This window comes from Gelidibacter algens (assembly GCF_001678675.1).
GTDB lineage: Bacteria > Bacteroidota > Bacteroidia > Flavobacteriales > Flavobacteriaceae > Gelidibacter > Gelidibacter algens.
This window is the reverse complement of record NZ_LZRN01000007.1, coordinates 57,672-115,342: the sequence shown is the minus strand read 5'-3', so window position 1 is coordinate 115,342 and position 57,671 is coordinate 57,672. Positions and strand designations below refer to the sequence as shown.

Sequence of the window (57,671 nt, the reverse complement as noted above, 5' to 3'; positions counted from 1 at the left end):
CCAAACAAGGATAAAGAAATTAAGCCAAATTTAACAGCACGTCTAAAAATCAACGATTATACCAGTGAAAATGCATTGTTGATCCCTCAAAGTATTATTTCTGAAAATGCTGAAGGTGAACAATATGTATATATCATAAAGGACAAAAACGACAAAAATCAAGGTACTGCATCAAGAGTCATCATCAAAACAGGACGAACACAAGGTGATGAAATTGAAGTTTTAGAAGGCATAGAAAACAATGCAGAACTCATTCAGGAAGGCGCCAGAAGTGTGAAAGATGGACAAACTGTAGAAGTATTAACTATTGACAACAAACAGAATGACTAAGAAGAAAAAGCAAGTAGACAAAGAATTTGGTTTGTCTTCATGGGCCATCAACAATAAGACCACAATGTATGTGCTTATTGCCGTAATTTTTTATTTGGGTATTGCTGCGTTTTTCAATATGCCAAGGGAAAGTTTCCCAGAGGTCAATGAAACTAAAATTTACGTCAGTTCTGTTTTCCCTGGAAACACTGCAGAAGACATTGAGAAACTAATTACTGATCCGCTGGAGGATAAATTGAAAACGGTCAGTAATGTCGTGGACATCACCTCAACATCCCAAGAGGATTTTTCTATGGTTGTGGTTGAATTTGATGAAAATATCACGGTTGAACAAGCTAAACAAAAAGTAAAGGACGAAATAGACAGTGAAACCGCTGGTGAAGATTGGCCAACATTTAATGACGCCAAAGTTAAGCCTGATGTTTTTGAATTGAGCCTTTCAGAGGAAATGCCCATTCTTAACATCAATATCTCCGGCGATTACACGGTTGAAAAACTCAAGGAATTTGCCGAATATCTTCAGGATGAAATTGAAGACATCCAAGAAATCAAAAAAGCAGACATTCGCGGGGCGCAGGACAAAGAAGTAGAAATAGCCGTGGACATCTACAAAATGATGGCGTCAGAAGTTAATTTCAATGACATCATTGGTGCGATTAAGGGCGGAAACGTTACTATGTCTGCAGGAAATTTAATTGCTAGTGGACAACGACGTACCATCCGTATTTTGGGTGAAATCACGTCACCTAAAGAATTGGAAAACTTTGTCGTTAAGTCAGAAGATGGCAATGCTATTTATCTCAAAGATGTAGCAACGGTGACGTTCCATGAGGAAGATAAAACCACGTTTGCGCGTGAGTTTGGAGAGCCCGTTGTGATGTTGGATGTTAAGAAACGTGCTGGAAAAAACATGGTGGCAGCGGTAGAACAAATAACAGCCATTGTTGAGAAAGCAAAAAAAGAGGTCTTCCCTCCTGATCTTAAAATTACCATAGCCAATGATCAATCTTCCGTAACCATTGGTCAGGTTGATGATTTGGTCAACAATATCATTTTTGGGGTGATCTTGGTAGTAACTGTCTTAATGTTCTTTTTAGGTTTCAAAAATGCCATTTTTGTTGGGTTTGCGATACCTATGTCTATGTTCATGTCTTTAATGATCTTGGATTTTCTGGGCCAGAGTTTAAATACTATGGTGCTTTTCGGGTTGATTATGGGCCTCGGGATGTTGGTTGACAACGGAATTGTTGTAGTTGAAAACGTATATCGTCTTATGGACGAAGAAGGTATGAGCCGTTTGGAAGCTGCAAAAAAAGGGATTGGTGAGATTGCCTTCCCTATTATCATTTCAACAGCCACAACGGTTGCCGCTTTTATCCCTTTAGGATTATGGCCAGGCATCATGGGCGAATTTATGATGATTTTACCGATAACCTTATCTGTCGTTTTGGGATCATCACTATTTGTGGCCATATTTTTCAACTCCGTTTTGGTGTCGCAATTCATGAGTATTGAAGATAAAAACATGCCATTAAAACGTATCATCATCACGACAAGTGTCATGGCGGTTCTGGGACTGATTGTCTTTTTTGTAGCGGGAGAATATCGCGCACTTGGGACCATTATGATTATTACGGCCATCATGCTTTGGGTCTATCGTTTTTTCCTAAGAAGGTGGGCCAACAATTTTCAAAATTATACGCTTGTTAAATTGGAAAACTGGTATGAGCGTCAACTGCGCCGATCGCTTTCAGGCAAAATGCCCTATGTGCTGAGCATTGGGACTTTTGTGTTGTTGATTTTGGCATTTGTGGCATTTGGCGCCTCTCTATCTTCCCAACGAACAAAAGTCGAGTTTTTCCCAGACAATAAGCCAAATCAAATTATTGTCTACATTGAATACCCACAAGGTACAGCCATTGAAAAAACCAATGCGATTACCAAACAAATTGAAAAGCGTGTATATAATGTGATCAATGACAGTGAATATAAAGACGGCGACTTTAACTTTTTGGTAGAAAGTGCGGTTTCTCAAGTTGGCGAAGGTGCTGGAAATCCACAAGCAGATATGGGATCTGCTGCCGAAATGCCACACAAAGCAAAAATCACGGCTTCTATGCGTGAGTATAAATACCGAAAAGGTGCTGATAGCGAATTGTTGCGCCAAAAAGTACAGGAAGCTTTAGTGGGTATTTATCCTGGGGTTTTGATCTCTGTAGAAAAAGATGCCAATGGACCCCCGGCAGGATCACCTATTAACATTGAAATTGAAGGTGATGACTACGATCAACTGATCACGACTGCTGAAAACATGCGCGAATTTATCAATACCAAAAATGTTGCCGGTATTGATGAGCTAAAAATTGACGTCAATAAAGATAAACCCACCATGCGTGTTACCGTCGATCGTGAAAAAGCTGGAGAACTTGGCGTGAGCTCTTCCCAAGTGGGACAACAGTTGCGCAATTCGATCTTTGGCTCTAAAGCCGGCATTTACAAGGAAGACGGTGATGATTTTGATATTTACGTCCGTTTCAATGAAGAAAACCGTTACAGCACGAGTGCGTTATTCAATCAGAACATTACGTTTAGGGATAATAAAGGTCAGATCAAGAATATTCCTTTATCGACGCTTATCAAATACGAAAATAACTCTGGGTTTAGTGCCATAAAACATAAGGGCACCAACCGTGTGGTTACAGTCTATTCTGCATTAGCTCCTGGTTATACAGATGCTGGGGCAATAGTGTCACAAATTCAAAATGAAATGAGAAGCTATGAAGGCTTGCCAGAGAACATCAAAATTGATTACACGGGACAGATTGAGGAACAAAATAAGCAAATGGCCTTTTTGATGGGTGCCTTTTTTACAGGTCTCGGATTGATTTTCTTTATTTTGATTTTTCAATTTAACTCAATTTCAAAACCAGCCATTATTATGTTGGCTATCTTTTTAAGTTTTATTGGTGTGTTTGGAGGCATTGTGATTACCGGAAGTGCCTTTGTGATTATGATGACTATGGTTGGGATTATTTCCTTGGCCGGAATTGTGGTCAACAACGGGGTGGTACTTTTGGATTATGCTGAACTGCTCATCGAACGAAAAAAGTATGAACTGGGGCTTGAAAAATCCGATTATTTAGAGACCGAAGACCTTTTTGAAAGCATCGTCAAAGCAGGAAAAGCACGTTTGCGTCCTGTACTATTGACAGCCATAACCACAATTTTAGGTTTAATTCCGTTGGCTATTGGTTTAAACATTAACTTCTTTACCTTGTTTAAAGATTTTGACGCCAATATTTATATGGGTGGAGACAACGTGGTGTTTTGGGGCCCATTGGCTTGGACCGTGATTTATGGATTGTTTATTGCTACATTCCTGACTTTAATAGTCGTACCGATCTTATTCTTTTTGGTTGCCAAATTTAAAATGTGGTTGCGCTCAAAAGTAAAATCGGTCAACGAAGAATTAGACCAAGAACTTGCAGAATAACTTGCAATAACAGATAGTATTAAAAGGCTAAATGACTTTGTTTGTTTAGCCTTTTTTCTGTCCATTGATGAAGCGATTGGCAACACTGCGATGGTCATAAAAAACCCTTAGAAGATGTCAATATCAACTAAGGGTTTTTAAAATTAAGCAACTCAGCAAGCTTCTATTTATTAGGCTTCTCTGGAAAAGGTAACGGCTCAACAGAGCTGTCATGCGCCAGATAATATTCTTCCAAAAGATTCATCGTTGCCGTAAGCAAATCTTTAGTTTCCAATAAGATACTAAAATACAATGTTGTATTTTTAGGACTTGACTCTTCAGTTCGCGTACGTTCTACTTGCTTTTGGATTTTATCTGTAACAAGACTTATAATTTCCTTTTTTCTACCTAAGATGATTCCGATTTCTTCAAAAGAGTGTGATTCAAAAGCATTTCTTGTGTTGTTGAACAAACGCTCAAAACGCTCATCCACTTCCTTAAGTTCTTTTATTTGACTGAACTTTAATTTTTTGTGATTGTTGTGGATGTGTTTGTGACTCACTTTAGAGATGTACTCCAAAGATTGCGTCATATCTTGAAGATACCCTAAGATATTGATGTAAAAATTACTGGCACCTACACTCGAATCGTCCAAATTTTTGATAAAATAAAAGATATTGTCTCGCAGTTCATCAACCTCATCAGAAAGTTTACGCACTTGCTTTTTATTTTTCTTCAGCAATGAGAGGTCTTGCAACGCTAAACCATTAATGGCATTAGTAAAAATTTTGTTGCCACGTTTCACGACATTGGCAATATTTTTGGCGCTCTCGTGGATAACGCCCTGAACAGAGCTACTCTCAGTTTTGCTCAAATGATCCTCAGCTTTCGTTTCTTTTAATTTTTTACTGTGTGCAAGTGAACTTTTCACGAGCAAGCCAAAAGCGACCAACAGCAAGATTGGAAACATGATACTAATGTTCAAGTTAAGCAAATAGGCAACTAAGGCGGCAGCAAAAAACGCACTAAAGGCGGTAAAAAACCAACCTCCAATAACATTGACAACACCTGCCACTCTATACACCGCACTTTCTGCTCCCCAAGCCCTATCCGCTAAAGAAGATCCCATGGCTACCATAAACGTGACGTATGTTGTAGATAGCGGTAATTTGTAAGACGTTGCAATTGCAATTAATACAGCAGCTACCATAAGGTTTACTGCAGCTCTTACCAAATCAAAAGAGGGCAACTCATGCACTTTGTCTCTAGATAGTTTAATAACAGGGGCTTCAAACTGTTTATCAATTTTCGCTACCCATGATTTTGGTAATATGTATGAGGAAAGTTGAGACATTCCCATTGCTGCTCTAACAAAGTTTCGAGACAAAAAGTTTGGTTGAAAGCGTTCCTTAGTTTCTCCTTGGCTTGCTAAATCAATCGATGTTTTTACAACATTTTTGGCTTTTGAAGAAAACCATAAGGTCAGCACCATAACAATGCCTGCCAACAATAAAAGCAATGTTGGGGTGGATGCTTTTTCACTTAAACTAGCCATTGGAAACTCTGAAGCTGATAAACCGAGCGTGTTGATGGCCGGATTGGTAAAATCAGAATAGGCCTGAAACGCACCCATTGAAGGCCCAATAAAATTGACCAAATCATTACCTGCAAAAGCCAATGCTAATGCAAAAGTACCCACCAAGATGACCATTTTATAAATATTGGTCTTCAAGAATTTTATCAGAACAAAGGATAATACAATCCAAAATACAAAACTGGCAGACGCAATATACAGCGCTTGATGCTCTAAAAAATCCTTTATAGTTTCACCACCAATGAGGTCATAACTTTGGTTGGCCATATTGGTACCACCAATCCCTTTGATAAAAATAAAATAGGTTATGGACGTTAAAGCGATGCCTCCAAATAAGGCTCCTACCCAATTGGCTTTCCTTTCAAAATCATAAGAAAGAAGCAATCTTGCAACCCATTGCACAAATGCACCTATTGTAAATGCTATAACTACTGAGAGCAATATTCCAAAAATAATTTCTGAGACTTTTGAGGTGTTGATATAGTTCATCACGTCAGCTAAATCACCACCACTATGACTGATTTTGATCAGGGTCATTGCCACTGACGCGCCAAGCAACTCAAATACGATAGAAACCGTAGTGGACGTTGGCAATCCTATGGAGTTGAAAAAATCCAACAACAAAATATCTGTAATCATTACGGCCATGAAAATAATCATGATCTCGCTAAACATAAATTCTCCTGGATTAAAAATACCCTTTCGGGCAACCTCCATCATCCCACTGGAAAATATGGCTCCAATGGCGATACCAAGACTTGCTACAATCATGATAGTTCTGAAAGAAACTGCTTTAGAACCAAGAGCAGAGTTTAAAAAATTAACCGCATCGTTACTGACCCCTACTACCAAATCAGCAACAGCTAAAATGGCAAGGGCAATAATCATGTATAAGTAAATATTTTCCATCAAAATCGAATATAATTCAAGGCACAAATTTCATCTTTTAAATTGAACACAATGTTATCAAAAGGTTATGTTCTAAGGAGACTAATCTACCTTAAAGCTTCACTTTTGACCGATTTTATATTGAAGTCTAACAACTATTGATGCCCAAATAAATAGTTTTAATACTCTATAATTTAATGAATATCAATTGATTACCTCTACAATGTTAATTTAATGTTACTTAAACATGTAATTAATGTAAATTTTTCATTATATTTGTTATGTCAGTATTAACTTAATAAAATATTCACATGAAAAATATAGCCCTTATTTCAATCATTTTTTTTCACAACTCTAACCTTTGCACAAAAAGAGCGATCTTTAGAACTGAATAAATCTACAAATCTTATTGATGTGGTCTACTATCATGACAATGGAGAAGTCAGTCAAACTGGATCGTATACCAAAGATGGAAAATTACAAGGAGAATGGTTAAGTTTTAATATTAACGGCACCAAGACAGTTTCCGCCACTTATGATCAAGGAAAAAAAGTTGGCAAATGGTTCTATTGGACAGATAAAATTCTTAAAGAAGTAGATTATACAAGTAATGCCATTGCGAGTGTAAATGAATGGTCCAATACATCATCCGTCGCTTTCCAGGAATAATTCTTAAACTAAAACATAAAAAATGCATCAAAACACTTTGATGCTTTTTTTATTTGTAACAATCACATCTCAAATTCACTGTCCATTAAATGTATTCATGGTGATATTTATCCCAGCAGTTCCAAAGGACTTAATAAGCTCTATAGATTTATCCAGACGTTCTGTTAATTTAGCTTCTTCTTCTGGCGTCCATTCCCCCAAAACATAATCTACCTGTCTGCCTGTACTGAAAGCATCACTAATTCCAAATCTAAAGCGATTGTACGTATTAGTTTGTAATTTGTCTTGGGTATCCTTTAAACCATTGTGGCCACCAGCACTGCCTTTTGTTTTGAGACGAATAGTGCCAAATGGCAAATTCAAATCATCAGTTATGATCATTAAATTTTCTAAAGGCACATTCTCTTTGTTCAACCAATATAGGATGGCCTTTCCACTTAAATTCATATACGTACTGGGCTTCAAAAAGATGAATTGGCGTCCTTTAAATTTATAGACGGTGACGTCTCCCAGTTTTAGGGTCTCAAAAGTTAAACTTTCCTTTTTAGCAAAATGATCCAAGATTTTAAAACCAATATTGTGCCTCGTATTTTCATAATCACTGCCAATATTGCCTAGACCTACAATGAGATATTTTTTCATAGAGTTTTCTTCAACTTGTGTTGAGCGCTTTGATGATTTAAAAATAGTGTGTAAAAACTTAAGCATTTTATAGTTTTTATTCGTTAACCTATTTGTCAAAGTGAAAAATAACCTTTCCTGTGGAAAGGTCAGAATTATTCATACAAAATATTTTGGGTAAGACTAAAAAATAAGGTGTGACACCCCCCCAAGGTGAGCCTTGGTTACTAAAAACTGAGATCCCGTTAAAAAAGCGGGATTAGTTGAACTATCTGTTTTGAATGTATGTTACAATTTTTCAAAACAAAGTTTCCCTAATAAAAAAAGCATCCTGAATACACAGAATGCTTTTAAATATAGTGTGAAACAAGATTTATTCTTGACCTTCAGCAGTTTCAGTTGCTTCTGCTCCTTCTGCAGCTCCTTCCGCTCCTTCTTCAAGTTCTTCTTCATCATCTCCTTCAAACTCAGCGACACTTGCTCTAGAACGTCTTACTTGACAAACTACAGTGTTATCTGGGTGTAAGAATTTAAAATCAGGACTTGATAATTCAGTAATATACAATTTACTTCCAATTTTAAGAGGTGTAATATCAGCCTCAATAAAATCTGGTAAATTTGATGGTATTGCTTTTACTCTAAGCTTACGTTGGTTTCTTCTTAAAACACCACCATTCAATACTCCTTTGGAAGTTCCAATGATGTGAACAGGAATTTCCATACTAATTTCCTTGTCTTCAAATAACTGGTAAAAATCTACATGTAAGATTCTGTCAGTTACTGGGTGAAACTGTATGTCTTGCATAATTGCATTAAAAGACGTTCCGTTTTCTATGGCAATCACAACGGTATGCGCACTTGGCGTATAAACCAGTTTAGAGAAAGCCAATTCAGGTGCTGAGAAATGCACTGGTTCGTCTCCTCCGTATAATACGCAAGGAACCTGACCAGCATTACGTAAGGCTTTTGTTGACTTTTTGCCTACGCTTTCTCTTTGAGATCCATTGATTGTAATTGATTTCATTTTGAAAAAATTATTTATTAATTATTACTACTTATTGTTTATTACTATTTTTTATTGACTCTTACTATTACATCAAAAATTTAGAACTGATAGATTTGTTGTAATGTACGTTGTGCATCACCTCCGCAAATAAATCTGCGCAACTGATCACTCTAATCTTATCACTTTTTTGTTTTAAAGGAATGGAATCTGTCACGATCAATTCTTCCAATTTAGAGTTTTCCAAACGTTCATATGCATTTCCTGATAAAATAGGATGTGTACAAATAGCTCTAACACTCAGGGCACCGCGCTCCATCATTAAATCAGCAGCAGTAGTCAATGTTCCAGCGGTATCCACCATATCATCTACCAAGACCACATTTTTACCAGTCACATCACCAATCAATTCCATATGCGAAATGATATTGGCCTTTTCACGCTGCTTATAACAAATAACCACATCACTTTCCAATGCTTTAGAATAAGCATAAGCTCTTTTAGAACCCCCCATATCAGGTGAGGCAATAGTCAAATTATTAAGCTTCAAACTTCTTAAATATGGCAAAAACACTGTGGATGCAAATAAATGGTCCACTGGTTTTTCAAAGAAGCCCTGAATTTGATCCGCATGCAAATCCATGGTGATAATTCGGGTTGCACCAGCTGCCTCCAACATTTTTGCCACTAATTTTGCCGCGATAGGCACTCTTGGTTTGTCTTTTCTGTCCTGTCTTGCCCAACCAAAGTAAGGCAACACTGCCGTAATATGTCTTGCTGAGGCACGTTTTGCAGCGTCAATCATCAATAACATCTCCATCAGATTTTTAGGACCAGGATGCGTAGACCCTATGATAAAAAGCCGTGTTCCTCTAATGGATTCTTCATAAGACGGCTGAAACTCACCATCACTATATGTTGACGTAATGACCTTACCTAGAGGCGCACCAAATTTGGCTGCTATTTTTTCTGCAAGTTCTGTACTCTGTGAACATGCAAAAATTTTGGCTTCTGTGGCAACGTTAGGCATTTGTAATGGAGTGTTTTATAACGAACTAATGCTCGTTTTGTTTAACAGGCTGCAAATTTAGGAATTTATTTGGACAGAAAAAGTATAAAAGAAAGATATTTTAGTTGTTTGTAGAAAAATATTTTATAATTTTGCAGTCCGATTTATCAATGTTTGATAGAGTTTGTGAAAATTACACAAGTTGCTAAGAGACAAAAAATAAATTATATTTACCGAATAATTGCTCAAGTGGCGGAATTGGTAGACGCGCTGGATTCAAAATCCAGTTCTTCGGAGTGCGGGTTCGATTCCCGCCTTGAGTACTACAAAGGCTTCAACAGAAATGTTGGAGCTTTTTTTTATTTGCAGGTACAACATTTCTATAATGTACCTTCTAATTCTTTTTCGCTTATTTTCTCACTTAACGCATTAGGAATGAAAATTTTCACTAAGACTCTTTCTGGAAAAAGATTGCCTTAGTGGTGGATGCTACTAACAGATCAAACCTGAATTATTCCAGACACCTTCAGAGCACTACTGCCTCATTTGTTCAATTAAAAAAATATAGGATTTTTAATGAGTTAACTACAAGAGCAGTCTCAAATTGAATATGAATCAGAATGACAGAGAATTCCTTAATTTTCAATAGACCAGCTGAACCGATTCTGAAAAAGAGTCCCGGCCAATCGTTTAAGATTAAATTGACGCAAACGAAAGATTTACCAAAAGGAAGACAAAACGGCGAAATGGAATATGGCAAAATTTCACTTTTAAAAATAAGCACATCCAAAAAATCTTATACCTAGTTAGCGGCAATTAAGGTGTACTCAAAATAACCTACAGATTTGTTATTGGCTAGTTTTCTTTTACTAATTTAGTTGTTAACCAAACCAGCTTTTCCTAAATACATAACCATTAGGCAAAATACGTTGCTATGACTATAAACAAGAACATAGTTCCATTCCTGTTCGATAAACTTTTGTCGGAAAATACTCGAGAAAAGATTGAAAAATTATACTCAGAGTGGCGATATTTAGTTTTTTTGTCCATTTGCTGATAATCTCCCTTATTAAATTTGAGCTTATAGACATTACGTCAACCTCAGAGTTACTTAAAAACCCTATATCTGCCATATATACTCCATTTTCATTTATTCTTATTTATGAGGTTTATCTTCTAATTTACTACTTGCCTAAATCGTTTACAACCTATATCACTAAGCAATATGAAATTATTACGCTGATTATAATTCGGAAATTATTCAAAGATTTAGCGGCCATAGAACTTTCATCCAATTGGTTTGAAATAAAAGAGGATCTTCAATTTACTTATGATATTCTGGCATCACTGATACTATTCTATTTAATATTCCAATTTCAAAAGCAAGGTAGACGAAAACTGCAATTGCAAGGGGAAATCAAATCTACAATTGTAAAATTCGTAAACACAAAAAAGCTTATTGCTATTATTTTGATCCCTGTATTTTTCACAATGGCCCTATATACTCTTATAAATTGGTCTATTGAAATTTCATTTTCATCACATGAGATCCCATCATTTGAAAGCATCAACAATCTATTCTTTGACCAATTTTTTACAGTATTGATTTTAGTAGATGTCGTACTACTTTTAATTTCCTTCTTTTATACAGACCAGTTTCATAAAATTATCAGAAACTCTGGATTCATTATTTCAACTATTTTAATCCGAATGTCTTTTGCCGTAAGCGGCCCGGTTAGCACTATTCTAATTGTTGCTGCTGTTCTTTTTGGTTTTATAATTATAACAATTCACAACTGTTACGAGAAAGATGCTTTGCCTACAAACGCGCATAAGTAATGGACAATTATACCAAAAAAATCTTTTAGGTGCTCAGCAAACGAGCTAACTTAATGGAAATTTTGAATGGGTTGAATTGTGCGCATTATAAAAACCTGTAGAGTCTTAGATTATTTCAGGAAGCTTATTTTAAAATGCAGATAGAATGTACTAATCTTGATTAAGCCAGATATTGATAAGGTATAGCACTTTAGCCTAACGAACATTTATAGGTCATAACTGCCTTCAGAGCTCGCGTACATTTTAGCAAGGTTAAGGATTCCTCACACTTCAAAATTGGATAAAACTCTGTATTCGCCTATAGAAAGCTAAATGCGTCAATAATAATGGCATAAAAGTCAACCCCTGAGTAGGTTATGTTTTACTTTGACTATGTTGAAACAGATTACACCTCTATTTCAATATCATTTCAGCCTTCATTGGAAGGACATTATTAATTATTAAAACATTAAATTATGAAAACAAAATTAAGAAATTTTTTCGCGTTAGGTTTGATCCTATTTGTCTTTAACTTTACCGCCAATGCGCAATGGGCCGGCAATAAAGTTTTTGAAAAGGTCGACAATACTAAAAATTACACAACACTAGATTTGGCCTCTATGGATCCAAACCTCTCAACCTTTGTGAATTTGGTGACATTATCAGGTCTTGCGCCTTCTATGATAATGACCGACGATCACACGGTATTTATACCCACTAACGATGCCTTTCGTGATATATCTATAGAACGATTTTCAGAGTTGACAGATCCTAAGAATCGAACAAAATTGGTTGAATTCGTGCAATATCATATCACGCCTAAAAAGCATATGAAATTCGATTTCAAAGATTCTCAGGTTATGACGGGCTCGTCTCCCGATGAAATATCGGTTTCTAGAGACACCTATGACAATGTCTTTATAGGCGGCGCTAAAATAATCAGGTCTGATATAGAGGCTTCAAATGGAATCATACATATCGTCAACGATATCATTGTTCCAAATCGATCAATATTTTTTGTTGATTAATATCGTTTATTACTATTAAATGGCATTCCTAGCATTTGTTCTAGGATTCAGATAAATGAAAGCCCCGCTAAAAATTTTTTAGTGGGGCTTTTCAGATGAACACCTTATGCAAATTTGGCGCGTTAAGAAAATGTAGCATTTTTTACCTTAAATGTCACAATAGACATTCTATAACATAACCATTACTTCGGTTCTAACACCAGAGTAACTTTATTAAAATCAGCAGCACTATTGATCACTTTTCTATAATCTTCATACATATCAGCACTGATATGGTTGACCTTATAGTGCTCATTTGCCGTAATAGTGAGCGTATTGCCCTCCAACTGATATGACGATTTGAAACTTAATAATTCTTTGCCATTCATAGTATAAAAATTTTCAATATTGATGTCCTCCAAATTTGCAAACCTATAACCTTCAGGAACTGCTATAGTCATGGTTCTGAAATAACTGCGCTGAAATTCGTTTTCTAATGGTAAAATGCGTTTCTTTTCTTGGTACATTTCCATTTGTTGACCTATCAAATCACCAACTTTAAATAAATATTTCCGCCCTGCTTTTTCCACAAATGCGCTGGAATTAAAATCAAGTATAAATTGCAAAGGCTCTATGCCAAATAATTTTGGGCTTCCATTATTGACCATTTTGTTTTTGATATCAGCACCTGCATCAATGTTTTTTGCAAACCCCTTGATAAGCTCATCTTTGTCTTCAGGCTTGATCAAATCCATAAACGGATGAATGTACATCCCATAATAGCCTGCTAAAGATTTATCCAATTTTATATTGACGATGGTCAAATCATCAGCATCAAAGGACACCTCAATAAGCATTTTGTCGGTTGTATTTTCAGCTTCTACTGGCTTGATATATTCCACTTTACCAACTGCCGATTTAAAATCTCCAATGGCAACTTCTTTGATAAACAAACCATAAGTGTCCGTTAAATAAGGCGGCGGAAATCCGTAACGAGAACCCGTCTCCGTTGGTGACATGTATTTTTTTGTCTTCGGAAAATAAAAAAGAGCTTCCAACAAAAAGTTATTGGCTTCAAAGTCCTTATCAAAACGCATATAATCACGTTCGCAGGTATAGATAAACTCGAATTTTATATGCAATTGATTAAAAATAGCTGCATACAATTTGATGATACCTCTTTCATTGGCTACCTTATCTTTGAGTACATCCAATAGTGATGCTAATTGTTCATTGCTGCCTTCTGCAATGAAAATATTGGTTTTTATGAATGATTCAATAGCTCTTAATTTGACGTCGATAGCATCTTCTTCTTTAAAATCGATTTGTTTCAAGAAACTGTTTAATTCTGACTGTTCTTTTTTTGAAACCTCTTGACTATAAAAATCATAAATGTTTTGGGCCACATTGGCATAAGAACTGATATCCTTAACCCTACTTGCTGTGTTTTCATCTAAGGCATATACCAGAAACTGTCTGTCCGCATCATAAGCTGCAAGATCTTCCCGTTCCAACAACTTAGCCTTTGGAATTTTCAATGACCAATGGTTTTTGTTCTCAATAACCGTATCGTTTTCTACATCATTCAATCCATTGTAACTTTTGAACTTAAACTCCAAATTGGAAGGCGCATAAACATCAAACTCCAAATTGCTTTTTAAGAAATTAGACTGAAAGTCAATGCGCTTTCCTTTATAAACCGGATAGCGCTCAACTACATATAAATACTCAATAAAACTTCCCTTTTCAATACCTTCAAAAGCAAAATACTTATACGTGTTGTTGGTTTCTTCGTTGGTGGCAGTTAGGATCTTAGAGTCGTCCAAATTGATCACTTGACCTGAAGCTGTTATGACTCTTGCTTTGTTTAATTGCAATTCTGAATCTGACGCATAAGGCAAATACACTTTGTTGAATTCTTCAATACTGTCGTCAGAATTGAGATAATAGACCTTATGCTCCAGAAAATATTCTACCAAACCACCATCGCCATCAAAATAAAATTCTGATACTATTTTTTCTTTTAATGATGCCATGTATTCTTCGGCAAGTCCGTTTTTGGAATATTTTGGATCAGCATCCCAATCATAAGATTCGTAAAACGGTTGCGCTATTGTGGTGAACATCCCAGCAACATAAAGCAGGCAAAAACATAAGAATGATTTCATGTACTATCTTTTTTTTAGGACAACAATTTCTTTAAAGTTCTTTTCTACCGCTTTAATAGCTTTATTAACTTCTTTTTGTTGTTCTGGTTTGAGATTTAAGAATTTCATCTCCAATTGATGCTTGTAGATGATGGTATTATTAGATGTGATGTAACTAATTGCGCAATCAAAATAGTCATTATGTACCGAGAAGTTTTCAGGTATATAATCTACTACATAGTTTTCCGGAATTTCTAAAACGGTTTCATAATCATAGTAACTTTTATATTTGGCCTCAGTATCATTTTGTCTATCATCTTCGGACTTAAAAAGCGAAATATCCTGATTAAGATTGAGATTAAAATAGATTTCATCATTCAGTTTTTTGGCATAATCGCTGATTTTGAAGGTATAATCTATATTTAGGTTTTTATCATAATCATATTTATTGGTCTCCGTGACCTCATCAATCAGGAATTTATTATTACCCTTTCTTAATTTCGAAGTGTAATACTCTTTAATTTTTACTGCTGTGTTTTCACTCTCCAATTGATTAAAAAAGTCAATTTTGAAGTAGCCTGAGATTTCGGTTTGAGTTTTACCTACAATTTCGTTACCTTTTAACTGAAGTGTTGTGCGTTCCTTAAACATATTAGTTTTTGGCGCCATTACCGGAACGGTCTTGATTTCAAAATCCGTTTCACTTTTTGATATTAAAGCTTCCTTCCCTTGTATGAACGAAGATGGCATTTCTAAAGGCAAGTAACGTCCTGTAGCATCCAAAAAATAGGTTTGCCCATCAATATTTATCGATAAGATCATGTGATTATCAACAATTGGCGTTGGCACGTCGTTATAACTATACGGAATGGTCCTGGTACCAATCCAGGTCAATTTACCCTCCAGTCCAGCAATTTTTAGCATTTCATATAGAAGGCTGGAGTTGTCCTTACAGTCGCCATACTTCTTTTTAAAGACATCATTGGCTTCTCTTGGGATAAAGCCTCCCAATGCATATTCAAAAGCAATGTATTTGATGTTCTTTTGTGTCCAGTAATAAATGGCTTTTACTTTATCAATATCTGTTTTTTGATCTTTGGTAAGGGTGTTTACTAATGCTACCAAATCAGTATCTGAAGCTTCTTTATTGATGTCCTTAACCATGGAATAATACCATCCATAAAGATCTGATACGTCATTTAAAAGGTTTACCGTTTTTCCTGCAGAGGTATAGGAGGTGATGATAGGGACAATGTGAGGCAATAAACGGGCGTAGCTTGGTATATTGGACTCGTACTTCAATTTGTTGATATTCTTAAGCTCCCAAGTATAGATGATGTCTCCTCTTTTTTCCTCTTGGGAAAATATGAGATCATAATTTTCGGTATTGAATTCTTGAAATCTAAACTTAATATTTTTATCAGCAGTTAAAGTGACTTTTTTATGTTGAATAGGGAAAAAATCGCCAAAATAGATCGGACTTAAAAAACGTGGATTTTTTACAATCTCAGTATAAGATAATTTTGTTTTACCGCCAATGGATAGATTTGGGTAAATAAAATTCAAAGATTTGCTGTCATCATGAAAGGCATCATCCAATTCATCCTTTTCTACAAAATTCTCTACTTTATAGCTGTTGTACTTTCCGTTTTTAAATTCATAAGACGTGGCCTCAACAGATTGCAATTCAAAAAAGGAAGAAAAACTTAACGCTTTTTTAGAACCATAGGTTGCAGATTCATCCAAGAACAGATCTTCTTCTACAAAAGACTGTTGTATTTCTATAGCGTTGTTCTTCAACTTAACTGAAATTGAAACCTCATCCAATAATCTGACCTTGTTAGATTCAGGATATCTACTTTTATTTAGCTCAAATTCAGGCGAATATTGTGCCTTTAAATTTATTGGAATAAGCAAAAGCAAAATAAAAGCACTAAAAAATAGACTGAATTTAGCTTTTTGATTCATAGATATCTCCATTTGAATAGTATTCAGTTTTGATGAGTTTACCTGTTTCATCGTAATATTTTGCTTCACCATGTCTTTCATCATTAAGATAATTGAGCGATTCTTTTAATTTTCCGTTTGCGTAAAATTTTTCAGATTTACCGTTACGCATGCCATACAACATATTTTCACTCAATTTTATTTGTCCGTTCTCATAGTAATCAATATCCAGACCGTGGTATTCTCCTTTCTCATAAATGGTATGATTTTCCAATTGTCCATTATAACAATAGGCTTTATAATCGTCTTGTAAATCGCCATTGACATAGGTCATGGTTCTTGAAGGTTTTCCATTATCATAAAATGCTTCCATTTTGGCCGTTTCGTTTTTAATAGGAATCATCTCCTTTTCCTTTCCATTGGCATCAAGGTAAGTATATCCAACGAGCACATCATTTTTATAGATTCGAACTATTTGTAAATTGCCAGAAGCGCTATAAAACTCTTTTCTGCCCTCTTGTAAATCATTGGCATAACCTGTAGATGTAAAGAGTTTTCCGTTTTCATGATAGGACAACCAAGTTCCTGTTTTGGAACCATAGTTGTAAAAATAGTCGTCTTCCAATTGACCAGATTTGTAATAATGTTTGGATGTTCCATCTCTATTGCCATTTAAATAGCCTTCTGAAATCCTTATTTTACCATCATCATAATACCAATTCCACTCACCATGTTGACTCCCATTATTGTAGTTTCCTGAAGCGACTACCGTTCCATAAAAATTGTAAAGTTTATAAGGACCATGGTGAAGGCCATTGACATAGTTAATCTCAGTTTGAATGTTACCATTTTGGTAATGTGTAACTAGTTTATAGGTTTTTTCAGCAGCTTTAAAATCAACTGTTTCATAAATCTCTTTATTGGTGTTGTAATATGCCTCTTCTATGGCTTCTCCATACTTATATGTGGTGTAGCTTTCTATGTTTCCATCCACCCTAAAGTTTTCCTGGGTGCCATGTAATTGATCTTTGTGATAGAAACGTGTGGCTTCCAAAGTGCCGTCTATATAATAATAGCGCCATTCACCATGTTTTACGCCTCCTTTGTACCAACCCTGGGTTTGGATTTGTCCGTTAGGATATAAATATTTGTAATATGTATTTCCGTTTTCTTTATCATAATCAGAAATAGACATGATTCCTCCAGATTTATAATAGGAGTTGTGGATACCGAGAGGTTCATTGTCCTGATATCTGCCCTCTTCACTGGGCACACCATTATTACTATAGAATTTCCAATCGCCAATTTTACCACCACTGATGTCATACATCCCTTCAGCAGCTTTATTTCCATTAGGATGATAGCCTTCATAGAAAAACTCACCTCCTTTTTTACGCGCGTCAGAAAGTATAGTGCCAGACTTGTCGTAGAATTTGTAGCTGATGATTTCACCTTTACGGTATTGAAACTCTGAAGCCAAAACACCATCGACGTCATAGGTTTTATAAAGACCATCCAACGCGCCTTTATTATAAGCATATTCGGCATTAATAATACCATCATAGAAATAAGATTTCCAATCACCATTAAAATAACCTTCATCAGATTGCCCAACGTCTTTTTGGTTGCCATTAGCATGGTAGGCTATGTATGGACCCTGTAAATTGCCATCTTTATAACCAGCATCAAGCAATTTCTTTTCGTTCCAATAATACTGAATTTCTTTACCATGACGTTTGTCATTTTCAAAATTGACTACAGAATAGACCTTTCCATCAGCATAATATTCTATCAAATCTCCAAAAATAGCGCCATCCTTGTAATCTGTATTGTATTCTTTCAACGCTTCACCAACATCAAAATACGCCATATACCTTCCATTAAGTTTGCCATTGGAAAATTGTTTTTTTTGTTTCAATCCACCGGTTTCAACATAATATTTATACTCACCCTCGTATTCTCCATCCTTTAGCGTAGTTACTACATAAGGGCTTCCATCTTCATAAAACTGTTTGTTTTCACCATTCAATTTCCCGTCTTTGTAAATAGCAATTTCCTTTGTTTTACCATTTTCATGAAACCAAGTCCATGTGTTGTGACGTTCACCTTTCTCGTTAAAATATCCTCTAGTGGATGGCCTGCCATTGGTGTCATAAAACGTCCAATCTCCTACATAAATGTCATTTTTTATTGAACCCTCAGCCGAAAATTTTGAATCAGAATAATGATAAGCCATTACTTCTTTCTCATTTTTGCTTAAAATTTTAAGCCATTCCTCAACGTATGCTTTGATGAAAGCAGTAACTTCATTTTTATTTTTCTCTATTATATTTTTATAATCGTCATTTTTAATTGAATAATTGACCGTATAGGTAAAGTCTTCAAAATAGTCATTGGCGCTGATCCATTTGTAAAATGGCACATAATACTTATCCCAAAATCCGCCATTTCCCTCAACAGATTGCAGTTGCTGCAACAGCGCATGATTTTGTTTTACCAAAGGGATTGGGATTTTGGTATCAATAGGATAATTGGTATTTAGGGCTATTCTATTATTCAAGATAAGATCGATATCTTCAAAAGCGTCATCATCTGTAGAGACCACCAAATTAGACACCGACTCACTTTCGTTTTTATCAGCCACAACATCATTGACATATTTTAACAATGCAAAAGCTCTTTCCGTATCTGGCTCTATTATTAAAGCCATATTGTAACACATTAATGCTTGTGCCATAAGTTGTTGACGATAGCATATATTTCCTAACTGTAAATGGGCATTTCTATATAGCGGATCATACACTATTGCTTTTTGAAAAGCTTCAATAGCTCCTGGAACATTCTCTAATTTTTCGAGTGCAATACCCTTGTTAAACCATAATTTTGGATTTCTAGGATACAGTTCTAATGCGGTTTCATAAACTTTTAATGCTTCTTTGTAATTTTCATTACTGGAGTAACTAACACCTTTATTCATTAAAAGATATAGCTTAGAACTACTCCCGCAATCAAGTGCCAAACCTTCATTTGTAATAGCGAGTGCTTCATTATACTTTTTTTGAAGAATGTAATAGTAAGATTTAGAAGTCAATACCGAACAATAAGTAGAATCATCTTTGTTGATACGTTGCAGTTGCTCAAGAGCCTCGTCATAATCTTCCTTTTCTGCACTTTCTGCAACGGAAGCAAAAATAGTTTCATGGTCAATAAAGAGAAGCTTTTCTTGTCCGTAGAAAGTTATACAATAACAAGCAGATAGCACTAGATAAAGATGTTTCATGGGGATTGGGGATTCAATTGGAAAGCCAATATAGTGTAGTTCAATAAAATATCATAGTAAAAAATGAAAAGTTCAATTAGACCCTTAATGATCAAAATGTTTGTCCCAATAATTTATCCAACATGAAATTGAACTATCTAGTGATCTATTATTGCCAACTGCTTGTAAATCTATTAAGGTGAATAGCCTTCTCAACAACTCAAATGCGTCATGATTTGATTCGTTACAGTATATATTTATACGTAATTTTAAACTATGGCCGTGAAAGATAGTCAGTGCCATATCTAAATCAATACATTTTAAATAAATCAATTGCATCTTAAAACCCAGAATTATGAGAATGATACCCAAAGCTTTAATTGTTTGTGTTCTTGCGTCGACAACTTACCTAACACAAGCTCAAAATGATATTGTTAGTGACGATTCAAACTTTTATATCCGCGTCAGTACCGGTTACAGCTTCGAATCAGGAAAAACCGAATTCAATAATGCAGATCCTAACGGACTCACCGGCATCATGCAATCTACCGATATTACAGTAAGCGCAGATGGCTCTAATGTTAATGTAAAATCACTCAATGGCACTGTAGGCGCTGGTATAAAAGTAAATGTTACCGGAGGCTATATGTTCAATCCATATATTGGTGCCGAAATGGGCATCAGTTATTTTCATGGCGACAAAACCATGATTGGCCGTTTGAGAAGTCCGCAGGTTACCTCAGAAGAAAACACATACCTAAGAGGATTTGACGTTGCGCCAGGCATTATTTTAACGCCAAATTTTAAAAAGGTTAATCCTTATGCACGCATGGGGCTGATCGTTCCTATTGCTGGCGATCTGACTATTGAGACCATGGCGAGACAAACAAATGGTGGCGGACAAGGTACTGACATTATGGTGGAAGCCAAGAGTGAAGTTAAAAGTAAATTTAGTGTTGGCTATTTTGGAGCTCTTGGCCTCAACTATCCCGTCAGTGACAATTTGAGTATTTTTGGAGAAGTTGAAATCAAGAATTTGAGCATCAAAAGTAAATCGGCTGAAATTACCGAATACTCTACCACTGCTATAACCGACGGCCAGTCGCAATTGGTACCAGGACAACAATTGGCAGATTTACCTGTTTATGAAAAGCAGTTTGAGTTTAGTGATGATTACAGTCAAAGCACCACAACGCAACCTAATCAAGATGCACCGCGACAAATTCCAACACAATTTGTTAATGCGAGTGGGATAGGCGTCAATGTTGGTATCAGATTTACACTTTAATCCGAAGTTATGAAATCGATAAAAACGTATCTTTTATTTTTAGGATTGCTCTTAAGCATTCCCTTGGTTCAAGCACAGAGTATTGTTGGGCAATGGAAAACAGTTGATGACGAAAGCGGCAAGGCCAAATCCATCGTTGAACTATATAAAAAGGATGGAGAAATCTACGGAAAGATTGTTAAATTGTTGTTGCCCGAAGATAAAGGTAAACCATGCATAAAATGTACAGGCAAAGATTACAATCAACCTATTGAAGGTTTAGTTATCGCTAAAGGTTTGACCAAAGATAAAGACGATAATGAATACGAAGGAGGTACTATTTTTGATCCGGAAAAAGGAAAGGAGTACAAATGTAAGATGTGGATTGACAATGAGACACCCAATATCTTAAACGTACGCGGCTATATTGCATTTTTTTACTAGGACTCAACAATGGTATCGTGTGACAGATTGATCATTCAGTATAACGTAAAAAACAAAAAGACACTTAAAAAAATTAAAGTAGCTTTTTTTATTTTATAGTAAAACTAAAGACGATAATGAATACGAAGGAGGTACTATTTTTGATCCGGAAAAAGGAAAGGAGTACAAATGTAAGATGTGGATTGACAATGAGACACCCAATATCTTAAACGTACGCGGCTATATTGCATTTTTTTACAGGACTCAACAATGGTATCGTGTGACAGATTGATCATTCAGTATAACGTAAAAAACAAAAAGCACTTAAAAAAAATTAGTGTCTTTTTTTTATATGTAAAAACTTGAATTTATTGAAGCTCCAAGGTTTTGGCAGCTGAAGACTGTAGCAAGAGTTTTCTCAAAATGCCCTGAACTTCCGTAGTTTCCTTTTGCGGAATTAGAAATGTTTCCAAATCATCAGGATTCAAAATCTGTTCTGATTTCTCTACAAAACCATAGCCAAGATACAGTCCGTTTTTGATAAGCACAAAAGCTTCTTCTTCCACATGGCGCCCTTTCTCTTTCAACACCATATTCTGATTGGAATTTGCCATATAATCAATAGCTAAATTTGCACGCTCGTTATAAGCAACCATTGCTTCTTCATCCCTACATATGCCTTTACAAGTGTTCAGTTTGTAATGTGAACAGGTCCATACATTTTCTTGTAAATGACAGTATTTTGGGCAGAGCTCAAATTGCTCGCACACTTGTTCCAAATACAGCCTACAATCACGAATACTATGAAATATTTGTAACGGATTGGGGGTTGCTTTGAGCGTATTAAATGCCAAATGCTGAATCCCGCGCCGGTCTTCATAACTAAAAACGGCATATGGTTTTGGTACACGTTTGGCCGCTTGATTGTAGATGGGAAAATGATGTTTAATGGCCGCATCTTCCATCAGTCGCGCCACAAGATCACTCCCCGAAAGTTCATAATCAATGTGCGCAGTTTCTCTGCAAAGGTTCAGTTCCTTCTCTTTTTTATCATAGAAATGCCCCAAAACACGCTTTTTCAGATTGATTGCTTTCCCTACATAAATGATCTTTCCTTTTTTATTTTTGAAATAATAAATACCAGCACCATTTGGAATGGCATCAAAAATAGCACTTGGCAAATTTGAAGGCAGCGTCGCTTCTTTAGAGCCTTTTTTCAAGAAATCAGAAAAAACGGTTTCTGAGTGTTCATGTGCCAGTAATTTTTCAAACAGTGTGACGGTTGCTTCGGCATCTCCTCGCGCCCTGTGCCTGTCAACTAAATTAATGTCCATTGAATTGCACAACTTCCCTAAACTATAAGATCGAAATCCCGGAAACAAGGTTCGAGACAAGCGGACTGTGCACAGTTTTCGGCGTCTGAAATCGGCATCAATTGCTTTGAATTCATTTCTGATGACATTGTAATCAAAATTGACATTATGGGCCACAAAAATACTGTCCTCAGTAATAGAAAGAATAGCTTCTGAAATTTCTGCAAAAGTTGGAGCATCAGCAACCATAGCATTGTCGATACCTGTCAATGCGGTAATGTAATCTGGGATTAACGCCTCCGGATTAACAAGTGATGTAAATTCATCAACAACCTTTTCTCCATCGTATTTAAAAATGGAAATTTCTGTAATCTTGTTGCCACGTCCTGTGGTCTCCACATCAATAATCGTATAAGTTACTTTGGTTTTCGCCATTATGCCATTTTTTGAACTGCTTCCAATTCCACCTTTAGTTCTTGGAACATCGCCATGATACTGCTCATCTTCAGTTCTTTTTCATCATATTCCTGAGTGTTGATGCAGCAGGTAAATTCCCAAAGCTCCAACACATTTTCAATCGGAATCTCATAAGGTTGATATGCCTTATTATCGCTACTCAACAGTAACGTCTGTTTGTCTTCTATCAAATTAGAGACTCTTTTATAAACCAGACCATCATCTTTGGTCAGCACAATATAGGTGCGTCCATTTTTTACATCTTGAACCTCCTCAACATACTTAGCCACCACAAATGCGCCATCTTTTACAGGCAACATGGAATCGCCTTTGATAGGAAAAGCACGATGGGTTCCTGTGGGAAGAAAGGGCAGCTTGATTTTTTGCAGCTGCTCAATATACTCAGGATCATCATAGCCTGCCAGATACCCGGCCGAGGCTTTCGCAGGGATAATTTCAATCAGATCTTCATTATCTTCACTTACGGTTATCGGGAACAGCACACGTTTGCTGCCAATATCAATAAAAGAGGTGTCTTTGGCTTTGCGCAAATCATTCTTTACCAAAATATCAATCGGTATTTTAAAGTAGTCCGACAAATCGATCAGTCGGTCGATGGGTGGCTCTGAACGCCCCTCTTCATAAGACCCAACGATGGAACGCGACCAGCCCAATTCATCTGCAAAACGCTCTTGGGAGAGCTGCTTTATTGAGCGGAGATGTTTTATGTTTATTTGGATATTTTTCATGTTATTTTTTTTGCAATGAATGTGCGAGTAAGTTTTTAAAAGTGTTATTAATCAATGCCCAAACCATGAATGTAGCAACAAAAAATCTTAGTTCTCGATTCTAAAAGCGAAGCGATCTCAATTCCTTTTCTTAATTTACTACAAATATAAGCAAGGTTAACTACATATAATAGTTAATTTTGAAAAATCATTAGTAAACAAAAATATGTACCTCAACTGCCACACCTACTACAGTCTTCGCTACGGCACTATAAAGCCTGAGCAACTGCTTGCCATTGCTTCAGAAAATGGCTTACAGACTTTGGCATTGACTGATATCAACAGCACTTCAGCGTGTTTGGATTTTGCACGATTATCCTCAAAATATAAAATCAAACCTGTTTTGGGTATCGATTTCAGAAATGGTGCGCAACAGCAATTCATCCTCATTGCCAAAAACAATAAGGGGTTTCAGAACATCAACGATTACCTCTCTGGATTTTTACATGACTCTGAATTGAAAATCCCTGAAACCGCCCCCCAACTCGAAGATGTATTTGTGATTTATCCCTACATTCATAAAAAAATATATGCTCTAAAAGAAAACGAATTTTTGGGTATTAAGCCACAGGATTTGAACCATCTCAAATTCTCTAAATGGAATTTACTGCGGAACAAATTGGTCGTTTTGCAAACCGTATCATTTCAGAACAAAAAAGATTTTAACACCCACCGCCTATTACGCGCCATCGACAACAATACCCTGTTGAGCAAACTGCCTAAAAGTGAACAAGGCCAGGAAACCGACAAAATGTTGCCTTATCAGGAATTGTGCACTACCTATGACGAATTTCCTGAACTCCTAAATAACACAGCTCACATCCTCGACAAATGCCATGTAGATTTTGATTTTTCTCAAGAAAACCCAAACAACCAACGTTGCTACACCCACAATGAGGCTTTGGATTTTAGATTGTTAAAAAAACTCACCTATGACGGATTGCATTACCGCTACAAAAATCCTGACGAGCGCGTTTTTTCACGTATCGAAAAAGAACTATCTATCATTGAACAAAAGGATTTTGTGTCCTACTTTTTAATCAATTGGAAGATTTTGAAATACGCACGCAGTAAAAACTATTTCTATGTAGGTCGTGGCAGTGGTGCCAATAGCATTGTGGCCTATTTGCTTCGAATTACGGATGTGGATCCTATAGAACTCGATTTATACTTTGAGCGTTTTATCAATGTTTTTAGACAAAACCCACCCGATTTTGACCTCGATTTCTCATGGAGAGATCGTGATGATATTACCAATTTTATCTTTACGAGGTTCAAAAACACGGCTTTGATTGCGGTTTATAATACGTTTAAATTTAAAGCCTCTGTTCGTGAATTGGGGAAAGTGTTTGGTTTGCCAAAATCGGAAATGGACATGCTTACCAGGGGCAAATACAACGTTAATCAATTGGATCAATTATCCCAACTCGTCATTAAATACAGTACCTATATTCAAGGATTTCCTAATTATTTAGGCATTCATGCTGGCGGAATTCTGATTTCAGAAAAGCCCATCCATTATTATGGCGCCACCTTTATGCCGCCAAAAGGCTATGCTACCACGCAGTTTGATATGGTTGTCGCAGAAGATATCGGATTGTATAAATTTGATATTTTAAGCCAACGCGGACTCGGGAAAATTAAAGAGGCCACAGAAATTGTTGCTTATAACCATCCTGAAAAGTCTCCCATCGACATCCACGACATCAAGCGTTTCAAGGAAGATGGGCGCATCAAAAATTTATTGAGAAACGCCAAAGCCATCGGGTGTTTTTATGTGGAATCGCCCGCAATGCGAATGCTTATGAAAAAATTACAGGTAGATAATTATTTGGGCTTGGTGGCGGCAAGTTCCGTCATTCGCCCTGGAGTTGCCAAAAGCGGAATGATGCGTGAATATATTTTGAGGTATCGCGATCCGGAACGTGTTAAGAATGCGCCCAAAGTGTTACTCGACATTATGCCAGAAACCTTTGGCGTTATGGTATATCAGGAAGATGTAATTAAGGTGGCACATTATTTTGGCGGACTCACACTTGGAGAAGCCGATATGTTGCGGCGTGGGATGTCAGGAAAATTCCGATCGCGTGATGAATTTATGAAAGTGAAGCAACAGTTTTTTGACAATTGTAAAAATTCTGGAAAACCAGATGCGCTAGTGGAAGATATTTGGCGACAGATTGAAAGTTTTGCTGGTTATGCATTTGCCAAAGGACATTCCGCGTCCTATGCAGTGGAAAGTTATCAGAGTCTATTTTTGAAAGCGTATTTCCCACTGGAATACATGGTGGCCACTATTAATAATTTTGGCGGATTTTATAGTACTGAATTGTATGTCCATGAAGCCAGAATGCATGGCGGCATCATTGAAGCGCCTTGCATCAACCGTAGTTTTACACAAACGGTCATTCATGGCAAAACAATTTATCTCGGATTCATGTTTTTGCAATCCTTCGAATCAAAAACCATTAAACGCATCGTAAAAGAACGGAATGAAAATGGTTCCTTTTTGAGCATGGATAATTTTATTGAACGGGTTCCCATTTCCATAGAACAGATTTCGATTTTGATAAAAATCAATGCATTTCGATTTACAGGCAGCAACAAACGTGAATTGCTCTGGGAAGCCCATCTTAAAATCAGCAAACACGCGGTGCAAGAACATGTCATCACGCTCTTTAAAACCGAACGCGTGCATTATAAAACACCAGAATTGCCAAGTACAGCTTTGGAAAATGCCTTTGATGAAATTGAATTGTTGGGCTTCCCGCTGTGCAATCCGTTTCATCTGCTGGAAAACCATTCAGTAAATCAGTTACGTGCCAAACATTTGGAATCTTTGGAAGGAAAAATGATTACAATTGAAGGCTACCTCATCACCACAAAAAACACCAGAACGTCCAATGGACAAAATCATGCATTTTGGTAAATTTTTTGGATCGTGATGGCGATTTTGTTGATACGGTCCATTTCCCTCCTGTGGCAGCTAGATTTCCGTTTAGAGGTAAAGGCATCTATAGTATTACAGGTAAAGTGATGATTGAATTTGATTGTGTCACCATTGAAGTAGAACGTATGGAACGGTTGTCAGTTATTGAAGATCCGCGGTATAGCGCAAGCCCATACTCTAATCCCCATACTGCAGTAGCTAACGAAGAGAGGTTTGGCGGCGGTATAATCCCAAAAATTACATCGAAATCAAAAACACAATCTATTCAAACAACTATATAAAAAGAAGCGATCAATACTGATCATCAATATCAGCAATCAAAAAACGATACGTATTAATTTTAGAATTAAAACACGTGCTTTAATTTTTTATTATCTTTGTAAAAAACAACAGATTATGAACACAAAACTAACATTGACAATCGAAAAGGAAGTCATAGAGAAGGCAAAACGATATGCGAAACAGAAAAACCGTAGTCTGTCTGATATTATTGAAAATTACCTCAAAATATTAACTATAGAAGAAAGGAAACAAAGCGATCAACCTCTCAATCCTATTGTAAAATCCTTAAAAGGCTCTTTTAAGACCTCTAAAAAACTCGACTACAAAAAGGAATTGGAGAAACGATTGGAAGAAAAATATTTTTGAAATGGACCATGTACTTATAGACACCGACGTGATATTGGATTTTTTCTTTGACCGCGAGCCCTATTCTGAATATGCCGCACAAGTTTTAAACTTATGTGAAGAACAGAAAATAAAAGGATTTGTAACACCAGTAGCAATATCGAATGTGTATCATTTATTGAGGAAAATCGGAAAACACGAGCTCATCATTGAAAAATTAAAACAACTTTTAACCATTATTGACATTGCAGAAATGGATAAGACTATTGTTTTAAACGCACTCAACTCTCAATTCAAAGATTTTGAAGATGCTCTACAGAATTTTTCCGCTCTCGGAAAAGAAAATATTAATGTCATTTTAACAAGAAACTTAAAGGATTTCAAAAAAAGCACATTAGCCATAATGACCCCTGAAAGCTATTTAAAAGGAAAACCTAACAGTTAATAAAAAGAGGTTGTTACTTTAAAACAGAGAAGTTTACGTTTTTAAAAAAATGTATAACTGAAATTTGTTCCCAAAATTTAATTATTATAAAAATCACGTCATTTATTAAGGAGTTGAACAAGTGCTTATTCTCTAATCTTTACTCTTAATTCATCTTTTATCATGACCTACCAACGCTCCATAGTGCACATGGATTTAGATACCTTTTTTGTGTCCTGTGAACGCCTGCTCGACAGTCGCCTAAACGGGAAACCCGTTCTTATAGGCGGCACGAGTGACAGAGGTGTTGTAGCCTCCTGTAGCTATGAAGCACGGAAATTTGGAATCCACTCTGCAATGCCTATGCGCATGGCCAAACAATTGTGCCCTGAGGCCATCATTCTCCGAGGGGATGCAGGTACCTACACTAAATTCTCGCAAAACGTAACCGATGTTATTAAAGACACGGTTCCGTTGTATGAAAAGTCGTCTATTGATGAATTCTATATTGATTTGACGGGGATGGACAAGTTTTTCGGGTGCCATAAATTAGCCTCTGAGTTGCGCCAGCGCATCATCAGAGAAACTGGATTACCAATTTCCTTTGGTTTATCGCTCAACAAAACGGTATCCAAAATCGCCACTGGGGAAGCAAAACCCAATAACGAAATCCAGATCCTCTCAGGCAATGAAAAACCATTTTTGGCACCTTTATCAATTAAAAAAATCCCAATGGTAGGCGATGTGACCTACAAATCCTTATGTGATTTGGGTATCAAACAAATCAGGACCGTACAGGAAATGCCGATGGAATTGATGTATAAAGTATTAGGCAAAAATGGTTTGGGCATTTGGAACAAAGCGAATGGCATTGATAATTCGCCAGTTATTCAATACCAAGAGCGCAAATCGATTTCTACAGAACGCACTTTTAATAAAGACACTACAGATGTCGCAAAATTAAAAGGCATCATCATCGCCATGGCTGAAAATTTGGCGTACCAATTACGTCGTGGCAATAAATTAACGGCGTGCATCACCTTTAAAATTCGCTATTCTGATTTTCAGACCTATACCCAACAGCAGCGTATTCCGTATAGCGCTATGGATCACAATATCATTCCCATAGTTTTGGACTTGTTTGAAAAACTTTACAACCGACGTCTTTTAGTACGCCTGATTGGCGTTAAATTCAGCCATTTGGTAGAAGGCGGCCATCAGGTCAATTTGTTTGATGACGATACGAAGTTTCTTCATTTGAGCGAAGCTATTGATAAGATGCGCGAACGCTATGGCGATAGGTCGGTTATTAGCGCTGCAGGAATGGAAGCCCGAACCATTGGCAGATGGAATCCATTTAATGGTGAACCGCCACCGCTGTTGCCGCATCGGAAAGCTTAGTTTTCAGTCTCCAGTCTCCAGTCCTCAGTCTTCAGTCTTCAGTCTTCAGTCTTCAGTCTTCAGTCGAAAAGTCGAACCTACAAATTTCTGTTTTCCGTTTACTATTTTCTATTTTCTATTTTCTATTTTCTATTTTCTATTTTCTATTTTCTATTTTCTATTTTCAAAAATATAATTTTGCAACTCTTACCATTCCTTGTACCTTTGGAGCTACCCAAACACTCAATTTATGCTCGATAATTTTTGGTTTAACATGCAATACGGCATGAACCATGTACTGGACATCAACGCTTATGACCATGTTCTTTTTTTATTGGTACTTACGGTACCTTATATGTTTAAAGATTGGAAACGTGTATTGCTGCTCGTAACCATGTTTACTTTGGGCCACACTATAAGTTTGGTGCTGGCAGTTTACGGCGTTATCAGCATTAATACCAATTTGGTTGAATTTCTGATTCCCATAACTATCATGGTTGTCGCTATATACAACATTTTTACGGCAGGCAAAAAAGCACCTAATGAAAAAATTGGCATCCTCTTTTTTTTAACTTTATTTTTCGGGTTGATACATGGGCTTGGTTTTGCTGGCGAGTTTAAAATGTTTGTTGGCAGATCAGACAACAAATTACTTCCTTTAATAGAGTTTGCATTAGGGATTGAATTGGCACAACTTATCATTGTATTTGTAGTCCTGTTTTTAGGCTTTTTATGCCAAACTATTTTCAGGTTTTCAAGACGCGATTGGATGATGGTACTTTCTGCAATTGTTGTAGGATTAGTCATCCCTATGTTGATCAACAGTAAGTTCCTTTCATAAAACTTTAAAGTGTGCTAAAGTTTTAACTCTAAATTATATAAATTAAAATACGAACCTTTTATATTCGTTGCAGGTTTTGTCTGATGCAATTTACCCAGGTATTGAAAATCGGAAATAGCACTCCCACAATTGTAAATTAAATAAATGCCAAATAGGAAACAGATGCGCTATGATAAAGCGTATTTAAGAATAGCAAAAGAATGGGGCAAGTTATCACACTGCCAACGAAAACAGGTTGGTGCCGTGATCGTTAAAGACCGGATGATCATTTCTGATGGTTACAATGGTACCCCAACTGGCTTTGAAAATTATTGTGAAGATGATGCAGGATACACCAAATGGTATGTGCTTCATGCAGAGGCAAACGCCATTTTAAAAGTAGCGGCTTCCACACAATCCTGCAAAGACGCAACCTTATACATTACGCTATCCCCTTGTAAAGAATGCAGCAAATTGATCCACCAAGCTGGCATCATTCGTGTTGTATATCATGAAGGCTATAAAGATGATTCTGGCCTCCAATTTTTGGCCAAAGCGGGCATCGAGTTACAACATATTGAAGATTTAAGCGCATAATGGCTTTTAATAAAAAATATATTCCATTGATTATTGGCGTTGCTGTTGCAGCAGGCGTTCTTATTGGTGGAAAGCTCAATTTTACCGATACTTCTGACCGCCTATTTACTTCAAACAGCAAAAAAGACAAACTCAACCGTCTGATCGATTATATTGATTATGAATATGTAGACGATGTCAATACAGATAGCATTGTGGATGTTACCGTTAATGGTATTTTAGAAAAACTCGATCCGCATTCCATTTACATTCCCAAAAACGAACTACAACGTGTTACTGAAAATATGAAGGGCGATTTTGTAGGAATTGGCGTAAGCTTCTATACCTACAAGGATACAATTACCGTGATCAGACCAATCGCTGGCGGTCCCAGTGAAAAAGCCGGAATTAAAAGTGGTGATCGGATTATTATGGCTGATGGGGACTCCATTTTTGGACGTCAATGGGACAATGAGCAGATTATTCAGAAGTTAAAAGGTGAAAAAAACACAAAAATCAGTTTGAAAATTTATCGGAAAAGTGAAAACAAATTTCTCGATTTCAATGTCAAACGCTCTAGCATTCCCATAAATAGCGTCGATGCTGCCTATATGCTCACCCCTGTCCTGGCTTATATCAAAATCAACAGATTTGCCGAATCTACTTATAAAGAATTTAAAAGAGCCTTAGATAAATTACAAGATGAAGGCGCCACCAAATTGGTGTTGGACTTACGCGATAATCCTGGAGGTTTCTTGGCCATTGCAGAACAGATTGCTGATGAATTTTTAGAAGATGATAAATTGATTCTTTTCACAAAAAACAAATCTGGTCGTATTGAAAAAAGTTTTGCCACCCGTAGAGGTGATTTTGAAGAAGGCGAAGTATTTATTCTAATCAATGAAAATTCAGCCTCTGCCAGTGAAATTGTTGCAGGCGCATTACAGGATAACGACAAAGGCACTATTATTGGACGTCGCAGTTATGGCAAAGGTTTGGTACAGCGTGAAATGGCTTTGGGAGATGGCAGCGCCGTACGTTTAACTGTCTCCCGATATTATACGCCTACCGGACGTTCCATTCAGCGTCCTTATGACAATGGCCACAATCAAGAATATTATAACGACTACTACAAACGAAGAAGCAGTGGCGAATTTAATGATGAAATCAATATTAAGGTAGCCGATTCTTTGAAATTCACAACGCCAAAGGGCAAAGTTGTATATGGCGGTGGTGGGATTATTCCTGATATTTTTGTGCCCATAGACCAAAGCACTCAAAACGAAACTTTAAACTACATCAAACAAAGTGGCCTCATCAACTATTTTGTTTTTGAAGAATTGGATAAAGACCGTAAAAGCTACTTGGGCATTTCTAAGCAGGATTTTGTCGCCAATTTTGAAGTGAGTGATGACGTCGTGATTCGCTTTCAGGAATATCTCAATATCAGGGAAGCAGCTAAAGTTACTTTTGTGGCTTACCATCAAGAAATGAAACTACTTATAAAAGCCGCTTTGGCTGATCAATTATATGGTTCTAACGCTTCTGAAGAAATTATAAACGCAACAGATGATATGATTGAGGAAGTCTTGAAGTTGATCAAAACACAATAGCGCTATTGGTTGTCATTAGTTCTTAATTTCTATTAAAAACCAGATAATATCAATCTCCAAGATAAATATTCTCAAAAACAATAGCTTTAGAAACTGTAAGCCGTTTTAGTAATAGTTACTGTATCAACCCATCATACAAACTTATAATGGAGTCTTCTTATCATTCTCCTTGTGTTCCAAATAAGGACAGGTTATAGGGTTTTGAACTTCATCCTGAATCAACACACTTACCACTAAATCAACACACTTACCACTAATGGCACCTTGCGTGAGTCCCAAAAAATGTCAACTAAGGCCGTTTTGAAGTTGTGAAGCTCATATTGAACAATTAGTACAATACTTCTGTTCTCCAACACTCAAAACCTTATGCACTACGCTTTTCTTTTGAAAGTTTCTCAATACGTTTAGAAATTCTGAGAATTTGAAGTAAAACAATGGCACAAAGAGAGGTAAAGATTGTTATAAGTGCTACAACATTCTCTCCCTCAAGAAGGGCATTAAAATCGAGTTTTGTAACGTTGAAAACAATAAGTCCCAAAGCGATGACAGATAAAATGATAGTAGCTACTTTCATAGTAATTTAATTAAGATAATTCAAATAGGGCCTTGATGTTGGCAGCAAATAATTTTACGGCAATCGCCAATAAAATCACCCCAAAAACTTTTCTGATAATACTGATCCCATTAGGACCTAAAAAACGTTCAATTTTAGACGATGTTTTTAGGACGATAAAGATAATGATAACATTAACAATAATAGCAACGATGATATTTTCTATTCTAAATTCCGCTCTCAATGAGAGTAAGGTCGTCAAACTTCCTGGTCCCGCAATTAAAGGGAATGCCAGTGGAAATACTGAGGCGGTTGACAAATCATTTTCTTCGTGCTTATAGAGTGTAATCCCCAGAATCATCTCTAAAGCTATAAAAAACAAAATAAAGGCACCCGCTACGGCAAATGAGTTGACACCAATACCAATCAATGACAAAATATTTTGACCAATAAATAGAAATAGAATCAGAATTACGCCAGCAATAATAGAGGCTTTCTCACTCTGAATATGGCCCACTTTTTTGCGCAAATCAATAATGATTGGAATATTTCCAATAATATCAATAACCGCAAAAAGAATCATGAATGCTGTAAAAATTTCCTTAAAATCAAGTTCCATAAGACTAGGCTTTTAATTTTTTGCAAAAGTAGATTTTTAATATCGATTTATAATATTAAATAACAGTAAATTTAAGTTACTTTTGTACCCTACTTTTTACGAGAAATCAGCTCATTTTTTAAGCCAACACGTTATGTTTCAGTTAGGGAAAACCATTGTTTCAGAAGACATCATTGAGAAGGATTTTGTATGCAATTTATCCGCCTGCAAAGGGGCTTGTTGCATTGATGGAGAGGCTGGCGCTCCTTTAGAGCTGGAGGAAACAAAAATCATGCAGAATATCTATCCAAAAGTAAAACCATTTATGCGCAAAGCAGGAATAGCTGCCGTTGAAGCCCAAGGCGCTTTCATCACCACTGAAGATGGGGAATTTGAAACGCCGCTAATAAACGGTGCAGATTGTGCCTATGTGATGTTTGACAACAAAGGCACCGCGCTTTGTGCCATTGAAGAAGCCCATAATCAAGGAGAAATAGATTGGAAGAAACCCGTTTCATGTCATTTATATCCCGTCCGTGTAAAGGATTATTCTGAATTTTCTGCCGTTAATTATCACAAATGGGAAATTTGCGATGATGCCTGTACGCTAGGCAAGGAACTTCAAGTTCCTGTTTATAAATTTGTCAAGCAGGCCCTTATCCGAAAATTTGGAGAAGATTGGTATATGGAATTGGAAAAAGTTGCTGAAAAACATCAGTAATCTTATTTTTAGTACACTTATAAAGACTTCTCCAACTAGTACTTCTTTGGAGTCATCTATTTTATGCTACTCAAAACAATTAAGCAGTCTTTAAACTGTTACTGTGAATTGGTATGGCAACCACAACCTTAGTCCCTACGGGTACATTTTGGTCGTCATATAAATCCTCAATCTCCATTTTGTAGTCTGCGGTAAACCTTTTTGAGAAATTGGTCAATCGCGCTTTGGTAATGGTCAGACCAACTGATTTTCTCTTTATGATTCTGTCACGGTTTATACTTTCTGAAGCTTTTCTGCCAATACCATTATCAGTGATGGAAATTGTAATAAACGCATCTGTGTCTTTATAAACTTTCAGTTCAATTTGTTTATCTTCCTTTTTAGATGAAAGTCCATGCCAGAGCGCATTTTCAAGAAACGGCTGCAAAATGAGTGAGGGCACGCGAATGTTTGAGGTATTGATTCCAGGGGCTACGTCTACCGTAAAATTAATATCGTTTGAAAAACGAATATTCTCAATGTTCATGTAAAGCTGCATGGTGTCCAATTCATCTTCTAAAGAAATTTCCTTTTCAGTAGAGGCTATCAGGATTTTTCTGATAAACTTTGAAAACTTATTAAGATAATACACCGCATTTTCTTTCTCATTATTGATGATATAGAGCTTAATGGAGTTTAATGAATTGAAGATAAAATGAGGGTTCATCTGGCTTCTTAACATGTCCTGCTCCAAAGTCAAAATTTGCTTTTCATGCCTAAGTTGTCTGTTTCTGTTAATAGCAATCATGATTCCCGCTGTTATGACTAAGGCTAAGATTGCAAACCAAAAAATAGTTTGGTTGCGCTGCATCTTTGATTTTACCAATTCATTTTCATTGGCAAGTTGTATAATTTGATTGTTCTTGGCTTCATTTTCATATTGAACAATAATATCACTCACATACTGCATATTACGCTCGGTGAAAATGGTCTTTTCTAGCTCAATCGCTTCCTTATAATGAAATAAAGACGTTTTGAAATCATTCTGTTTTTTATAAAAATCAGAAAGATGCTTGTGCGCATCAACTATGGAGGTTTTTAATCCGTAGGTTTCAGAAACTTCCAGACCTTTCTTAAGATTGAACTCTGCCTCCTCATCCATGTTCAGTTCCTTTTGTGCCCACCCCAAATTAATGTAAGCATAAGAAATATAAAATTGATCTCCCAATAGAAGCGCCTTCTTTAGCGCCTCTTCAATTATAACTTTAGCATCATTGTATTTTTCTTGTTTTATATAAACCTGCCCTATACTAATAAAACAAATCACGCGGCCAACTTCAGAATTGATTTGCTCATTATAATCCAAAGACCGTTTGTAGTTTTCTAAAGCCAGATCCAGAAGTCCTTTGGCCTCATCAGCATATCCTAAATTATGATAATTAATAGCTAAACCTAACTTGTTCCCATATTGTTTTTCAATAATCAACGACTTCTCAAATTGTTCAACAGCAAGATCATACTGCTTTAAGGTCAAGTATATATTCCCCATACTATTTTGAGATACAGCGATACTTGACTTTAATTCTTGAGACGGATCTTTGACCGAGTTTGCAATATCCAGAGCTTTCTTATGGTAATCTAGAGCAGGTTTTATCAAATCCATGCGCCTGTAAACCACACCAATCATATTGAGACTGATGACTTCCAAGGGAATATTTTTAGCTTGTTGTGCTAATTTTTCGGCTTTAAAATGTGCTTCGAGAGCAGCATCATAAGAAGGAATATTTCTATAAATTTCTCCCAATTTGTTCAGCGCATAACTCTCTACCTCCAAAGCATCAGCTTTTCCTGACTTTATAATTAGATCCTTCAAGGCCAAACTGTCACTGTCAAACCTAGAAAATATTGAATCTATGGTTTGGTGTTTTTTGGGCCAAAAACCTTGTAAATTTTTCAAGGTATTGTCAAAATCACTAGGTTTTTCATTTTGCGCCTGAAATGTATTGTAGGCACAAAAAAACATCAACAAGAGTATACAAAGGCTGAGAGGCTCTTTTAAAAGTGCTCTCTGTTTTAGTCGAATAGGGTGCATGGGTTATAACTTTTACTAAAAAGTCAGATTTTCGTTGTCTTGCTACAGGAATCCTATGGTTTGATTCCATGATCACGTAACCTTCACTCTTTATGAATTCTTTTATTTTTTTCAAATTGATGATGTAAGAATTATGAATTCTGAAAAACTGATTTTCTGGCAGAATCGTATTCATTTCTTTCAATTTCTTTGTAATTACAATTTTTTGGGAATTCTCCATGATGATGGTACAGTAATTTCCGTCAGATTCAACAAACAAGATTTCTTCAGCATCCAAGAAAATAAGTTTACCATCAGTGTTAATGGTAATTTTCTTTGGATCAAACTTTGAGTTAAAATTAAGAAGTACCTCTTCAATTTTAGTTGAACTGCTCATTTTAGAATTATACTTTTTGATCTTTTTAATGGTTTCCTGTAGGTCATCAGAATCTATGGGCTTCAACAAATAATCAATGGCCTCATGTTTCATGGCCTTTATTGCAAATTCATTGTAAGCCGTGGTAATGACCACCGCAAAATCTTTATTAGTGAGTTTCCCCAAAAACTGAAACCCGTCCATTGTTGGCATTTGAATGTCCAAAAACAAACAGTCAAGGGCATTATTATCCAAATAATCAATGGCATCTTCCGGACTAGTAAAGGTTTTGATAACATCAATGTCATTACTAAAGTTTGAAAGCTCCCATGTGAGACTCTGGATAGCCTTAGGTTCATCATCAACAATTACAGCTTTTACCATAATTTAAATATAATACTATTACGCATGAAATTTAAACAAATATGTATGATTAGCAGAATTTCCTGTATAACGCGCCCATTTTATAATTCTCTTTTATAATACTCTGAAAACATGACACTTATTATCGTAACGCGCATTTGTGTAAGAATTACCAACTATACATTTTTTGATACCAACCATACAACAGTCTACCATTACAGACATATTATTTGGGATATTTGATCAGGGATTTATTTTACCCATAACAAAAGGTGATCGTGGGGATTCACTTTTAGATTAAATGCTATTAATCAATAAAAAGTCAGGGGCAACCCTGACTTTTTCAAAAAAAAGAATTCCAGATCATCACATTGTGTGGAGAATAATTTTAGTTAGTTAATTTAATTATTGGGGAAAAAGGAACGTCATTCAACGTTCCTTTTTTATGTTTTAAAACCCTAAGCAAATCCTACGCATCAATCCATAAAACCCCCAAATAACCTTCCTTGTGTTTATAAGGCATACAAGCATTTTTGTTTTATAACAATCTGATTTTCAATAAGAAATATTTACAATAAAACCTCTTTCTAAAGTGAAAATTTATCGGGTTTGTTAAAAACTTGTTGACAATGTTTATAAATATACCTTTCATTTCCAGTCTCATTTTTCAATCTTTGTTAGTTCCAGATTACAGTAAAAATTTCGTCTCATATTTCACAAAAAACAAACACAATAATGTCTCAAGCTACTGAACCAATTTTGCAAGAAAACAAAAGTCGTTTTGTCATCTTTCCTATCCAACATCACGATATTTGGGAGTGGTATAAAAAATCTGAAGCTAGTTTTTGGACAGCTGAAGAAATTGATCTGCACCAAGACCTTACAGATTGGAACAATAAGTTAAATGACGACGAGCGTTATTTTATCAAACATATCTTAGCCTTCTTTGCAGCTAGCGATGGTATTGTCAATGAAAATTTGGCTGAAAACTTTGTCAATGAAGTGCAGTACAGTGAAGCCAAATTCTTTTACGGTTTCCAAATCATGATGGAGAACATCCATAGTGAAACCTACTCGCTATTGATTGACACTTATGTTAAAGACGAAAAAGAAAAAGGATTATTATTCAACGCGTTAGACAACTTCCCTGCGATTAAGAAAAAGGCAGATTGGGCATTGAAATGGATCGACTCACCAAGTTTTGCTGAACGTTTGATTGCTTTTGCAGCAGTTGAAGGCATTTTCTTCTCAGGTGCTTTCTGTTCTATCTTTTGGCTAAAAAAACGTGGCTTGATGCCAGGTTTGACGTTTAGTAATGAATTAATTTCCCGTGATGAAGGCGTACACTGCGACTTTGCGGTGCATTTGCACAATCACCACCTCATCAATAAAGTCCCAAAAGAACGTATCAGAGAAATTCTTGTGGATGCTTTAGATATTGAACGTGAATTTATTACAGAATCTTTGCCAGCGAGTTTGATTGGGATGAATTCTAATTTGATGACTCAATATTTAGAGTTTGTCACCGATAGACTTTTATCTGAATTAGATTGTGATAAAGAATTTAACACCGCAAATCCTTTTGATTTTATGGATATGATTTCACTTCAAGGAAAAACAAATTTCTTTGAAAAAAGAGTCTCTGAATATCAAAAAGCTGGGGTCATGAACAAAGAGGAAGAGAAAGACAAATTCAACTTTGACGCCGAATTTTAACAGCATCAAAACCTCTTTAAAGATTCAAATTTAAGGGCCTGAAACTTTTCAGGACAGGATTTTTCACCTTTAAAATCAAGACCATTTCAATTGACATGGGTCTTTTAGTATATCAACCAACTATTAATAACTTTTCAGAGTAGGCGCTACTGAAAACTAAAATGTGTAATTCTATGTTTGTAGTAAAAAGAGATGGCAGGAAAGAACCAATGATGTTCGACAAAATCACCGCAAGAGTGAGAAAATTGTGCTACGGCCTCAATGAATTGGTAGACCCAGTAAAAGTTGCCATGAGAGTTATTGAAGGACTTTATGATGGCGTGACTACAAGTGAATTGGACAATCTTGCAGCTGAAGTAGCCGCAACCATGACCACCGCACACCCTGATTACGCGCGTTTGGCGGCACGTATTTCTGTATCCAACCTACATAAAAACACAAAAAAGAGCTTTAGTGAGGTCATGCATGATCTATATGTGTATGTCAACCCAAGAAACGAAAAGCCGTCCCCTTTATTGGCAGATGATGTGTACGACGTCATTATGGCAAACAAAGAGAAATTGGATTCTACAATCATCTACAATCGCGATTTTGGCTATGATTATTTCGGCTTCAAAACCTTAGAACGTTCTTACCTTCTCAAATTAAATGGCAAGATTGCTGAACGTCCTCAACATATGTTAATGCGCGTTGCCATTGGCATCCACCTTAATGATATTGACTCTGCCATTGAGACGTATGAGCTCATGTCTAAAAAATATTTTACACACGCTACACCTACACTTTTCAACGCCGGCACCCCAAAACCACAAATGTCGTCATGCTTTCTTTTAACCATGAAAGATGATAGTATTGATGGTATTTATGACACTTTAAAACAGACGGCAAAAATCTCACAGTCGGCAGGTGGTATTGGCTTGTCTATCCATAACGTTAGGGCTACGGGCAGTTACATCGCTGGTACCAACGGCACGAGTAACGGCATTGTACCCATGCTACAAGTGTTCAATGATACGGCACGTTACGTAGATCAGGGTGGTGGAAAGCGGAAAGGCAGTTTCGCTATTTATATGGAAACTTGGCATGCCGATATTTTTGAGTTTTTGGATTTGAAAAAGAACCACGGAAAAGAAGAAATGCGTGCAAGAGACTTGTTTTACGCGATGTGGATTTCTGATTTGTTTATGGAACGCGTGCAGGAAGATGGGAAATGGACCTTAATGTGTCCTAATGAATGTGCAGGTTTATGTGATGTTCACAGTGAAGAATTTGAAGCGCTTTACATCAAATATGAATCTGAAGGAAAAGGCAGAAAAACCATCAAGGCACGTGAGCTTTGGGAGAAGATCTTAGAATCGCAAATTGAAACGGGCACTCCTTATATGCTCTACAAAGATGCGGCCAACAGAAAATCAAACCAGAAAAACCTAGGCACCATCCGTTCTTCAAATTTATGTACTGAAATCATGGAGTACACCTCTCCTGATGAAATTGCAGTGTGTAATTTGGCGTCCATCGCCTTACCAATGTTTGTGAAAAATGGTGCTTTTGATCATAAAGAATTGTTCAAGATCACCAAACGTGTAACCAAAAACTTGAACAAGGTTATTGACCGTAACTTCTATCCTGTCAAAGAGGCTGAAAATTCCAATTTGCGCCACCGGCCTATTGGCTTGGGCGTACAAGGTTTGGCAGATACGTTTATCTTGTTGAGAATGCCTTTTACAAGTGATGCGGCCAAAAAATTAAATCAAGAAATTTTTGAAACGCTCTATTACGCTGCAGTGACGGCAAGTATGGAAATGGCACAAGTTGAAGGACCCTATTCCACTTACGAAGGCTCACCAATAAGCAACGGCGAATTTCAACACAACCTCTGGGGTATTAATGACAATGATCTGAGCGGGACTTGGGATTGGGAAAAGCTCCGCAATGAGGTTAAGAAACATGGGGTGCGCAACTCACTTTTGGTGGCGCCAATGCCTACAGCAAGTACGTCTCAAATTCTAGGAAACAACGAATGTTTTGAGCCTTACACCTCCAACATTTACACCCGTCGTGTACTTTCTGGCGAGTTTATTATCGTCAACAAGCATTTATTGGAAGACTTAGTAGAATTAGGGCTTTGGAATGAAGGTTTGAAACAAGATATTATGAGAGCCAACGGTTCCATCCAACATATTGACAACATTCCAGAAGACATTAAAGAGCTTTACAAAACGGTTTGGGAGATGAGCATGAAAGATATTATTGACATGTCGCGTCAAAGAGGCTATTTTATTGACCAATCACAATCACTGAATTTATTTATGGAAGGTGCGACGATGGCAAAATTGACCTCAATGCATTTCTACGCATGGAAAAGCGGCCTAAAAACTGGCATGTACTATTTAAGAACGAAGAGTGCTGTAGACGCCATTAAATTCACATTGGATAATACAAAAAAAGGCGAACCAATAGAAGCACTTGCTGAAGTTGCTGATGTGGATGAGAGTTTAATTGCGCAACAAAAACAACAAGCTGCAAAAACAGCAGTTAAATTTTCTCAGGAAACCGTTGAAGCAGAACCTATGAGTACCGAAGAAATGAAAGCATTAATTGCCCAAGCCAAAGAAGCAGAGGGCGATGATTGCCTCATGTGTGGCTCCTAATTATAGGAAGAACTGTTATAAAAAAACACCGCTTTCAGCAAATTGAAAGCGGTGTTTTTCGTATTTCACACATCACCTGTATTAAGTTTAAAGCCCCCATAATTGTTAAACCTTTTCATATGATACTCATTTAACTTCATTAAATTTGCACTTCAATTTTTCATACTATGTACAGAAGTCACAATTGTGGTGAGTTAAGAGCATCACATATCAATAATGAGGTCACACTTTCAGGTTGGGTACAAAAGAGCCGCGATAAAGGATTTGTACTTTGGGTGGATTTACGCGACCGATACGGGATTACGCAACTTGTTTTTGATGAGGAGCGTACCCCAAAAGCGTTGATGGCGCAAGCTCAAAATTTGGGACGTGAATTCGTGATTCAGGTTAAAGGAACTGTCATTGAACGTACATCTAAAAATCCCAACATGGCCACTGGTGATATTGAAATTTTGGTTTCTGAATTGACAATTCTAAACTCGGCTCTACTCCCGCCATTTACAATTGAAGATGAAACCGATGGCGGTGAAGAACTCCGTATGAAATACCGCTATTTGGACATCCGAAGAAATCCTGTAAAAAACAGTTTGATCTTTAGAGCCAAAGTAGCACAAGAAGTAAGAAACTATTTATCAAACGAAGGTTTTATAGAAGTTGAAACGCCATATTTGATCAAGTCAACACCAGAAGGGGCCCGCGATTTTGTGGTACCAAGCCGTATGAATTCAGGTCAGTTTTATGCGCTTCCGCAGAGTCCGCAAACCTTCAAACAATTGTTGATGGTTGGTGGTATGGATAAATATTTCCAGATTGTAAAGTGTTTTCGCGATGAAGATTTACGTGCCGACAGACAACCAGAATTCACTCAAATTGACTGTGAAATGGCATTTGTTGAGCAAGAAGATATCTTGAATGCTTTTGAAGGCTTGACACGTCACCTCCTAAAAGAAGTCAATGGGGTTGAAATTGAAAAATTCCCACGCATGACCTATGACGAGGCGATGCAAAAGTATGGCAACGACAAACCAGACATTCGATTTGGGATGGCGTTTGGAGAATTGAACCAAGTAGCACAACACAAAGATTTTGGTGTTTTCAACACCGCTGAATTAGTAGTGGGTATTGCTGTTCCTGGTGGAAACACTTATACACGTAAAGAAATTGACCAATTGATTGATTGGGTAAAGCGTCCGCAAATTGGTGCTTTAGGCATGGTTTACGCACGTTATAATGACGATGGCAGCTTTAAATCTTCTGTCGACAAATTTTATGATCAAGACGATTTGGCAACATGGGCCGAAGCCACAGGCGCAAAACCTGGTGATCTAATTTGTGTACTTTCAGGAGATGCGCATAAAGTAAGAACGCAATTGAGTGCCTTGCGTATGGAATTGGCAACCCGTTTAGGTTTGCGCAATCCTAAAGAATTTGCACCCTTATGGGTTGTCGATTTTCCACTTTTGGAATGGGATGAAGACACAAAGCGCTACCACGCCATGCACCATCCGTTTACCTCACCAAAACCAGGACAATTGGAACTTTTAAAAACTGATCCTGGCGCCGTTAAAGCAAACGCTTACGATTTGGTATTGAACGGAAACGAAATAGGTGGTGGATCTATCAGAATTCATGATAAAAAGACCCAAGCCCTGATGTTTGACTATTTAGGATTCACACCTGAACAAGCCGAAGCACAATTCGGGTTTTTAATGAATGCCTTTCAATATGGCGCACCGCCGCATGGTGGATTGGCATTTGGATTGGACAGATTGGTGGCTATTTTGGGCGGGCAGGAAACCATTCGTGATTTTATAGCATTCCCAAAAAACAATGCCGGTCGCGATGTGATGATTGACGCACCTGCACCAATTGATGATAAACAACTTGAAGAACTGAGTTTGAAACTTAATCTCAAATCTCAATAATATTTAAACCATGTCCCGATAGCCATCGGGACAAATTTTTTAGTAGATTTAAATATGCCGAAACAACCGCTTTTTAAGCAACTCTTAATCTGGAGAGCAAAATACATCTCCCACAACCAGTTTGTGGCCATTTTAAGTATTTTGGTAGGCTTTACTTCAGGTGTTGGTGCGGTTGTTCTAAAAAACCTAACGCATTTTATCCAACATATTATGGAAGGCCAATTGGTACGTTATTACCATGAAGCGTTCTATTTTTTGTTTCCCATTATTGGTCTGACCTTGGTGTACCTCGTCATGAAGTATGTGATCAGGCATAAAGTAAGTCACGGCATCCCATCAACATTATTTTCTATATCCAAGCGTAAAGGCATCATGAAACGCTATCAAATGTTTGGGTCCATTTTAACCGCACCACTCACCGTCGGTTTTGGTGGTTCTGTAGGACTGGAAGGGCCTACCGTGGCTACTGGTGCTGCCATAAGCTCCAATATTGCACGCTTATTTCACGTCAACCAAACCACGCGTAATTTATTGATTGGTTGCGCCGCCGCCGGGGCCATGTCCTCAATTTTTAAAGCGCCTATTGCAGCTATTATTTTTGCTATTGAAGTATTCAGTTTAGATCTGACCATTGCCTCCATGCTGCCGTTGTTATTGGCTTCATTGTCTGCAATTTTGACCTCTTATTTTTTTCTAGGGAATGATGTGCTGCTGCCGTTTAGCCTTGAGGAAGGTTTTAAACTGTCTGACGCTCCGTTTTATCTGCTTTTAGGAGTCGTTGCAGCATTTACATCCATATATTTTACTGAAGTTTATGATCGCATCCAACGCTTGTTCGATCGTATTGATTCGCCAATAAAAAAATTAGTGATTGGTGGCTCCCTGCTTGGCGTTTTAATTTATTTTATTCCGCCCTTATATGGCGAAGGTTTTGAGGTGATCAATAATTTGATTGCAGGAAATCATGAAAAAGCATTACAAAATAATTTTTTGGATCTCAATTTAGACAATACCTGGATTGTTATTTTACTTTTGGCGGGATTGGTATTTTTTAAAATTATTGCGAGTGCGCTTACCTTTGGTGCTGGTGGTGTTGGAGGTATTTTTGCACCAACACTGTTCATGGGAAGCATTATGGGTAACTGTTTTGCAAAACTCATCAATCATAGCGGGTTTACAGATTATCCGGTTTCCGAAAGTAATTTTACTTTGGTAGGAATGGCAGGCTTGATGGCGGGTGTGCTCCATGCGCCCTTAACGGCAATTTTCTTGATTGCAGAAGTTACTGGAGGCTATGAGCTTTTTATTCCGTTAATGCTTACGGCGGCCATATCTTTCGGGATTACCAAATATTTCCATCCTCATTCCGTTTATACTATGGAGCTGGGTAGAAAAGGTGAACTGATAACCCATAATAAAGATCATGCGGTATTGACCTTAATGGATATCAATAAAGTTGTGGAGACCAATTTTATAAAAATTACAACCTCGATGACTTTAGGCGAAATTGTGCATGAAGCAGTCATCAAATCAAACCGAAATATCTTTCCGGTAGTAGACGATAAATCCAATAAGCTAAAAGGGATTATTCTGCTTGATGACATACGTCCTATCATGTTTGACCAATCTCTTTACACTGAAGTTTATGCCCGTGATGTGATGCAAGCACCACCCGATACCATCGACATCAAAAAGGATAAAATGACTGAAATAATGAAAAAGTTTCAAGACAGCGATGCTTGGAATTTACCCGTGGTGGATGATGGCATTTATGTCGGTTTTATATCAAAATCGAAACTGCTCACCATGTACCGTCGCAAATTAATTAACATTACCCAATAATGAAATACATTCTCATCTTTCTTTTTATAGCCACTTTAGGTAGTATTGCAGCAGGTTTTCTGTTGGAAACAGCATATTCGGAAAAACTGATTGGCTTCGGAATTATGGGCATATTCTTTATTCTCTTCCCATTGTTTACTTATCACCGCTGGAAGGACAAAAATTTAAAGGATTATATGCTCAACAAGGAAAATCTTGACAAGATGCGGGATAAGGAGAAGTACAAGCGCTAATTCAAATTGCGTTTTTCAATAAAGAAACGTTTCAATAATTCTGCAGATTCATCTGCCATAACGCCTCCCACCATCACTGTTTTGGGATGCAGCTTCGTATTCAGTGCAATACATCCTCTTTCAGGATCTCTTGCACCGTAAACAATTTTACTTATCTGGCTCCAGTACAAAGCTCCTGCACACATTTGGCAAGGCTCTAAGGTGACATATAGTGTACAGTTGATAAGATATTTTCCTCCTAAAAAATTGGCTGCTGCAGTAATGGCTTGCATCTCAGCATGAGCTGTCACATCAGTAAGAAGTTCCGTCAAGTTGTGCGCCCTTGCGATGATTCTGTCGTCAATAACAATTACTGCACCTACAGGAACTTCGCCTTTATCAAAAGCAACTTCAGCTTCCTGTAAAGCTTTTTTCATAAAATAATTAGCGTCAAAAGGGTTTTCCACAAGGCAATCTTCAAAGGTTAAAAATCAAAAATACAATTTCAAATGCTACATTTGTAGTCAGATGAAAAATTTATTGGACCATATCCATTCGCCTTCAGATTTAAGAGCTCTAAATCAAAAGGATTTACCACAACTGGCTAAAGCACTACGGGCGTTTATTATTGATATTGTGGCAACCAAAGAAGGTCATTTAGGCGCCAGTCTTGGTGTGGTAGAGCTCACCATTGCATTGCATTATGTTTTTAACACGCCAGAGGATTTGTTGGTTTGGGATGTTGGCCATCAAGCTTATGGTCATAAAATACTGACCGGTAGGAAATCTCTCTTTCACACCAACAGACAGCTTCACGGCATCAGTGGTTTTCCAAAACGCGACGAAAGTGACTATGATACTTTTGGTGTTGGCCACTCGTCCACCTCCATTTCGGCAGCCTTAGGAATGGCCATTGCTTCACAATTAAAGGGAGAACACAGACACCATGTAGCTATTATTGGTGATGCCTCCATTGCCAGCGGAATGGCTTTTGAAGGTTTGAATCACGCGGGCGTTACGGATGCTAATTTACTCGTCATCCTTAATGACAACGCTATAGGCATTGACCCGAGTGTGGGTGCCTTAAAGCAATATTTGACCAATGTTAAAAAAGGCACAGAGAAACAGGATACTATTTTTGAAGCATTGAATTTTGATTACTCCGGACCTATTGATGGCCATGATTTAAATGCCCTCATATCAGAATTGGAGCGATTAAAAACCGTTAAAGGCCCAAAGTTTTTGCATGTCATCACCACAAAGGGTAAAGGTTTAAAACAAGCCGAAGAAAACCAGGTCACCTATCACGCTCCCGGAAAATTTGATTCTCTTACTGGCGAACTGATTGTAAAATCGGCTTCATCGCTCACTAAATTTCAAGATGTTTTCGGATTGACTTTGGTAGAACTTGCAAAACAAAACCCCAAAATTGTCGGTATTACACCCGCAATGCCAACAGGAAGTTCTTTAAAATATATGATGGACCAAATGCCGGATCGCGCTTTTGATGTGGGAATTGCTGAGCAGCATGCGGTAACGCTCTCTGCAGGAATGGCCACACAAGGCATGGTGGTTTTTTGCAATATATACTCTACATTTTTACAGCGCGCCTATGACCAGGTCATTCATGATGTGGCTTTACAAAATTTGCCTGTTATTTTTTGTTTGGATCGTGCAGGTTTGGTGGGTGAAGATGGTGCAACACATCACGGGGTTTTTGATTTGGCTTATTTGCGATGTATTCCCAACCTCATTATTGTGGCACCTCGGGATGAAATTGAATTGCGCAACATGATGTATACTGCTCAACTAGGACTTGAACACCCCATTGCCATAAGATATCCTCGCGGTTATGGTGCCATTGCTGATTGGAAACAACCTTTTAAGAAACTGGACATTGGTAAAGGCGAAGTATTAAAACCAGGAAAAGACATTGCGGTTTTAACCGTTGGATTTATCGCCGAAAACGCAAAAAAAGCTATTTCTGAAATGAGCGATCCACAGCGTATTGCACATTATGATCTGCGTTTTATAAAACCTATGGACGAAGCGCTTCTACACGACATCTTCAAGACCTTCAAATATATTGTGACGATTGAAGATGGCACGGTCAAGGGCGGATTTGGAACTTCCATTCTCGAATTTGCAGCAGAACAAAGGTATCATCTGCCCATAAAAGTATTAGGCGTTCCTGATCTGTTCATCGAACAAGGAACGGTGGCACAATTGCAAAAGTTGTGCAAATTGGACGCCGAGTATATTACTAAAACTTTAGAAGCAGCGTTGTTGGAGATTGAGAATCACTAAACCGAATTTTAATTGGTTTCATGCACGTTAACGTGATCTGGTAAATCTTGGGCTCTTGAAATATCATCAATAACCAATAAAAAAGCGATGGTCACCAAAAGGATAACCAAAGCACCAATTATATTTCTTTTCATGTTATTAGAATTTGGGATACATCAAATATACAAAAACACCGATAAAATGCAAATTTTTTCGATTAAAGTCCAAAATTTATTAAAAATAGAATCGTACCTACTGTCTTTGAGACAATTACCAGAGATACTTTTTATGGATAAGTACTCCTATCACAGATAGGTTTTTAAACCCTCAGCTGAGAGTGTTAGAGAATTTCGAACTTCAAAAGTTAATTTTATCTCTTTATAAATCTAGTCGTTGTTCTTGGTTCTAGAAGCGAAGCGGTATTTGTTCTTTTCTCGGATATTAATCCCTAAAAATGCGTGCCCTGCAATTTTTTATGCGTCATAATGGCCTTACTGTCTGAAAATTTAGCCACATAATTACAGATGCCCAATACACTATGGTATAGATTTTCTTCATTCAGATCCAATGTTTTTGGAAAAATCTTAAGAATCGATTTGTTGTAGTTGCCTAAATTTCCTTGATGGTGATTCATGATCGTATTGGTAAAAACATCCAAAATACCATCAATAATTTTAAACCCGGCTATTTCTTTATCCACAACTTCGGCAGATTGATATACCTTTTCAATACTCACTTTAATAATATCCGTAATCTGCGCTTGATATTTAGAGACGTCCATCAAAGCTTTGTCAAACGTTCCGTTAAGGATCTCATCTTCATGAGCCATAAATAACTCCACAGCTTCATTGATCAATGTACTGATTGCCAAAGCCCGCAAATAACTGATGCGATCTTCAGTATTTGACAAGGCGTGGTAATTTTTAGTGTTGATGGTATCTCTTACTAAGTTTATCAGATATTCCAACGCATATTCTTCATTGATCAAACCTAAGTTAATGCCATCTTCAAAATCGATGATGGTATAACATATATCATCCGCAGCTTCCACCAAAAAAGCCAAAGGATGTCTGGAATAACTCAAATGTTGATCCTTACCCCTACAAATCAGTCCAAGTTCTTGCGCAACATCCACAAAAGCGTCTTTTTCACTCTGGAAAAATCCATATTTCTTATCTGCAATATGCGACGTTGGTTTTTTTGGCAAGGATTCTTTGGGGTATTTTATAAAGGCACCAAGTGTGGCGTAGCTTAAACGCAAACCACCCAATCTGCCCACGCGACTTTCGGTCAATATTTTAAATCCGTTGGCATTGCCTTCAAAGTCGCACAAATCTTGATATTCCTTATCTGTCAAATGCGCTTTAAACTGCTTCCCTTTTCCGTTTTTAAAAAATTCACCAATCGCTTTCTCACCAGAATGTCCAAAAGGTGGATTTCCAATATCATGTGCCAAAGCGGCTGCGGCCACAATAGCGCCAAAGTCGTTGGGCTGATACCCATGAATATTTTGAAGATGTGGGTATTTGGCCAATACTCTTTGACCAACGCGTCTGCCTAAGCTTCTACCTACCACGCTTACTTCAAGACTGTGCGTTAAACGGGTGTGGACAAAATCTGTTTGTGATAGTGGAATGACTTGGGTTTTATCTTGAAGGCTTCTAAATTCTGAAGAAAAAATGACCCGATCATAATCTACTTCAAAGCCCAAACGTGTTTCATCCTGTTCTTTACGGATACGTTTATGTGTATCTCCAAATCTCTTTAATGATAATAATTGTTCCCAGTTCATAGTAACGCTTTAAGCGCACGCAAGATACATTTTTCAATGTTAAGTTAAGATGTCCTATTTACAATAATTGGCCTTAAACTAACATTGAATTAACTTTTATATGACTTAGGTTTAATCCTTACATAACCTCGTCTTCACACTTGTTGAGTTTCTTTGCATCAAATATTTATGAGCAACTAATGAGACACATTTTAATAGGATTAGCATTTCTTTTCACTTCAATGATTTCAGCACAAACCACAGGTTCTATAGCCGGAAAATTGATTGATAAAGAATATAACAATGAGCCATTGGCCTTTGGAAACGTACTCCTTAAAGGAACTACAACAGGAACCACATCTGATATTGATGGTTTGTATGGTTTTGAAAATCTATCTCCTGGAAGTTACACCTTAGTATTTAGCTTTATAGGTTATGAAACACAAGAGTTGGACGTTGAGGTTGTCTCAGGAAAAGTCACTACTGTTAATGTCCCAATGGGAGCAAGTGCAGCATCTTTGGACGAAGTTGTCATTACTACAACCACACGAAAAGAAAGTGAGACAGCCTTACTATTGGATCAGAAAAAAGCCGTTGCCATTAAACAAAGTATTGGGGCAGAAGAACTTTCTAGAAAAGGCGTCAGTAACGCTGCTGCGGCAGTTGCCAAAATCTCAGGAGTTTCTAAACAAGAAGGGTCAAGCAATGTTTATGTTAGAGGATTGGGAGATAGATACCAGAATACGACCTTGAATGGGTTGTCCTTACCATCAAATGACGTCAACAAGAAAAATATCAATCTCAATTTGTTCTCTTCAGATGTCATAGAGAATGTTTCTGTAAGCAAGGCATACTCATCAAAATTCTATGGTGATTTCTCCGCTGGAAATATTGATATCGCTTCAAAGGACTATAAAGGGAATGGCTTTTTCGAAGTCTTTACAGGTTCTGGGTTTAATAGTAATGCTGCTGATAAAAATTTTGTCAGAAGTGAAGGCACAGGCTATTTTGGTTACTACGGCAGGTACGAGCACAATCCGTTTGCAATTATATTATCTCATGGAATTGATCCTGTAGATGCAGGAACGCCCATAAATATTGTTTATGGTGCCTCTGGTGGTGAGTCTTTTGACTTTAATAATGGTTCTCGCCTGAGTTTTTTCGGAACGGCTTCTTTTGAAAACAATTATGAATACAGAAAAGGATCAGCCATTGATTATACCTTGACCGAGAAAAAAGCCTTTGTTGACAGTGCTGAAGAATATGAGTATGCAACCACCACAACAGCAATGGCCAATGTAAATTACAAAATCAATAGTGATAATAGTGTAAAATACAACTCCTTGTTTATAAACAACTCATCTGATGTGGTTGGATATTTTGGGACAGACGGAAGCGGACGAAGTAGAGACGCTATTTTAAATACTGAACAGGGGTTCTATCAAATGAACGTTCAATTTGATCAAACCCAAATGTTTGTGAACCAATTGGAAGGTCAACATACTTCTGGAAAATTTGATTTGGATTGGGGCTTAGGCTATAATGTTGTATACTCCAAACAACCTGACAGAAAGCGTGTCACTCTTGAAAATTACCAGTTTGCTTTGGATAACGATCCAAACACTAATCCAACATTCTATAGCAATGTGGTATTTGACAACCAACGCTACTTTCAGAACATTGAAGATGAAGAATTGAATAGTCGTTTAAACTTAGCCTATAACATTTCAGAAGATATCAAATTAAATTTTGGATATGATGGCAGAAAAAAGGAAAGAACCTTCGACAATATTCGATATGGCTATGACATTGTAAACTCTAATTTTCCTGTAACGAATGTTAACGATTTCAACAATATATTTTCGCTAGAAAACCTTAACATCAATCCGGCAAGCAATGGCATCTATGAAATTAAGGTCATCAATACCGTTCCAACATTATCAAACACTAACAGACCTGGTCTTCCTGAAAACACATACAACGGAAACTTGACTGTTTACGCAGGTTATTTTGACGCTGAAATTAAAGCTGGTGAAAAATGGCTATTTGTACCTGGTATAAGAGTGGAATCGCTCAACCAAAACATTGCCTATGACGTCATCAATCTTGGCATCAATGGAGAGGACGAAAAAAACTTTTATAAAAACTTTTACTTGCCAAGTTTAAATATTAAGTACAGTCTTAATGAAGACCAGAACTTAAGGTTTACAGCTAGCCAAACGGTTTCTATTCCTGAATTCAAGGAGATTGCGCCATTTATTTATGAAGATGTCACAACACGAATTGGTGGTAATCCAGATTTATTAGAGAAAGGGTTTTCTGAAATTATCAACCTCGATTTAAAATACGAATGGTTTTTCAGTAAAAGTGAGCTTCTTTCTGTAGCGGCATTTGGGAAACAAATCAAAAACCCAGTCAACTTGGTAGTGGGTGCAGATGCTACTGGTACCCAGCGTTATTTCAGAACCGGTGATAAAGCTACAGTATATGGCTTTGAACTTGAACTAAGAAAAAACCTAATTACTGATAAAGACGACAATGCCACTTTATCCTTTGGTACGAATGCTACCTATATGCATACTGAACAAGACTTGTATGCGCAAATTGACGGGGAGACTTATGATGTGAGTTTCAATAAAAAATCAGAAGAACTGCAAGGTGCCTCACCACTACTTATAAATGCTGACATCAGCTATTCACCAGTTTTTGGAACCTACAAACCAACGGCTAATATTGTGTACTCATATTTCTCTGACAGAATTGACGCTCTGGGTTCTGGACAATTGGGAAATGTTATTGAAAAGAGTGTTTCAACCTTAGACTTTATCTGGAAGAACAATTTTAATGATGCCTTTGAAGTCAACTTTAGTGCAAAAAACCTCCTTGATCCAACCATAAAATACATTCGTGAAACCACTCTTGGAGATGTGGTGGTTAACTCCGCAAATGGTAATGGGGTTTCCGATTATAAGAGAGGTATTAATGTAAATCTCCAACTCAAATACAAATTTTAAAATTAATATAACTGAACATTAGAAATTAAATTAAAACTAGAAAAAATGAAAAATACTTTATTATTTGGATTAGCATTCGTTACACTGTTTTTCTCATGTACGACCGACGATACAGCTGATATTATTATCAATGACAATAGTATCACCAACAACAATGGAAATGGCGATACACCACCTACCGAAACTTGTGAAGCCATTCCAGCAGCTTTATTTACTTCAAATTTAGTGTTACAAGCAAACAAATGTTATACAATAAGCGGTCCTGTAATCATGGCAGCCGGAAGCTCTCTAATAATTAATGAAGGTGTCACCATTAGGGCTGCAGCTTCAGGGGCTGATGTTTATATTGCCATTTCACAAGGCGCAAATATTATTGCCAATGGTACCGCTTCTAATCCTATTGTTATGACTTCTGCCGCATCAAGTCCTGCTGCTGGTGATTGGGGAGGATTAATTGTCTTAGGAAAAGCACCTATTAACTCTGTAACAGGATCTGCAACTTCAACGTCAGAAATTGCAAGTTTGCCATATGGTGGTACTGAAGTTTCAGATGATTCGGGAATCCTCCGTTACGTTAGAGTTGAGTATTCTGGTGGTGCAGCTGATGGCCAATCTGAAAACAATGGGATTTCATTCTACGGTGTCGGAAACGGAACTACTGTTGAATACATCCAAGTCTTTGAAGGTAAAGACGATGGGGTTGAATTTTTTGGCGGGACAGTAAATGTAAATTATCTGTCAGTTATCAACGCACAAGATGATTCTATTGACTGGACTGAAGGCTACACTGGTACGATCACAAACGCTTATGTAAAGCATGGTGCTGAACATGACAAAGCAGTAGAAGCTGATGGTTACAATACAGATTTCAGTAATGCTGGAGGTTATTACTCAAAACCAAACGTTACCAATCTTACAATTGTTGGTATGGGAAATACAACTGGTACAGAAGCTATTCGTTTAAGAGCTGGAACCCAAGGGATTTTCAAAAACTTACTCATTCAAGGTTTTGAAGAAGGTTTTGATTTAGATGGTGATGCTGGTGATAATCCAACTGGTGTTGGTGTAGTGAGTGGTGATTTAAATGTGACAGATGTTACTTTTACCGACGTTACTACAAAAGTAAAAAATGATACCGGTGTAACATTTAACATCGATGGTGATTTCATTAAATCTGGAGATGGCAATGGTACAGGTACTGCATACGCAAGCTGGAGTTCTGGTTGGACTGTACAATAGTCAACCTAACTTTTAATCATAAAAAAGGAGCTAAATATTAGCTCCTTTTGTTGTTATATATGGTTGGTTACTAGTTTACCAAAATCTTCTTGGTAACCGTTCTCAAACCATCAGAAATATTTATGAGATACATGCCTGATTGTATATTATCTAAACGAATGACCTCCCTAAAGTTGGTCGTGTTTTCATAACGATTTTCTTGAACCTTTCTACCTCTGATGTCATAGACCTCTATTTTGATAGCTTCTCCCGAAGTAGATTTCAGCTTTATAGTAAACGCCCCTTGATTTGGGTTCGGAAAAATGGCGAAAGCTTCAAAGCTATTGTCTTCTAGAGATAATGGCCGTGCCAGACAAAGCTGTAAGGTATATTCAAGAAGACTTCCTCCGTCCGTATCAAAAAGATCAGTAACCTGAAGTCTCCAAGTACCTGCAGACAATTCCCCATTTAGGACTGATAAATCGCCTTCAGGAATATAAGAACCTGTAAAAGGTGCACTACCCTGTGTAATGGACTCTGTTGCTTGCTGATCGAAAATAGTATTCGTGTAATTTTCGCCCTCAGTTAAACTATTATTGTTGCTCAATAGAATGGATACACCCTTGGGACTAATCAATACCAGTCTTAAATCTTTAGCCCATTCATGCTGAATATTTACCTTTACATTAACATCAGTAATAGGCAAATTCTCAGTCACCATAAGAGCAGAACTGTAGGTGTTTGATCCTGTAGGTGATATTGCGATTGGCGTGTCAGTAGCAGTAATGGACATGTTACAGGTAGAAACTCCGGTAGAAAACGTATTGATAGAAGACGTCGTATTACCTGAACATCTATTCGTACCCGTCACTCTCCAATAGTAAACCGTTTCTAATTCTAAGGCAGCTTCATATAAATTGGTAGTAAGCATTTGAGAATCCACGATGTTATTAAAATTACTGGTGGTTGAAATCTCCAATAAATAATCTTCCACATTAACATCATCTTCCCAGGACAACTCGACATTGCTGTATAGACCAGCGGCATCATTAATAGGTGCTATCAATGCTATTGTCGCAATACTATTGCTAAATAAATTAAGCTCCAGAACAGAGCTGTTTGTGATAGAACCCGAAGTTCCTACCGCTGAAAACTCATATGTCCCTGGTCCAATTGAACCAAGCCCAGTGATGGTCATCGTCCCTGGAGTGCCATCAGCACTTGCTGAGGTTGGACTAAAGGTAGCCGATGCGCCTGTTGGTAAATTTATGGCAGAAAACACTGTGTTTTGATTATAACCACGGTAGGTATTATAGGTAAAATTATAAACCGCGTTATTAGATCGGCATACCGTAACTGTCATAGGAGAGAAATTTACAAGGTAATCAACATCTATAATCTTAAAATTTGCAATGTTGAGGTTATAGAAAATATTCCCTGCGCCTTCCACCATAATTCTCGCTTTATTGGTAATAGTACCCGCAGGAACCGAAATAACATGTGATCCATCATTAGGTACATTAGTGGCGAGGAAGTAAGGGAAGGTAACACCACCGTCTATAGAAAGCTTGATGTTGACAAATAATGTATTTACAAGTCCTATATTAGTATCTGCAACATCCCAAGTGACTGTTTTGTTTGATCCAATTTCCCATGTCACTTCAGATGTTTGTGAAGTCACCCTAAAAGGACCTGGGCTATCGATTGTTGTAACAGACATATAGTCAACAGCCGTTTGACCGCCACGAGAATCGTTGTCTCTAACAGTTAAAGCGAAATTAAGGACTCTTTCAATAGAAGCCAATTTTTCATATGTTGTAGAAGTACCTCCATTGGCCAAAGCATCCTGTAATCTTGGTATATATCTCACAGGATTGGGTGTGTCCTGAAAAGAGCGCACCATAGGCCCAAATTCCGTAGTTACGGTTGGCACCCCTGCAGGCCCTAAATCAAATTGTTCCCAAGTATAGGTATGCGTTCCGGTGCCATCAGGATCTGTTGAAGAACCTGACAATTTGTAAGGCGTTGAAATTGGAATGGTGTATGACACTCCTGCATCAACACTAGGACCAATATTTCCTGTAACTGTTATACTCGCGCAGGTACTACTACCTTCAGTTATATTTTTCCATATTTGTTGCAAACTGGCTTGATGGAAATAGTCCCCACTATTAGGTTGAACATTTTGAGGAGAGCAGGTACCTGCATAGGCCATAATAGTTGACCCACTACCAGGTTCATAAGCTGTAATGCCAGTTCTATTACCTGGTGTACAGAAACCAGTAGTGCCATTAAAGGTATGGGTTGCTCCAAACTGATGGCCCATTTCGTGGGCTACAAAATCAACATTAAAAGGATCTCCTATTGGTTGTGGAAGCCCAGTGGTGGCTGCACCTTTAGTATTTGTACATACCCTTGCCAAATATGCACTTCCTCCTGAAGCTGTTGTGAAGGTATGGCCCATATCATAAGCTCCCTCCCCTATAATACTATTTATAATACCGGTAGTGGCGTTTATGTTTCCTTCATTTGAAAAAAGACTATTACCTGTAGTAGAAATCAGAAGGTTATTATTGGCTACCAAAGTCATTCTAATGGATAATTCACTCTCATAAATAGCATTAACCCTTGTCATGGTTGCATTAATTGCATCTAAAGCAGAGGCTACGGTGCCGCCGTGAAAATTAGTGTATTCAATACTTGTGCCTACCGCCAACCTGAACGTACGTCGTTTACCATCATTGGCATTTCTTGCGGCCGCAACATCCAAATCTAAATCTACTGATCTTGAAAGGCCATCTTCCATAACGCCACATTCAAACAAATTTGCTGTTACCGGGATCGCACTTCTTGAAAAGGCTTCATAAACGCCATCACTGGTATACGGATTGATAAATTGAACTCCGTTCTCAATAGACATGGTCATGGAATGCAAACCGCTTGGGGACACACTAAAATAGACAACTGTGGCTGCATTTTTCAAACCATAACCCACATAGGAACGAATATCAGGAAATTTTGCCTGAAGTTCAGGATGCATTACTGAGTATTCCATAATCGTAAAGGTTTCCATGGATCCATCAGCGTTTGGGAAATCGAGAAGTGTTTTGGATTGCCTTCCTGAATCTCTTTGGGGGGCATTTTGCAAATTTGATTTTAAAACTCCCATATCTAGCTGATAATAGGATGCATTTTGTGGCACAGTTTTTTGGGGAAGTAATGTTCTCTGAGCAACGTTGTTTTTGGTGGTTTTTGTCCACGGAGATGCGCTTTTCTGACCATAGCCTATAGAAAAAGCCAGAATCACGATTAAAAACAAGGGCGTTTTTAGGTATCTATTTTTCATATAATCTATTTTTATCATTATCTAGCGTTGTGAAAGTTACGCTCAAAATAAAAGAATTGCAAAAAATAATGTTCTTTAAATTAAAAACACAAATGCTTGCTTTGCTTATTGTGCATTCAAGCAACGGAATTAATTACACTTTTTTAAAACCATTAGAAGACATTCGATTTCATGTGCTGTTTAAATTCAAAACTTATGGATTGCCTCAGATTAATGACGCAAATCGGGAAACATTCAGTTCAAAACAGCCGTAATTTTATGGCAAGTACAAATTATCTCATATCAAGATCCAAATAGGCAACAGTTATTTTTTTTAAACCCTTAAATAGTTATTTTTACAAAAAAATCACTTGAAGGTAATAACAGCAACAGATCATTCCATTCCAAAAACACCATCAGTTGTTACCATTGGTACTTTTGATGGGGTGCATATTGGCCATCAAAAAATTATCAAGAAACTCACCAAAAAGGCTGCTGACAAAAATCTGATCTCTGTTGTGCTTACCTTTTTCCCACATCCGCGGATGGTGTTACAGCAAAACTCAAATATTAAATTGTTGAATACCATTGCTGAACGCAAGGAAATCTTGGCCGCATTGGGATTGAATTTTATATATGTACAAGAATT

General features: G+C 37.1%; 42 protein-coding genes, 1 tRNA gene and 2 pseudogenes (2 of these 45 cut by a window edge). 27 read left to right on the top strand and 18 right to left on the bottom strand.

Annotated features, from left to right (window positions below; genetic code table 11):
• Together A9996_RS05085 and A9996_RS05080 are read left to right on the top strand one after the other, a co-directional pair.
• On the top strand, positions 1–330 hold the end of the coding sequence (locus A9996_RS05085; RefSeq protein ID WP_066431777.1) for an efflux RND transporter periplasmic adaptor subunit. It extends 858 nt beyond the left edge of the window; the window shows 330 of its 1,188 coding nt (coding positions 859–1,188); its start codon lies off the left edge, out of view; its stop codon occupies positions 328–330.
• On the top strand, positions 323–3,823 hold the full coding sequence (locus A9996_RS05080) for an efflux RND transporter permease subunit (RefSeq protein WP_066431775.1): 3,501 nt from the start codon (positions 323–325) through the stop codon (positions 3,821–3,823). The genes A9996_RS05085 and A9996_RS05080 overlap by 8 nt, the downstream gene beginning before the upstream one ends.
• Before the next feature lie 163 nt (positions 3,824–3,986).
• On the opposite strand, the gene A9996_RS05075 is transcribed toward A9996_RS05080, so the two are convergent.
• On the bottom strand, positions 3,987–6,305 hold the full coding sequence (locus tag A9996_RS05075) for an inorganic phosphate transporter (protein WP_066431772.1): 2,319 nt from the start codon (positions 6,303–6,305) through the stop codon (positions 3,987–3,989).
• A 393-nt stretch (positions 6,306–6,698) separates the two neighbouring features.
• On the opposite strand from A9996_RS05075, the gene A9996_RS05070 reads away from it, so the two are divergent.
• Positions 6,699–6,953, top strand: a complete 255-nt coding sequence (locus A9996_RS05070; protein WP_248912320.1) for a toxin-antitoxin system YwqK family antitoxin — start codon at positions 6,699–6,701, stop codon at positions 6,951–6,953.
• 75 nt (positions 6,954–7,028) lie between these two features.
• Here A9996_RS05070 and pth read toward each other — a convergent pair whose 3' ends face one another.
• The 3 genes from pth to A9996_RS05055 all read right to left on the bottom strand — a co-directional run bounded on the left by pth (position 7,029) and on the right by A9996_RS05055 (position 9,607).
• Positions 7,029–7,661: an aminoacyl-tRNA hydrolase gene (gene pth / locus A9996_RS05065; RefSeq protein WP_066431765.1), complete on the bottom strand. Its 633-nt coding sequence runs from the start codon at positions 7,659–7,661 to the stop codon at positions 7,029–7,031.
• 286 nt (positions 7,662–7,947) lie between these two features.
• Entirely contained in the window at positions 7,948–8,598 is a 651-nt protein-coding gene (locus A9996_RS05060; RefSeq protein ID WP_066431761.1) for a 50S ribosomal protein L25/general stress protein Ctc, read from the bottom strand.
• Between the two features lie 67 nt (positions 8,599–8,665).
• Positions 8,666–9,607, bottom strand: coding sequence for a ribose-phosphate pyrophosphokinase (locus A9996_RS05055; protein WP_066431758.1), 942 nt, complete (start codon positions 9,605–9,607; stop codon positions 8,666–8,668).
• 222 nt (positions 9,608–9,829) lie between these two features.
• Between A9996_RS05055 and A9996_RS05050 the strand changes: the two genes are divergently transcribed.
• The 3 genes from A9996_RS05050 to A9996_RS05035 all read left to right on the top strand — a co-directional run bounded on the left by A9996_RS05050 (position 9,830) and on the right by A9996_RS05035 (position 12,432).
• Positions 9,830–9,909, top strand: a tRNA-Leu gene (locus A9996_RS05050).
• A 700-nt stretch (positions 9,910–10,609) separates the two neighbouring features.
• Entirely contained in the window at positions 10,610–11,425 is an 816-nt protein-coding gene (locus A9996_RS05040) for a hypothetical protein (RefSeq protein ID WP_346210588.1), read from the top strand.
• 455 nt (positions 11,426–11,880) lie between these two features.
• Entirely contained in the window at positions 11,881–12,432 is a 552-nt protein-coding gene (locus tag A9996_RS05035; protein WP_066431751.1) for a fasciclin domain-containing protein, read from the top strand.
• A 182-nt stretch (positions 12,433–12,614) separates the two neighbouring features.
• Here the strand turns inward: A9996_RS05035 and A9996_RS05030 are convergent, their stop codons facing one another.
• Genes A9996_RS05030 through A9996_RS05020 form a run of 3 tightly spaced genes read right to left on the bottom strand, consistent with a single transcriptional unit; the run spans position 12,615 to position 19,785 of the window.
• Positions 12,615–14,579: a DUF3857 domain-containing protein gene (locus A9996_RS05030; protein ID WP_066431747.1), complete on the bottom strand. Its 1,965-nt coding sequence runs from the start codon at positions 14,577–14,579 to the stop codon at positions 12,615–12,617.
• 3 nt (positions 14,580–14,582) lie between these two features.
• Positions 14,583–16,526, bottom strand: coding sequence for a DUF3858 domain-containing protein (locus A9996_RS05025; RefSeq protein ID WP_083993854.1), 1,944 nt, complete (start codon positions 16,524–16,526; stop codon positions 14,583–14,585).
• Positions 16,510–19,785, bottom strand: a complete 3,276-nt coding sequence (locus tag A9996_RS05020) for a tetratricopeptide repeat protein (protein ID WP_066431745.1) — start codon at positions 19,783–19,785, stop codon at positions 16,510–16,512. Before A9996_RS05020 ends, A9996_RS05025 begins: the two co-directional genes overlap by 17 nt.
• Before the next feature lie 334 nt (positions 19,786–20,119).
• On the opposite strand from A9996_RS05020, the gene A9996_RS05015 reads away from it, so the two are divergent.
• From A9996_RS05015 to A9996_RS19525, 3 genes and pseudogenes are all read left to right on the top strand, one after another.
• On the top strand, positions 20,120–21,052 hold the full coding sequence (locus tag A9996_RS05015; RefSeq protein WP_083993851.1) for an outer membrane beta-barrel protein: 933 nt from the start codon (positions 20,120–20,122) through the stop codon (positions 21,050–21,052).
• A 9-nt stretch (positions 21,053–21,061) separates the two neighbouring features.
• Entirely contained in the window at positions 21,062–21,475 is a 414-nt protein-coding gene (locus tag A9996_RS05010) for a DUF2147 domain-containing protein (protein WP_346210587.1), read from the top strand.
• Between the two features lie 115 nt (positions 21,476–21,590).
• Positions 21,591–21,746: pseudogene (locus A9996_RS19525) on the top strand (DUF2147 domain-containing protein); the annotation flags it as partial.
• Between the two features lie 76 nt (positions 21,747–21,822).
• Here A9996_RS19525 and A9996_RS05005 read toward each other — a convergent pair.
• Both A9996_RS05005 and A9996_RS05000 read right to left on the bottom strand, forming a co-directional pair.
• A complete protein-coding gene (locus tag A9996_RS05005) occupies positions 21,823–23,202 on the bottom strand; it encodes an exonuclease domain-containing protein (RefSeq protein ID WP_066431739.1) in 1,380 nt (459 codons plus the stop codon).
• Positions 23,202–23,972 carry an XRE family transcriptional regulator gene (locus A9996_RS05000; RefSeq protein ID WP_066431736.1) on the bottom strand — a complete coding sequence of 257 codons (771 nt, stop codon included), beginning with the start codon at positions 23,970–23,972 and terminating at the stop codon, positions 23,202–23,204. The genes A9996_RS05005 and A9996_RS05000 overlap by 1 nt, the downstream gene beginning before the upstream one ends.
• Positions 23,973–24,177: 205 nt before the next feature.
• Between A9996_RS05000 and A9996_RS04995 the strand changes: the two genes are divergently transcribed.
• From A9996_RS04995 to A9996_RS04960, 8 genes are all read left to right on the top strand, one after another.
• Entirely contained in the window at positions 24,178–26,940 is a 2,763-nt protein-coding gene (locus tag A9996_RS04995) for a DNA polymerase III subunit alpha (RefSeq protein ID WP_066431734.1), read from the top strand.
• Positions 26,934–27,242 carry a hypothetical protein gene (locus A9996_RS20935; RefSeq protein WP_346210586.1) on the top strand — a complete coding sequence of 103 codons (309 nt, stop codon included), beginning with the start codon at positions 26,934–26,936 and terminating at the stop codon, positions 27,240–27,242. Before A9996_RS04995 ends, A9996_RS20935 begins: the two co-directional genes overlap by 7 nt.
• Positions 27,243–27,357: 115 nt before the next feature.
• Positions 27,358–27,609, top strand: coding sequence for a DUF6364 family protein (locus A9996_RS04985; RefSeq protein ID WP_066431729.1), 252 nt, complete (start codon positions 27,358–27,360; stop codon positions 27,607–27,609).
• 1 nt (position 27,610) lies between these two features.
• Positions 27,611–28,033, top strand: coding sequence for a type II toxin-antitoxin system VapC family toxin (locus tag A9996_RS04980; RefSeq protein ID WP_066431726.1), 423 nt, complete (start codon positions 27,611–27,613; stop codon positions 28,031–28,033).
• A 162-nt stretch (positions 28,034–28,195) separates the two neighbouring features.
• Positions 28,196–29,413, top strand: a complete 1,218-nt coding sequence (gene dinB / locus A9996_RS04975; protein ID WP_066431723.1) for a DNA polymerase IV — start codon at positions 28,196–28,198, stop codon at positions 29,411–29,413.
• Between the two features lie 229 nt (positions 29,414–29,642).
• On the top strand, positions 29,643–30,233 hold the full coding sequence (locus tag A9996_RS04970; protein WP_066431714.1) for a HupE/UreJ family protein: 591 nt from the start codon (positions 29,643–29,645) through the stop codon (positions 30,231–30,233).
• Between the two features lie 144 nt (positions 30,234–30,377).
• The gene (locus tag A9996_RS04965; RefSeq protein WP_066431711.1) at positions 30,378–30,809 is read left to right on the top strand and encodes a deoxycytidylate deaminase; all 432 of its coding nucleotides are present in this window, start codon (positions 30,378–30,380) and stop codon (positions 30,807–30,809) included.
• Positions 30,809–32,401 carry a S41 family peptidase gene (locus A9996_RS04960; RefSeq protein WP_066431708.1) on the top strand — a complete coding sequence of 531 codons (1,593 nt, stop codon included), beginning with the start codon at positions 30,809–30,811 and terminating at the stop codon, positions 32,399–32,401. Before A9996_RS04965 ends, A9996_RS04960 begins: the two co-directional genes overlap by 1 nt.
• 141 nt (positions 32,402–32,542) lie before the next feature.
• Here the strand turns inward: A9996_RS04960 and A9996_RS19820 are convergent, their stop codons facing one another.
• The 3 genes from A9996_RS19820 to A9996_RS04950 form a co-directional block, all read right to left on the bottom strand.
• Positions 32,543–32,680: a hypothetical protein gene (locus tag A9996_RS19820; protein ID WP_157487181.1), complete on the bottom strand. Its 138-nt coding sequence runs from the start codon at positions 32,678–32,680 to the stop codon at positions 32,543–32,545.
• Positions 32,681–32,765: 85 nt separating this feature from the next.
• Positions 32,766–32,975, bottom strand: coding sequence for a hypothetical protein (locus tag A9996_RS04955; protein WP_066431703.1), 210 nt, complete (start codon positions 32,973–32,975; stop codon positions 32,766–32,768).
• A gap of 10 nt (positions 32,976–32,985) precedes the next feature.
• On the bottom strand, positions 32,986–33,573 hold the full coding sequence (locus A9996_RS04950; RefSeq protein WP_066431701.1) for a MarC family protein: 588 nt from the start codon (positions 33,571–33,573) through the stop codon (positions 32,986–32,988).
• Positions 33,574–33,706: 133 nt separating this feature from the next.
• Here A9996_RS04950 and A9996_RS04945 point away from each other — a divergent pair, with 133 nt between their 5' ends.
• On the top strand, positions 33,707–34,273 hold the full coding sequence (locus A9996_RS04945) for a DUF3109 family protein (protein WP_066431699.1): 567 nt from the start codon (positions 33,707–33,709) through the stop codon (positions 34,271–34,273).
• A 79-nt stretch (positions 34,274–34,352) separates the two neighbouring features.
• Here the strand turns inward: A9996_RS04945 and A9996_RS04940 are convergent, their stop codons facing one another.
• Positions 34,353–36,275, bottom strand: coding sequence for a tetratricopeptide repeat-containing sensor histidine kinase (locus A9996_RS04940; RefSeq protein WP_248912319.1), 1,923 nt, complete (start codon positions 36,273–36,275; stop codon positions 34,353–34,355).
• 76 nt (positions 36,276–36,351) lie between these two features.
• Positions 36,352–37,083: pseudogene (locus A9996_RS04935) on the bottom strand (LytR/AlgR family response regulator transcription factor); the annotation flags it as partial.
• 714 nt (positions 37,084–37,797) lie between these two features.
• On the opposite strand from A9996_RS04935, the gene A9996_RS04930 reads away from it, so the two are divergent.
• The 5 genes from A9996_RS04930 to A9996_RS04910 all read left to right on the top strand — a co-directional run bounded on the left by A9996_RS04930 (position 37,798) and on the right by A9996_RS04910 (position 45,429).
• Complete coding sequence (locus tag A9996_RS04930; RefSeq protein ID WP_066431694.1) at positions 37,798–38,778, top strand: ribonucleotide-diphosphate reductase subunit beta; 981 nt, start codon at positions 37,798–37,800, stop codon at positions 38,776–38,778.
• A 173-nt stretch (positions 38,779–38,951) separates the two neighbouring features.
• A complete protein-coding gene (locus A9996_RS04925) occupies positions 38,952–41,429 on the top strand; it encodes a ribonucleoside-diphosphate reductase subunit alpha (RefSeq protein ID WP_066431906.1) in 2,478 nt (825 codons plus the stop codon).
• A gap of 167 nt (positions 41,430–41,596) precedes the next feature.
• A complete protein-coding gene (aspS, locus tag A9996_RS04920; protein WP_066431693.1) occupies positions 41,597–43,354 on the top strand; it encodes an aspartate--tRNA ligase in 1,758 nt (585 codons plus the stop codon).
• Between the two features lie 54 nt (positions 43,355–43,408).
• Positions 43,409–45,196 (top strand): chloride channel protein, encoded by a 1,788-nt coding sequence (locus A9996_RS04915; protein ID WP_083993848.1) that lies wholly within the window; start codon positions 43,409–43,411, stop codon positions 45,194–45,196.
• On the top strand, positions 45,196–45,429 hold the full coding sequence (locus tag A9996_RS04910; protein ID WP_066431688.1) for a hypothetical protein: 234 nt from the start codon (positions 45,196–45,198) through the stop codon (positions 45,427–45,429). The genes A9996_RS04915 and A9996_RS04910 overlap by 1 nt, the downstream gene beginning before the upstream one ends.
• Here the strand turns inward: A9996_RS04910 and A9996_RS04905 are convergent.
• Positions 45,426–45,875, bottom strand: coding sequence for a nucleoside deaminase (locus A9996_RS04905; RefSeq protein WP_066431686.1), 450 nt, complete (start codon positions 45,873–45,875; stop codon positions 45,426–45,428). The two genes, A9996_RS04910 and A9996_RS04905, sit on opposite strands and share 4 nt — an antisense overlap.
• 61 nt (positions 45,876–45,936) lie before the next feature.
• Here A9996_RS04905 and dxs point away from each other — a divergent pair, with 61 nt between their 5' ends.
• A complete protein-coding gene (gene dxs, locus A9996_RS04900) occupies positions 45,937–47,715 on the top strand; it encodes a 1-deoxy-D-xylulose-5-phosphate synthase (protein WP_066431684.1) in 1,779 nt (592 codons plus the stop codon).
• Between the two features lie 8 nt (positions 47,716–47,723).
• Here the strand turns inward: dxs and A9996_RS20810 are convergent, their stop codons facing one another.
• Together A9996_RS20810 and A9996_RS04895 are read right to left on the bottom strand one after the other, a co-directional pair.
• The gene (locus A9996_RS20810) at positions 47,724–47,849 is read right to left on the bottom strand and encodes a hypothetical protein (RefSeq protein WP_262510703.1); all 126 of its coding nucleotides are present in this window, start codon (positions 47,847–47,849) and stop codon (positions 47,724–47,726) included.
• A gap of 293 nt (positions 47,850–48,142) precedes the next feature.
• Positions 48,143–49,486, bottom strand: a complete 1,344-nt coding sequence (locus A9996_RS04895; RefSeq protein ID WP_066431681.1) for a deoxyguanosinetriphosphate triphosphohydrolase — start codon at positions 49,484–49,486, stop codon at positions 48,143–48,145.
• Between the two features lie 179 nt (positions 49,487–49,665).
• On the opposite strand from A9996_RS04895, the gene A9996_RS04890 reads away from it, so the two are divergent.
• Together A9996_RS04890 and A9996_RS04885 are read left to right on the top strand one after the other, a co-directional pair.
• On the top strand, positions 49,666–52,479 hold the full coding sequence (locus A9996_RS04890) for a TonB-dependent receptor (protein ID WP_066431677.1): 2,814 nt from the start codon (positions 49,666–49,668) through the stop codon (positions 52,477–52,479).
• A 45-nt stretch (positions 52,480–52,524) separates the two neighbouring features.
• A complete protein-coding gene (locus A9996_RS04885; protein ID WP_066431661.1) occupies positions 52,525–53,718 on the top strand; it encodes a multidrug transporter in 1,194 nt (397 codons plus the stop codon).
• 70 nt (positions 53,719–53,788) lie between these two features.
• On the opposite strand, the gene A9996_RS04880 is transcribed toward A9996_RS04885, so the two are convergent.
• Positions 53,789–57,043 (bottom strand): zinc-dependent metalloprotease, encoded by a 3,255-nt coding sequence (locus A9996_RS04880; protein WP_169817238.1) that lies wholly within the window; start codon positions 57,041–57,043, stop codon positions 53,789–53,791.
• 350 nt (positions 57,044–57,393) lie between these two features.
• Here A9996_RS04880 and A9996_RS04870 point away from each other — a divergent pair, with 350 nt between their 5' ends.
• On the top strand, positions 57,394–57,671 hold the start of the coding sequence (locus A9996_RS04870) for a bifunctional riboflavin kinase/FAD synthetase (protein WP_066431656.1). It continues 658 nt past the right edge of the window; 278 of the gene's 936 nt are visible here — the first part of the coding sequence; the start codon lies at positions 57,394–57,396; its stop codon lies off the right edge, out of view.

Coding starts and splice junctions, on each gene's coding strand:
- A9996_RS05080 (WP_066431775.1), top strand. CDS start 323: ATGACTAAGAAGAAAAAGCAAGTAGACAAAGAATTTGGTTTGTCTTCA.
- A9996_RS05075 (WP_066431772.1), bottom strand. CDS start 6,305: ATGGAAAATATTTACTTATACATGATTATTGCCCTTGCCATTTTAGCT.
- pth (WP_066431765.1), bottom strand. CDS start 7,661: ATGCTTAAGTTTTTACACACTATTTTTAAATCATCAAAGCGCTCAACA.
- A9996_RS05060 (WP_066431761.1), bottom strand. CDS start 8,598: ATGAAATCAATTACAATCAATGGATCTCAAAGAGAAAGCGTAGGCAAA.
- A9996_RS05055 (WP_066431758.1), bottom strand. CDS start 9,607: ATGCCTAACGTTGCCACAGAAGCCAAAATTTTTGCATGTTCACAGAGT.
- A9996_RS05035 (WP_066431751.1), top strand. CDS start 11,881: ATGAAAACAAAATTAAGAAATTTTTTCGCGTTAGGTTTGATCCTATTT.
- A9996_RS05030 (WP_066431747.1), bottom strand. CDS start 14,579: ATGAAATCATTCTTATGTTTTTGCCTGCTTTATGTTGCTGGGATGTTC.
- A9996_RS05025 (WP_083993854.1), bottom strand. CDS start 16,526: ATGAATCAAAAAGCTAAATTCAGTCTATTTTTTAGTGCTTTTATTTTG.
- A9996_RS05020 (WP_066431745.1), bottom strand. CDS start 19,785: ATGAAACATCTTTATCTAGTGCTATCTGCTTGTTATTGTATAACTTTC.
- A9996_RS05015 (WP_083993851.1), top strand. CDS start 20,120: ATGAGAATGATACCCAAAGCTTTAATTGTTTGTGTTCTTGCGTCGACA.
- A9996_RS05010 (WP_346210587.1), top strand. CDS start 21,062: ATGAAATCGATAAAAACGTATCTTTTATTTTTAGGATTGCTCTTAAGC.
- A9996_RS05005 (WP_066431739.1), bottom strand. CDS start 23,202: ATGGCGAAAACCAAAGTAACTTATACGATTATTGATGTGGAGACCACA.
- A9996_RS05000 (WP_066431736.1), bottom strand. CDS start 23,972: ATGAAAAATATCCAAATAAACATAAAACATCTCCGCTCAATAAAGCAG.
- A9996_RS04995 (WP_066431734.1), top strand. CDS start 24,178: ATGTACCTCAACTGCCACACCTACTACAGTCTTCGCTACGGCACTATA.
- A9996_RS04985 (WP_066431729.1), top strand. CDS start 27,358: ATGAACACAAAACTAACATTGACAATCGAAAAGGAAGTCATAGAGAAG.
- A9996_RS04980 (WP_066431726.1), top strand. CDS start 27,611: ATGGACCATGTACTTATAGACACCGACGTGATATTGGATTTTTTCTTT.
- dinB (WP_066431723.1), top strand. CDS start 28,196: ATGACCTACCAACGCTCCATAGTGCACATGGATTTAGATACCTTTTTT.
- A9996_RS04970 (WP_066431714.1), top strand. CDS start 29,643: ATGCTCGATAATTTTTGGTTTAACATGCAATACGGCATGAACCATGTA.
- A9996_RS04965 (WP_066431711.1), top strand. CDS start 30,378: ATGCCAAATAGGAAACAGATGCGCTATGATAAAGCGTATTTAAGAATA.
- A9996_RS04960 (WP_066431708.1), top strand. CDS start 30,809: ATGGCTTTTAATAAAAAATATATTCCATTGATTATTGGCGTTGCTGTT.
- A9996_RS04955 (WP_066431703.1), bottom strand. CDS start 32,975: ATGAAAGTAGCTACTATCATTTTATCTGTCATCGCTTTGGGACTTATT.
- A9996_RS04950 (WP_066431701.1), bottom strand. CDS start 33,573: ATGGAACTTGATTTTAAGGAAATTTTTACAGCATTCATGATTCTTTTT.
- A9996_RS04945 (WP_066431699.1), top strand. CDS start 33,707: ATGTTTCAGTTAGGGAAAACCATTGTTTCAGAAGACATCATTGAGAAG.
- A9996_RS04940 (WP_248912319.1), bottom strand. CDS start 36,275: ATGTTTTTTTGTGCCTACAATACATTTCAGGCGCAAAATGAAAAACCT.
- A9996_RS04930 (WP_066431694.1), top strand. CDS start 37,798: ATGTCTCAAGCTACTGAACCAATTTTGCAAGAAAACAAAAGTCGTTTT.
- A9996_RS04925 (WP_066431906.1), top strand. CDS start 38,952: ATGTTTGTAGTAAAAAGAGATGGCAGGAAAGAACCAATGATGTTCGAC.
- aspS (WP_066431693.1), top strand. CDS start 41,597: ATGTACAGAAGTCACAATTGTGGTGAGTTAAGAGCATCACATATCAAT.
- A9996_RS04915 (WP_083993848.1), top strand. CDS start 43,409: ATGCCGAAACAACCGCTTTTTAAGCAACTCTTAATCTGGAGAGCAAAA.
- A9996_RS04910 (WP_066431688.1), top strand. CDS start 45,196: ATGAAATACATTCTCATCTTTCTTTTTATAGCCACTTTAGGTAGTATT.
- dxs (WP_066431684.1), top strand. CDS start 45,937: ATGAAAAATTTATTGGACCATATCCATTCGCCTTCAGATTTAAGAGCT.
- A9996_RS20810 (WP_262510703.1), bottom strand. CDS start 47,849: ATGAAAAGAAATATAATTGGTGCTTTGGTTATCCTTTTGGTGACCATC.
- A9996_RS04895 (WP_066431681.1), bottom strand. CDS start 49,486: ATGAACTGGGAACAATTATTATCATTAAAGAGATTTGGAGATACACAT.
- A9996_RS04890 (WP_066431677.1), top strand. CDS start 49,666: ATGAGACACATTTTAATAGGATTAGCATTTCTTTTCACTTCAATGATT.
- A9996_RS04885 (WP_066431661.1), top strand. CDS start 52,525: ATGAAAAATACTTTATTATTTGGATTAGCATTCGTTACACTGTTTTTC.
- A9996_RS04880 (WP_169817238.1), bottom strand. CDS start 57,043: ATGAAAAATAGATACCTAAAAACGCCCTTGTTTTTAATCGTGATTCTG.